General features: G+C 66.4%; 44 protein-coding genes. 25 read left to right on the plus strand and 19 right to left on the minus strand.

Annotated elements, in window-relative coordinates; genetic code table 11:
* The 5 genes from A5752_RS26665 to fabG all read right to left on the minus strand — a co-directional run.
* A partial coding sequence (locus A5752_RS26665; RefSeq protein WP_353612296.1) for an IS30 family transposase occupies window positions 1-860 on the minus strand: 860 nt, incomplete at its 3' end.
* A gap of 82 nt (window positions 861-942) precedes the next feature.
* Window positions 943-1,611: a GntR family transcriptional regulator gene (locus tag A5752_RS26670; RefSeq protein WP_067092328.1), complete on the minus strand. Its 669-nt coding sequence runs from the start codon at window positions 1,609-1,611 to the stop codon at window positions 943-945.
* Window positions 1,612-1,613: 2 nt separating this feature from the next.
* Window positions 1,614-2,807, minus strand: a complete 1,194-nt coding sequence (locus tag A5752_RS26675) for an acyl-CoA dehydrogenase family protein (RefSeq protein WP_067092330.1) — start codon at window positions 2,805-2,807, stop codon at window positions 1,614-1,616.
* Window positions 2,804-4,018 carry an acetyl-CoA C-acetyltransferase gene (locus A5752_RS26680; protein WP_067092332.1) on the minus strand — a complete coding sequence of 405 codons (1,215 nt, stop codon included), beginning with the start codon at window positions 4,016-4,018 and terminating at the stop codon, window positions 2,804-2,806. The genes A5752_RS26675 and A5752_RS26680 overlap by 4 nt, the downstream gene beginning before the upstream one ends.
* Window positions 4,018-4,758 carry a 3-oxoacyl-ACP reductase FabG gene (gene fabG / locus A5752_RS26685; RefSeq protein WP_067092335.1) on the minus strand — a complete coding sequence of 247 codons (741 nt, stop codon included), beginning with the start codon at window positions 4,756-4,758 and terminating at the stop codon, window positions 4,018-4,020. Before fabG ends, A5752_RS26680 begins: the two co-directional genes overlap by 1 nt.
* Before the next feature lie 152 nt (window positions 4,759-4,910).
* On the opposite strand from fabG, the gene A5752_RS26690 reads away from it, so the two are divergent.
* Together A5752_RS26690 and A5752_RS26695 are read left to right on the plus strand one after the other, a co-directional pair.
* Entirely contained in the window at window positions 4,911-6,083 is a 1,173-nt protein-coding gene (locus A5752_RS26690) for an acyl-CoA dehydrogenase family protein (RefSeq protein WP_067092337.1), read from the plus strand.
* Window positions 6,080-6,901 (plus strand): mycofactocin-coupled SDR family oxidoreductase, encoded by an 822-nt coding sequence (locus tag A5752_RS26695; protein WP_067092339.1) that lies wholly within the window; start codon window positions 6,080-6,082, stop codon window positions 6,899-6,901. Before A5752_RS26690 ends, A5752_RS26695 begins: the two co-directional genes overlap by 4 nt.
* Window positions 6,902-6,971: 70 nt before the next feature.
* Here the strand turns inward: A5752_RS26695 and A5752_RS26700 are convergent, their stop codons facing one another.
* Both A5752_RS26700 and purU read right to left on the minus strand, forming a co-directional pair.
* Window positions 6,972-7,424 (minus strand): MaoC family dehydratase, encoded by a 453-nt coding sequence (locus A5752_RS26700; protein WP_067092342.1) that lies wholly within the window; start codon window positions 7,422-7,424, stop codon window positions 6,972-6,974.
* Between the two features lie 32 nt (window positions 7,425-7,456).
* Window positions 7,457-8,302: a formyltetrahydrofolate deformylase gene (gene purU / locus A5752_RS26705; RefSeq protein ID WP_067092343.1), complete on the minus strand. Its 846-nt coding sequence runs from the start codon at window positions 8,300-8,302 to the stop codon at window positions 7,457-7,459.
* A 353-nt stretch (window positions 8,303-8,655) separates the two neighbouring features.
* On the opposite strand from purU, the gene A5752_RS26710 reads away from it, so the two are divergent.
* From A5752_RS26710 to A5752_RS26720, 3 genes are read left to right on the plus strand one after another with little or no spacing between them, the layout of a single operon-like run.
* Window positions 8,656-9,408, plus strand: a complete 753-nt coding sequence (locus tag A5752_RS26710; protein ID WP_067092345.1) for a hypothetical protein — start codon at window positions 8,656-8,658, stop codon at window positions 9,406-9,408.
* Complete coding sequence (locus A5752_RS26715) at window positions 9,405-11,543, plus strand: Rv1355c family protein (protein ID WP_067092347.1); 2,139 nt, start codon at window positions 9,405-9,407, stop codon at window positions 11,541-11,543. The genes A5752_RS26710 and A5752_RS26715 overlap by 4 nt, the downstream gene beginning before the upstream one ends.
* A gap of 47 nt (window positions 11,544-11,590) precedes the next feature.
* Complete coding sequence (locus tag A5752_RS26720) at window positions 11,591-13,390, plus strand: putative bifunctional diguanylate cyclase/phosphodiesterase (protein WP_067092403.1); 1,800 nt, start codon at window positions 11,591-11,593, stop codon at window positions 13,388-13,390.
* On the opposite strand, the gene A5752_RS26725 is transcribed toward A5752_RS26720, so the two are convergent.
* Window positions 13,337-14,218, minus strand: a complete 882-nt coding sequence (locus A5752_RS26725) for a hypothetical protein (protein ID WP_067092349.1) — start codon at window positions 14,216-14,218, stop codon at window positions 13,337-13,339. The two genes, A5752_RS26720 and A5752_RS26725, sit on opposite strands and share 54 nt — an antisense overlap.
* Window positions 14,219-14,710: 492 nt before the next feature.
* Between A5752_RS26725 and A5752_RS26730 the strand changes: the two genes are divergently transcribed.
* Window positions 14,711-15,424 carry a TetR family transcriptional regulator gene (locus tag A5752_RS26730; protein ID WP_502686807.1) on the plus strand — a complete coding sequence of 238 codons (714 nt, stop codon included), beginning with the start codon at window positions 14,711-14,713 and terminating at the stop codon, window positions 15,422-15,424.
* Window positions 15,425-15,491: 67 nt separating this feature from the next.
* Window positions 15,492-16,154: a ScbR family autoregulator-binding transcription factor gene (locus A5752_RS26735; protein WP_067092351.1), complete on the plus strand. Its 663-nt coding sequence runs from the start codon at window positions 15,492-15,494 to the stop codon at window positions 16,152-16,154.
* On the opposite strand, the gene A5752_RS26740 is transcribed toward A5752_RS26735, so the two are convergent.
* Entirely contained in the window at window positions 16,151-16,552 is a 402-nt protein-coding gene (locus tag A5752_RS26740) for a PAS domain S-box protein (protein ID WP_067092352.1), read from the minus strand. The genes A5752_RS26735 and A5752_RS26740 overlap by 4 nt on opposite strands.
* Before the next feature lie 137 nt (window positions 16,553-16,689).
* Between A5752_RS26740 and A5752_RS26745 the strand changes: the two genes are divergently transcribed.
* The 3 genes from A5752_RS26745 (at window position 16,690) to A5752_RS26755 (ending at window position 20,038) form a co-directional block, all read left to right on the plus strand.
* A complete protein-coding gene (locus A5752_RS26745) occupies window positions 16,690-17,922 on the plus strand; it encodes an acyl-CoA dehydrogenase family protein (RefSeq protein ID WP_067092354.1) in 1,233 nt (410 codons plus the stop codon).
* Between the two features lie 10 nt (window positions 17,923-17,932).
* Window positions 17,933-19,057 (plus strand): acyl-CoA dehydrogenase family protein, encoded by a 1,125-nt coding sequence (locus A5752_RS26750; RefSeq protein ID WP_067092356.1) that lies wholly within the window; start codon window positions 17,933-17,935, stop codon window positions 19,055-19,057.
* A 108-nt stretch (window positions 19,058-19,165) separates the two neighbouring features.
* Complete coding sequence (locus A5752_RS26755; protein ID WP_067092358.1) at window positions 19,166-20,038, plus strand: universal stress protein; 873 nt, start codon at window positions 19,166-19,168, stop codon at window positions 20,036-20,038.
* Between the two features lies 1 nt (window position 20,039).
* On the opposite strand, the gene A5752_RS26760 is transcribed toward A5752_RS26755, so the two are convergent.
* From A5752_RS26760 to A5752_RS26770, 3 genes are all read right to left on the minus strand, one after another.
* Window positions 20,040-20,603 carry a TetR/AcrR family transcriptional regulator gene (locus tag A5752_RS26760; protein ID WP_082964083.1) on the minus strand — a complete coding sequence of 188 codons (564 nt, stop codon included), beginning with the start codon at window positions 20,601-20,603 and terminating at the stop codon, window positions 20,040-20,042.
* 79 nt (window positions 20,604-20,682) lie between these two features.
* A complete protein-coding gene (locus tag A5752_RS26765) occupies window positions 20,683-21,774 on the minus strand; it encodes an NAD(P)H-dependent amine dehydrogenase family protein (RefSeq protein ID WP_067092362.1) in 1,092 nt (363 codons plus the stop codon).
* A complete protein-coding gene (locus tag A5752_RS26770) occupies window positions 21,771-22,820 on the minus strand; it encodes a Rieske 2Fe-2S domain-containing protein (RefSeq protein WP_067092364.1) in 1,050 nt (349 codons plus the stop codon). The genes A5752_RS26765 and A5752_RS26770 overlap by 4 nt, the downstream gene beginning before the upstream one ends.
* Before the next feature lie 66 nt (window positions 22,821-22,886).
* Here A5752_RS26770 and A5752_RS26775 point away from each other — a divergent pair, with 66 nt between their 5' ends.
* A complete protein-coding gene (locus A5752_RS26775) occupies window positions 22,887-23,852 on the plus strand; it encodes an NAD(P)H-dependent flavin oxidoreductase (RefSeq protein WP_197500745.1) in 966 nt (321 codons plus the stop codon).
* Between the two features lie 8 nt (window positions 23,853-23,860).
* On the opposite strand, the gene A5752_RS26780 is transcribed toward A5752_RS26775, so the two are convergent.
* The gene (locus tag A5752_RS26780; protein ID WP_156614188.1) at window positions 23,861-25,123 is read right to left on the minus strand and encodes a hypothetical protein; all 1,263 of its coding nucleotides are present in this window, start codon (window positions 25,121-25,123) and stop codon (window positions 23,861-23,863) included.
* A gap of 716 nt (window positions 25,124-25,839) precedes the next feature.
* Here A5752_RS26780 and A5752_RS26785 point away from each other — a divergent pair.
* The 5 genes from A5752_RS26785 to A5752_RS26805 all read left to right on the plus strand — a co-directional run bounded on the left by A5752_RS26785 (window position 25,840) and on the right by A5752_RS26805 (window position 32,566).
* Window positions 25,840-27,096, plus strand: coding sequence for a cytochrome P450 (locus tag A5752_RS26785; RefSeq protein WP_082964082.1), 1,257 nt, complete (start codon window positions 25,840-25,842; stop codon window positions 27,094-27,096).
* 116 nt (window positions 27,097-27,212) lie between these two features.
* Window positions 27,213-28,184, plus strand: coding sequence for an enoyl-CoA hydratase/isomerase family protein (locus tag A5752_RS26790; RefSeq protein WP_067092370.1), 972 nt, complete (start codon window positions 27,213-27,215; stop codon window positions 28,182-28,184).
* Window positions 28,185-28,188: 4 nt separating this feature from the next.
* Complete coding sequence (locus tag A5752_RS26795) at window positions 28,189-30,552, plus strand: CaiB/BaiF CoA transferase family protein (RefSeq protein WP_067092372.1); 2,364 nt, start codon at window positions 28,189-28,191, stop codon at window positions 30,550-30,552.
* On the plus strand, window positions 30,549-31,307 hold the full coding sequence (locus A5752_RS26800) for an SDR family NAD(P)-dependent oxidoreductase (RefSeq protein WP_067092374.1): 759 nt from the start codon (window positions 30,549-30,551) through the stop codon (window positions 31,305-31,307). The genes A5752_RS26795 and A5752_RS26800 overlap by 4 nt, the downstream gene beginning before the upstream one ends.
* A complete protein-coding gene (locus tag A5752_RS26805) occupies window positions 31,301-32,566 on the plus strand; it encodes a hypothetical protein (RefSeq protein WP_067092376.1) in 1,266 nt (421 codons plus the stop codon). Before A5752_RS26800 ends, A5752_RS26805 begins: the two co-directional genes overlap by 7 nt.
* Before the next feature lie 3 nt (window positions 32,567-32,569).
* On the opposite strand, the gene A5752_RS26810 is transcribed toward A5752_RS26805, so the two are convergent.
* Genes A5752_RS26810 through A5752_RS26825 form a run of 4 tightly spaced genes read right to left on the minus strand, consistent with a single transcriptional unit; the run spans window position 32,570 to window position 36,352 of the window.
* Entirely contained in the window at window positions 32,570-33,469 is a 900-nt protein-coding gene (locus tag A5752_RS26810) for a DUF7064 domain-containing protein (RefSeq protein WP_067092378.1), read from the minus strand.
* A gap of 8 nt (window positions 33,470-33,477) precedes the next feature.
* On the minus strand, window positions 33,478-34,425 hold the full coding sequence (locus A5752_RS26815) for an SDR family oxidoreductase (RefSeq protein WP_067092380.1): 948 nt from the start codon (window positions 34,423-34,425) through the stop codon (window positions 33,478-33,480).
* The gene (locus tag A5752_RS26820; RefSeq protein WP_082964084.1) at window positions 34,419-35,624 is read right to left on the minus strand and encodes a cytochrome P450; all 1,206 of its coding nucleotides are present in this window, start codon (window positions 35,622-35,624) and stop codon (window positions 34,419-34,421) included. The genes A5752_RS26815 and A5752_RS26820 overlap by 7 nt, the downstream gene beginning before the upstream one ends.
* Before the next feature lie 32 nt (window positions 35,625-35,656).
* Entirely contained in the window at window positions 35,657-36,352 is a 696-nt protein-coding gene (locus A5752_RS26825; RefSeq protein WP_067092384.1) for a TetR/AcrR family transcriptional regulator, read from the minus strand.
* 126 nt (window positions 36,353-36,478) lie between these two features.
* Here A5752_RS26825 and A5752_RS26830 point away from each other — a divergent pair, with 126 nt between their 5' ends.
* On the plus strand, window positions 36,479-37,678 hold the full coding sequence (locus A5752_RS26830; RefSeq protein WP_156614190.1) for an NAD(P)/FAD-dependent oxidoreductase: 1,200 nt from the start codon (window positions 36,479-36,481) through the stop codon (window positions 37,676-37,678).
* On the opposite strand, the gene A5752_RS26835 is transcribed toward A5752_RS26830, so the two are convergent.
* Both A5752_RS26835 and A5752_RS26840 read right to left on the minus strand, forming a co-directional pair.
* Window positions 37,679-37,945, minus strand: a complete 267-nt coding sequence (locus tag A5752_RS26835) for a YdeI/OmpD-associated family protein (protein ID WP_067092409.1) — start codon at window positions 37,943-37,945, stop codon at window positions 37,679-37,681.
* Between the two features lie 40 nt (window positions 37,946-37,985).
* Window positions 37,986-38,180 carry an LppA family lipoprotein gene (locus tag A5752_RS26840; protein ID WP_067092386.1) on the minus strand — a complete coding sequence of 65 codons (195 nt, stop codon included), beginning with the start codon at window positions 38,178-38,180 and terminating at the stop codon, window positions 37,986-37,988.
* A gap of 393 nt (window positions 38,181-38,573) precedes the next feature.
* Between A5752_RS26840 and A5752_RS26845 the strand changes: the two genes are divergently transcribed.
* The 8 genes from A5752_RS26845 to A5752_RS26880 all read left to right on the plus strand — a co-directional run.
* On the plus strand, window positions 38,574-40,385 hold the full coding sequence (locus tag A5752_RS26845; protein WP_067092388.1) for an AMP-dependent synthetase/ligase: 1,812 nt from the start codon (window positions 38,574-38,576) through the stop codon (window positions 40,383-40,385).
* Window positions 40,386-40,818: 433 nt separating this feature from the next.
* The gene (gene ctaD / locus A5752_RS26850; RefSeq protein WP_067092390.1) at window positions 40,819-42,531 is read left to right on the plus strand and encodes an aa3-type cytochrome oxidase subunit I; all 1,713 of its coding nucleotides are present in this window, start codon (window positions 40,819-40,821) and stop codon (window positions 42,529-42,531) included.
* A 54-nt stretch (window positions 42,532-42,585) separates the two neighbouring features.
* Entirely contained in the window at window positions 42,586-42,933 is a 348-nt protein-coding gene (fdxA, locus tag A5752_RS26855) for a ferredoxin (RefSeq protein ID WP_067092392.1), read from the plus strand.
* Window positions 42,930-43,580, plus strand: a complete 651-nt coding sequence (locus A5752_RS26860; protein ID WP_067092394.1) for a helix-turn-helix transcriptional regulator — start codon at window positions 42,930-42,932, stop codon at window positions 43,578-43,580. The genes fdxA and A5752_RS26860 overlap by 4 nt, the downstream gene beginning before the upstream one ends.
* 23 nt (window positions 43,581-43,603) lie before the next feature.
* Window positions 43,604-43,978: a cupin domain-containing protein gene (locus A5752_RS26865; RefSeq protein WP_067092396.1), complete on the plus strand. Its 375-nt coding sequence runs from the start codon at window positions 43,604-43,606 to the stop codon at window positions 43,976-43,978.
* Window positions 43,975-44,319 (plus strand): hypothetical protein, encoded by a 345-nt coding sequence (locus A5752_RS26870; RefSeq protein WP_067092399.1) that lies wholly within the window; start codon window positions 43,975-43,977, stop codon window positions 44,317-44,319. Before A5752_RS26865 ends, A5752_RS26870 begins: the two co-directional genes overlap by 4 nt.
* Window positions 44,312-44,749 carry a group III truncated hemoglobin gene (locus A5752_RS26875; protein WP_067092401.1) on the plus strand — a complete coding sequence of 146 codons (438 nt, stop codon included), beginning with the start codon at window positions 44,312-44,314 and terminating at the stop codon, window positions 44,747-44,749. Before A5752_RS26870 ends, A5752_RS26875 begins: the two co-directional genes overlap by 8 nt.
* Window positions 44,750-44,803: 54 nt before the next feature.
* A partial coding sequence (locus A5752_RS26880; protein ID WP_156614192.1) for a DUF222 domain-containing protein occupies window positions 44,804-45,120 on the plus strand: 317 nt, incomplete at its 3' end.

The raw sequence follows: 45,120 nt of genomic DNA on the forward strand, positions 1-45,120 counted from the left end.
TGCAGCAGCATGACGAACCTCGTCGTGCGTTCCACAAGAGTGCCGATCGCCGAGCCCGACGCCGTGCTGCCCAGGATGAGGTCGCCCTCCCAATGCCCGGGCACGGCGCGGTCGGCGGCTTCAGGCGGTCGCTGGCTGATGTTGACCATGTCGCGCAGCCGCCCACGGCGTTCCTCGGGGCGGCGCCGCGGCTTACGCAGCGCCCGCCCAGTACGCAGGCAGGTATGCAACTCGCGACGCAGATTGCCTTTGCCCTGAACATAAATCGCTTGGTAGATCATCTCGTGGGACACCCGCATCTCGGCATCATCGGCAAAGTCCAGCCGCAACCGACGTGAGATCTGGGCGGGACTGTGCTGCTCATCCAACCGAGCCTGCACCTCATCATGCAACCGCGTGTTGGTGGCCAACTTGCCCGGCGCCGAGCGGCGTGCCCGGTCGTGGGCTCGTACATGGGCGGTATGGGCCCGATATCGCGGCACGCACTCCCAACCACCACGCCACGGCGCCCCGAACCGATGCCGCGCCCGATACCGACCACCACCGACACTGGCATTGCGCTCAATCTCACGCATCACCGTGCTGGGATGGCGGCCCAGCCGACGTGCGATGAAACGAATCGACTCCTGACGAGCCACCCCGTCTTGAATCTCCTCACGCTCTTCAAGCGTCAAACGGGGTCGCGCTCGGCTAGCGGACACATCACTGAATCGTGGCTTCACACCACCAGCGTCAGCAAACCACCCCCACGCAGTGTGCTTCGACACGCCCACCGCTTCCCCGGCGGCAAAAGGCGAAACCCCTTCGGCGATCAACGCCCAGAACCGACGACCCACAAACGGATACCGCGGAACTCTCATACAACCCCTCAACTAGAGGCTGTTGCATCAAGCACTAGAAATCGCCGGCGCAAAGTAGGCAGGTTTGCGTCTGCTCGCGGAGCTAGGTGACGACGCCTTGCTCGGTGAGGTGCTCGATCAACGGCTCCGCACCCGCCGCGAGGTGCTCCGACATCTCGGCGCGGGCCAGGTCCGCGTCGTGCTGCTCCAGGGCGGCCAAGAGTCGGCGGTGGTGATCGTTCGACTTCTCCGGCCAGCCCGGTATGGCCGGATACACCGACTCCGGTGCGTACCGGGTGATCTGCGACATCAGCTGGGCCAGCTTGGGCGAATCCGCGGCCACGTTGATCGCGCGATGGAACTCGTGGTTGAGCCGGACCGCACCCTCGTCGTCGGTGGCCGCGTACGCCGCTTCGAGATCGGTCTGGATCTGCTTGAGGTCGCGCAGTTGCTCGTCGGTGATGTTGGCCGCGGCCCGCGCCGCCAGTTCACCACCGATGTAGGCCTGCACGTTCGACACGTCGGTGAGATCGCGTCCGGTCACCGGCAATACGACGAATCCGCGCCGCGGCTGCTGGGCGAGCAGACCTTCGGCCTTCAACTCGAACAGCGCCTCGCGGACCGGGGTGACGCTGATGCCGAGCTCGGCGGCCAGTTGGTCCAGGCGCACGTACTCACCGGCGGCGTAGGTACCGTCGAAGATCCGCTTACGCACGAAACGGGCGACGTCCTCGGCGAGTTGAGGCCGGAAGGCGAATTCGGGTGCTGTCACCGTCACACCTGATAGTCGGCGAGCAACCGCTTGCTGATGATGTTCTTCTGGATCTCGCTCGTGCCCTCGCCGATCAGCAGGAACGGCGCATCGCGCATCAGGCGTTCGATCTCGTACTCCTTCGAATACCCGTAACCGCCGTGGATCCGGAAGCTCTGCTGGGTGACCTCCGAGCAGAATTCGCTCGCCAGGTACTTCGCCATTCCCGCGGCGACGTCGTTTCGCTCCCCGGAGTCCTTCAACCGCGCGGCGTTCACCATCATCAGGTGCGCCGCCTCGACTTTCGTTGCCATCTCGGCAATCTGGAACGCGATGGCCTGGTGTTCGGAGATCGGCTTCCCGAACGTCTGCCGCTGCTGGGCGTAGCGCACGGCGAGTTCGAATGCGCGGATGCCCACGCCACAGGCCCGCGCCGAGACGTTGACCCGGCCGACCTCGATACCGTCCATCATCTGGAAGAAGCCCTGTCCCGGCGCTTCGCCGAGGATGTCGTCGGCCCGGGCCACGTAGCCGTCGAAGATCAGCTCGGTGGTGTCGATGCCCTTGTAGCCGAGCTTGTCCAGCTTGCCCGGGATCGTCAGCCCCGGCGCGACTTCGCCGTAGCCGACCGGCTTTTCGACCAGGAACGCCGTCAGGTTGCGGTGCGGTTTGTCGGCGCCCTCGTCCGTGCGGACCAGCACGGCGACTAGCGTCGACGTACCGCCGTTGGTCAGCCACATCTTCTGGCCGTCGATCCGGTACGTGCCGTCGTCGTTGCGGGTGGCGCGTGTGCGGATCGCGGCGACGTCGGACCCCAGCTCGGGTTCGGACATCGAGAACGCGCCGCGCGTCTCCCCCGTCGCCATCCGCGGAAGGTAATACTGCTTTTGCGCATCGGTGCCGTGCTGGCGCAGCATGTAGGCGACGATGAAGTGCGTGTTGAGCACGCCCGAGATGCTCATCCACCCGCGCGCCAACTCCTCGACGCACAGTGCGTAGGTCAGCAGCGACTCGCCGAGGCCGCCGTACTCCTCGGGGATCATCAGCCCGAACAGCCCCATCTCCTTCATCGCATCGACGATGGCCTGGGGATAGGTGTCGGTCTTCTCGAACTCCGGCGCGTTCGGGATGATCTCCTTCTCCACGAATTGCCGTACGGTAGCGAGGATTTCGCTCTGCACATCGGTCAGACCGACCGTCTGAGCGAGCTTGGTCATGCGCCCACCCTTTCGAACACCGCAGCCAGCCCCTGGCCACCGCCGATGCACATGGTCTCCAACCCGTAGCGCGCGCCGCGCCTCGTCAGTTCGCGCGCCAGCGTCGCCAGCATGCGCCCGCCCGTCGCGCCGACGGGATGCCCGAGCGAGATGCCGGAGCCGTGCACGTTCGTGCGTTCGGCGTCTGCCTCACCGAACTTCCATTCCCGCATCACCGCGAGTGCCTGCGCCGCGAAAGCCTCGTTCAGCTCGATCAGGTCGATATCGTTCAGCGTCAGTCCCGCCTTGCCCAACGCTGCCTCGGTGGCGGGTACGGGTCCGATGCCCATGACGTTGGGCGCCACACCCGCCGATCCCCACGACACCAGTCGCACCAGCGGGTTCAGACCCAGCTCCTCGGCCTTCTCGCGGGTGGTCACCACGCACATCGACGCCGCGTCGTTCTGACCGCTCGCGTTGCCCGCGGTGACCGTCGCCTCCGGATCCTGCTTTCCAAGAACGGGTTTGAGCTTCGCCAGCGATTCCACGGAGGTGTCCGGCCGCGGGTGTTCGTCGGTGTCGACGGTCTCCTCGCCCTGGCGGGTGCGCACCACGACCGGCACGATCTCCTCGGCCAGGATGCCGTCCTTCTGCGCGGCCACTGCGCGCCGATGCGAGGTCACGGCGAGTTCGTCCTGCTCTTGGCGCGAGATGTTGTACTGCCTGCGCAGGTTTTCCGCGGTCTCGAGCATGCCGCCGGGCACCGGATGGTGTCGGCCGCCGGCGGTCGTGCGTCCGCGCGCCAGCGAGTCGTGCAACATGACGCCGCCCGACTTGGATCCCCACCGGATGTCGGTCGAGTAGAACGTCACGTTGCTCATGCTCTCGGCGCCGCCTGCAACCACGACGTCGTTGTCACCGCTGGCGACCTGCATGCACGCTTGGATGACAGCCTGCAGACCCGAGCCACACCGCCGGTCGACCTGCATACCGGGCACGGTCACCGGCAGGCCGGCGTCGAGCGCCACGACGCGTCCGATCGCGGGCGCCTCGCTGCTGGGATAGCAGTGTCCGAGGATCACGTCTTCGACTGCGGCGGGGTCGATTCCGGTGCGATCGAGAAGTCCCTTGAGCGCAGTGACACCGAGGTCGACGGCGGTCAGCGACTTGAACATGCCGCCGTAGCGGCCGATCGGCGTACGCACCGGTTCGCAGATGACGGCCTCACGCATCAGACGTACCTCCCGCCGGTGACCTCGAGCACCGTGCCGGTCATGTACGACGACAAATCGCTGGCCAGAAACAGCGCGACCTTGGCGACCTCGTCGGGTTCGCCGGCCCGGCCCATCGGCACCTCGGCGAGTTTGGCGTCCCAGATCCGTTGCGGCATGGCCTCCGTCATCGCCGAGCGGATCAACCCGGGCTGAATCGCATTGACTCGCACGCCAAGATGGGCCAGCTCCTTGGCCGCCGCTTTGGTCATGCCGACGATGCCCGCCTTGGCCGCCGAATAGTTGGTCTGCCCGACGAGGCCGACCTTGCCCGAGATCGACGACATGTTGATGATCGCGCCGCGCTTGTTCTCCCGCATGATCGGGGCGGCCGCCTTCAGGCCGTTCCATGTGCCCTTCAAGTGCACGGCGATGACTTGGTCGAACTGCTCCTCGGTCATCTTGCGAAGCGTTGCGTCGCGGGTGATCCCGGCGTTGTTCACCATGATGTCGAGACCGCCGAACCGCTCCACCGCCGCGGCGACCAGGGCGTCGACCTCATCGGTCTTGGTGACGTCGCTGCGCACCGCGATCGCGACGTCCTCACCGCCGAGTCGCTTGGCCGCCTCCTCGGTGGCGGACAGGTCGAGATCGCCCAGCACCACCCGCGCGCCCTCGGCGACGAACCGCTCGGCGATCGCGTATCCCAGGCCTTGTGCACCTCCGGTGACGACCGCCGTCTGTCCGGTCAACAGCGACACTTGATCACGCCCTTCCCCTGGTCAGGCCCGTCCGGGGCCGCGTCAGTCGAACATCATATTTCATATATGATCGCGCGAGTTCGGTGCGCACCACCCCCGGCGGATCTGGCATCGCGGCTGCCGAACGAAGACGGCGAACGAGAAGGAGCAGGATGACGACGTCCGAAGTCAGCGACGAGGACTTCCAGGAAATCCTGGCGCAGACCCGTCACTTCGTACGGACCGCGGTGATCCCCCGGGAGCAGGAGATCCTGGCCGGCGACCGGGTGCCCGACGACCTTCGCGAACAGGCCAAGAAGATGGGGCTGTTCGGGTACGCGATCCCGCAGGACTGGGGCGGTCTGGGTCTGAACCTGTCGCAGGACGTCGAGCTCGCGATGGAGCTCGGGTACACCTCGCTGGCCCTGCGCTCGATGTTCGGCACCAACAACGGCATCGCCGGCCAGGTGCTGGTCGGCTTCGGCACCGACGAGCAGAAGGCGCGCTGGCTCGAACCGATGGCCACCGGAGACGTCGTCGCGTCGTTCGCGCTGACCGAACCCGGCGCAGGATCCAATCCCTCCGGCCTGCGCACCAAAGCCGTTCGGCAAGATGATGATTGGGTGATCACGGGGCAGAAGCGGTTCATCACCAACGCCCCGACCGCCGACCTGTTCGTCGTGTTCGCCCGCAGCCGCCCCGCGGACGCCGACGGTGCCGGCATCGCCGTCTTCCTGGTGCCCGCCGACACCGCAGGAGTCCAGGTCGGCACCAAGGACGCGAAGATGGGACAGGAAGGCGCGTGGACCGCCGACGTCAGCTTCGACGACGTGCGAGTGCCCGCAGAAGCGCTCGTCGGCGGCAGCGAGGACATCGGATACCGCGCCGCGATGATCTCGTTGGCCCGCGGACGTGTCCACATCGCCGCGCTGGCCGTCGGCGCCGCACAGCGCGCGCTCGACGAATCGATCTCCTACGCTGCGACCGCCACCCAGGGCGGTACGCCGATCGGCGACTTCCAGCTGGTGCAGGCGATGCTCGCCGACCAGCAGACCGGCGTCATGGCCGGCCGTGCACTGGTCCGCGACACCGCGCGCCAGTGGGTCACCGGTGAGGACCGTCGGGTGGCGCCGTCGGCGGCGAAGTTGTTCTGCACCGAAATGGCAGGCGAGGTGGCGGATCTCGCGGTCCAGATCCATGGCGGCAGTGGCTACATGCGCGAGGTTCCCGTCGAGCGCATCTATCGAGACGTCCGGCTGTTGCGGCTCTACGAGGGCACCAGCGAAATCCAGCGACTCATCATCGGGTCGAACCTCGTCAAGACCGCGCAGAAGGAGCGTGCATGAGCAAGAGGCTGACCGACAGGGTCGCATTCATCACCGGCGCCGCGCGGGGTCAGGGGCGCGCGCATGCCGTCCGGATGGCCAATGAGGGCGCCGACATCATCGCCGTCGACATCGCCGGAAAGCTGCCCGACTGCGTGCCGTACGACCACGCGACCCCGGAGGACCTCGCCGAGACGGCCCGACTGGTCGAGGCGACCGGCCGCCGCATCCTCACCGCGCAGGCCGACATCCGCGACGCCGAAACCTTGAACGACGTTGTCGCCGACGGCGTCGCCGCGTTCGGCCGCCTCGATGTGATCGTCGCGAACGCGGGCATCTCGCCCCCGCAGGTGTGGAACGAGATCGCCCCTGAGGACTTCCGCGACGTTATGGACATCAACGTCACGGGCACCTTCAACACCGTACGGGCCGGCGCGCAGCACATCATCGACGGCGGCCGGGGCGGGTCGATCATCCTGATCAGCTCGGCCGCAGGAATCAAGTTGCAGCCGTTTATGATTCACTACACAGCCAGTAAGCACGCCGTCACCGGCATGGCCCGCGCTCTCGCCGCCGAACTCGGCAAGCACTCGATCCGCGTTAACAGCCTGCATCCCGGCCCGGTGAACACCGCGATGGGTTCCGGCGACATGATCGCCGCGATCGGCAAGGTGATGGAGACCAATCCCCAGCTCCAGCACATGATGACGCCGTTCCTGCCGACGTGGATCCTCGAGCCCGAGGACGTCGCCGACGTCGTCTGCTGGCTGGCCAGCGATGACTCGAAACACCTGACGGCGACGGCCATCCCGGTGGATCAGGGCTCCACCCAGTACTGACGACAAGACGCAAACTTGCCCATTTTCGCGCGAAAATGGGCAGTTTTGCGTCTGCTCGCGAGAGAAGCCCCTACCGGATGAACCGGACGATCGACTCCGCGACCGCGGCCGGCTTCTCCGAACCCTCGATCTCGATGGTCGTGGTCATGGTCGACTGCACGGCGCCGTCGAGCTGGTCGATCTTGGTCAGTTCGCCCCTCGCGCGGATCTTGGCGCCGACCTTCACCGGCGTGATGAAGCGAACCTTGTTGTAGCCGTAGTTGATCGCCATCGTCACGTTGCCGACGGTGTAGAGCTGATGCGAGAAGTGCGGAAGCAGCGACAGCGTCAACAGGCCGTGAGCGATGGTCCCGCCGAACGGCCCGTTCGCGGCCTTCTCCGGGTCGACGTGGATCCACTGATGGTCCTCGGTCGCGTCGGCGAACAGGTTGACGCGGTCCTGGGTGACTTCGAGCCATTCCGTGGGACCGAGCTGGTCGCCCTCGGCCGCGATGAACTCGTCGAGGTCGCTGAACTTCTTCACTACTTCTCCTTCGTACCGGCTGCGGGACCCGGCTAAAAGACGACGGTCTGGTTGCCGAATCGGATGATGCGATCCTCACAGTGCCACAGCACCGCTCGGGACAGAACAACGCGTTCGACATCCGATCCGAGGCGGATCAGATCCTCCACGCTGTGCCGATGGTCCACCCGCACGACATCCTGTTCGATGATCGGGCCCTCGTCGAGGTCGTCGGTCACGTAGTGCGCCGTCGCGCCGACGAGCTTGACGCCGCGCTCCTTGGCCCGTCGGTACGGTGCCGCGCCGATGAAAGCCGGCAGGAACGAATGGTGGATGTTGATCAACGGGCATCCCAGCTCCTCGATGAACCGCGGCGTCAGGATCTGCATGTAGCGCGCGAGCACGACGAGGTCGACGTTGCCCCTCAGCAACTCGAGCTGGCGCCGCTCGGCCTCGTCGCGGATGTCCCTACTGGCCGGTACGTGAATGAACGGAACGGAGAACGGCCGGACCTGATCCGCGAGGTCGGGATGGTTCGCGATCACCATGGCCACCGACATGTCGAGCTCACCGCGGCGGTTGCGCCACAGCAGGTCGAGGAGGCAGTGATCTTCCTTCGACGCCATGATCGCCACGCGTTTGGGCTTCGCGGCCTCGGTGAGCCGAAAATCCATACCGAAAGGTATTGCCACTCGCTCAGCGAACTCGCGCTCGAGCGAATCGCGCGCGGCGGTCAAGCCGGGCAGGTGAAAGATGGTGCGCTGCATGAACGTGCCGCCCGACTGTTCGGTCGCATGCTGATCGAGCGAGACGATGTTCGCGCCGGCTTCGGCGAGAAACACGCTGACGGCCGCCACCAGCCCCGGACGGTCCACGCAGCGCAGCAGCAACCTGCCCATATCCCTGACGGGTAGGTCGCCGGTGCCCGGACTGGGATACTCCCCGTCCACCCCTAAAGGGTGTCACTCGACGGTCGGCGGCGCATGTGAAACCGCACTTCGGCACCGAATCCGCTGACGTGTATTCCATTCCGGAGCGGTCCGCCAATGCGCGGTTCGCCAATTAGCTGGCAACCGGGCGAGCAGTTCTCGGGCGTATCTTTTTCGCTTCGACAACAGACCTTTTCACAACAAGATCACCGCGCTTCCTGGTAATAAAACAGCTCTCGGCGAGATACTCAGATGGATGTGGGAAATCCCACATGTGATCAGCAGCGACCAGACCGTGGAAACTGCCCGATGAACGGACGACCATGACCGTTGCCCATTTCCAACCCACCCCCGATGTTGCCGCCAGTTTGCGGGAGACTCCAAGTTTCTGGGATCCCGAGACGGACTGCACGATCACATTTGCGCACCCCGCAGTCGAACCCGAGTTGTGGCGAGACTTCGTCGCCGGGGCCACGCGCAGTTACACCAAGCACGGTGTGGCGAAAGCGCTCGACATGGAGGCACTGCATTCCGGCGCGGACACCATCTTGTTCGCGGCCTGCGTCGACCGGTCGGGCAAGGTGGTCGGCGGCCTGCGCGCGAAGGGCCCCTACCAGTCCGCCGACGAGGCCCATGCCTTGCAGGAGTGGAGCGGTCAACCGGGTTTCGACGCGGTGCGGAAGATGATCAGCGACCGTCTACCATTCGGCGTCGTGGAGATGAAAACCGCATGGGTGACCGACGATCCCGATCGCAACCGCCAGCTCACCTACGCGATCTCCAGGACCCCGCTGCACGCGATGGGGCTTCTCGACATTCAATTCATCGTCGCGACTGCGGCGTCCTACGTTCTCAAGCGCTGGCTTTCATCCGGCGGAATTCTGGCGATGAAGATTCCGCCGACGCCCTACCCCGACGAACGTTATGAAACTCGCCTGGCGTGGTGGGATCGTGCGACATTCGCCAAACACGCCGATCCGAAACAGCTTTCGCTGTACTTCGCCGAACAACAAAGGCTTGCGCCGCGCGTCGGGAATACGGCTGGGATATCAGCCGCTACCGGGACGGAGCGGTGATACCGGGAAACGGCGATTCGAATTGGTGCAATGCAATAGTTCTGGCCGACGACGACCACCTCCTCGCCGAACTGCATTCAGAACCGGGCATCGTATTCACCGACGCCGCAGTACAACAGCAACAGGTGCTGCGCGAGATTCGACCGTCACTGCCGGAAGACGTTCTGGCTGAGCCGATTCGCTGGGCTTACTTCCCATGGCGGCGGGCCGCGGTCAGCATCCTCGGGCCCAAGGGCTTTCGTCGCGTGCGGCTCGATCGCAACCGGAACCTCATCACCCCTGCCGAGATGAAAAGGCTGAACGGTTTGAAGGTCGGTGTCGTCGGGTTGAGCGTCGGGCACACCATCGCCTACACACTCGCGGCCCAGGGACTGTGCGGAGGCTTGCGGCTTAGCGACTTCGATGACATGGATCTGACGAACCTGAACCGAGTGCCCGCCACGGTGCTCGACATCGGAGTGAACAAGGCGATCGTGTGCGCCAGGAGAATCGCCGAGCTCGACCCGTATCTGCCCGTGCAGGTCGATGTCTCGGGCGTCACGGAGCAGACCGTGCACGACTTCGTCGACGGCCTGGACGTCGTCATCGAAGAATGCGACTCCCTGGACGCCAAGCTGCTGGTGCGCGAGGTCGCACGCCAACACGGCGTCCCCGTGCTCATGACGACCAGTGACCGCGCGCTGCTCGATGTGGAGCGGTTCGATCTCGAGCCGGGGCGCCCGATCCTGCACGGTCTGGTCGGCGACCTCGACGCCGCGGGGCTGGCGAACCTCAGCAGCGCCGACAAGCTGCCGTATTCGCTGCGCCTGGTCGACGCCAGCCAGGTCTCGGTTCGCATGGCGGCGTCGCTGATCGAAGTGGGGCAGACCTTGTCGACGTGGCCGCAGCTGACGTCCGAGGTGGCTCTGAACGCGAGTGTCGTCGCCGAGGCGGTCCGGCGGATCGGGCTCGGCGAGCGGCTGCCGTCGGGGCGGGCGCGGCTGGACGTCGGCGAGGTCTTCGAGCGCCTCACGACCCCGGTCGCGGCGGTCGGCGAACATCCGGTCGGCGACCTGCCGATGGACACGGCACCGGGAGACGCGACGGACGCCATCGCGGCCGCCGCTCAACGCGCGCCGTCCGGTGGCAACGCCCAACCGTGGCGGATCGAGGTGGCCCCCGGATCGGCGACCGTCCGGCTGGACCCGGAATTCACCACGACGATGGACGTCGGGCTGCGGGGCAGTGCCGTCGCCGTCGGGGCGGCCGCCTTCAACGCGCGCGTGGCCGCCGCCGCACATCACATGAGCACGCGGGTCGACTACGGCGCCGGCGACGAGGCCTCGCCGTTGACCGCGACGGTTCAGCTCACACCGGGTGACGATCCCGATCTCGCGTCGTTGTACGAAGCCATGCTGGCGCGCGAGACCAACCGGCGTCTCGGCAGCGCGGCTCCGATTCCCGTCGACACCATCAAAAACCTGGACGCCGCAGCGGCTGCCGAAGGTGCCCGCCTGCGCATCATGACCGACCGGGACGACCTCGAGTCGGCCGCCGCGATACTCGCCGCCGCCGACCGGATCCGGTACCTGACCCCGCGCCTGCACGCCGAGATGTTCGAGGAGCTGCGGTGGCCCGACGCGCCATCGCTGGATTCCGGCATCGACGTGCGCACCCTCGAACTCGCCCCCGCGGATCTGGTGATGCTCGACGTGTTGTGCCGCGCGGAGGTGATGGACCACCTGAGGGCATGGGAGGGCGGACAGGCTCTCGGCGACGACACGGCGCGACGGATCCGCGACTGCGCGGGCCTGGCGGTCGTCTCGGTGCCGGGGCGCCGGCTCGTCGACTACGCGCGCGCCGGGGCAGCCGTCGAGTCGGTGTGGGTCCGGGCCCAGCAGCACGGCCTTGCCGTCCAACCGGTTTCACCGCCGTTCCTGTACGCGCTCGATGCGCAGGACCGACGGCTGGTCTCCCCCTCTTTCGCCGACGACCTCGGCAAGCTGCAATATGATTTTCAGCAACTCGCAGGCACCGGTCCGGCGGAGTCGCAGGCGCTGATCCTCAGGTTCACCTACGCACCCCGCGCGTCGGTCCGAAGCCGGCGCCGCAATCACCACCGTCATCGCAACACCGACGGTGCAAGGGAGGGTTAGTGCCCAGCAGCCTCGAGAATCTCGTCACCTCGGTCGCCACGCGGCTGATGGGCGTGAACGCGGCCACGTCGGTCGAGGTGAGCCGGCAGGTTCTGGCCGATCTCGTCGCGTACTTCGGCGTGGACGTCAGCTTCCTGCGCCACAACGACCACCGGATTCGCGCCTCGGTGCTGGTCGCGGAGTGGCCGATGCGGCCGGGCATCCCCGATCCGGACCCGTTGGCGGTCGTGTACTTCGCCGATGCGGATCCGGTGTTCGCCCGGTGCGAGCATCAGAAGGAACCGATCGTGTTCCGCCCGGAACCCTCGACCGAGGAGTATCAGCAGACCATCGCCGAGGGCAGGCAGGTGCCGTCGACCTCGATGGCGTGTGTGCCGATGCTCTCGGGCGACGTCACCTCCGGGGTGCTCGGGTTCGTCAAGTTCGGCGACCGCGACTGGACGCCGGAGGAACTCAACGCCCTCAAGGCGATCGCCTCACTGTTCGCCCAGGTTCAAGCCCGGGTCGAGGCCGAGGACCGGCTCCGCTACCTGGCCGAACACGACGACCTGACGGGTCTGTGTAACCGGCGGGCGTTGCTGGCCCACCTCGACGAGCGTCTGCGGGAGGGACAACCGGGACCGGTCTCGGTGTTGTTCTTCGATCTGGACCGGCTCAAGGCCATCAACGATTATCTCGGCCACACCGCGGGTGACTGGTTCATCCGCGTCCTGGCCGAGCGGCTACGCCAGAGCGCCGACAGCGGCACCTTCCTGGCACGACTCGGGGGCGACGAGTTCGTGGTCGTGCCTCCGGGGCCGACGGACGTCGGGGCCGCCGAGGCCCTGGCGTATCGGCTGCAGTCGTCGCTGAACGAGCGGGTGCCGGTCGACGGCGAGAAGCTCACCCGCACCGTCAGCATCGGGGTGGCACTGGGCGATCCCGGCCGCGACAACACGTCGGACCTGCTGCGGCGCGCCGACCAGGCGGTGTTGACGGCCAAGGCCTCCGGCGGCAACGAGGTCGCAATCTTCACAGACCAGATGTCGCTGGACTCCGACTTCCGCAATGACATCGAGCTGCACCTGCACGGTGTCATCGAAGCGGGTGCACTTCTCCTGCACTACCAGCCCGAAGTCAATATGCGCACCGGCGAGATCCTGGCCGCGGAGGCGCTGGTCCGCTGGGAGCATCCGACCCGCGGGCTGCTCGCGCCCGGTTCGTTCATCGGAGTGGCCGAATCCATCAACCTGGCGGGCGAATTGGGACGTTGGGTGATGCGCACAGCGTGCCGCGAGTTCGCGCAGTGGCGCGCGCACGGTGTCGGCCGCGACGCGGTCCTGCGGATCAACGTTTCGCCGGTGCAACTGGTCAGCGACGGCTTTGTGGAGTCGGTCGCGGAAACGATCGAGGAGTTCGGACTCGACGGCGGGTCGGTGTGCCTGGAGATCACCGAGAGCGTGGTGGTGCAGGACATCGAAACCACCCGCAAGACGCTGGCCGGCCTCAAGCAGGTCGGCGTACAAGTCGCCATCGACGATTTCGGTACCGGCTACAGCGTGCTGTCGCACCTGAAGTCGCTACCCGTCGACACGCTGAAGATCGACAAGGGTTTCGTCCGGGAGTTGGGCGTGGACCCCGGCGACCTCGCCATCGTGCGCGCCATCATCGCGCTCGCCGAGGCGTTCGGTTTGCAACTCGTCGCCGAGGGCGTCGAAACCGAGCGCGCCGCCCGCACCCTACTCGAGCACGGATGCCATCGCGCCCAGGGGTTCCTGTTGTCGCGCCCGGTGCCGGGCGCGGAGATGCAAGCGCTATTCGCCCAGGGACGGATACCCGTGCAGTTTGCCGCAACGCCACGAGCCTGAATGACGGTAGGTCTCGCGGAGGTTGGTGTGTAAGCGGCGGCCACGCGCACGGCACGTCGAGCCCGGCAGTGCGAGCGGTTCGGAGGTGAGCACCTCCACCCTGCCGAACCGGCTGGCGCGCTGCCCGACCAGGCAGACCCGCAGGATGTCACCTGACTCCGCGCGTCGATCCGAGTGCGGAAGCTGGGCGGCCCCGCTCGTCACCGTGACGCCGTGCCGGGCCCGGACCGCCACCGGACCGGCGGGTGTCACGAACACGGCGCCCACCGCGACGCCTTCCTCGAACACCAGGCGCTGCAGCGCGTGATCGGCGCGCACCTCGATGCCGCGGGTGGCGACGCCCTCGCTGAGCAAGTCGAACACTGAGCCGGCGAGGTCGGCGGAATCGGCGCTCAGCGCCCCGATCTCGAGAACCTCCAGGATTTCGCCGTCCGACGCCTGTACCGTCGTCGCGCTCCAATCCGGCAGCCGCGTCGAGAGGTAGCCGAACGGCGTCGCCAGGCACTGCGCCGCCCATTCGCGCAGACGCGCTCCGACGAACGGCGCGACAGTGCGACCCGTCTCGGCGGGCCTGTGCGCGGGTACGGTACGGATCGGCACGCCGAGATCGTGCGACTGCCGACGCGGTGAACCCAGATCAGAGGTCATCTCGGCGAAGAAACGCCGGGTGCACGGATCGGCCGAATCCGTTCCGAGCCAATTGGGCTCAGCCATGCCCCAGTCGGCGAGGAACACCTCGCCGCCGAGATCTCCGAGCGCGATCGCATGCGCCAGGCCGGCCGCACCGCCGCCGGCACATACCACGTCGACTTCGTCGTCCCACTCCACCGTTAACTTCTCCAAGGTCGCTTCGACGTGCAGTACGGGGTTATGAAGCCGCGCAATCCGCGTTATAACGCGACGATTCAGCGGCCCACGGAAAGCTGCCATTGCCCGACGACAAGAGCGAGGGGTTTGCCTGTACGGGCAATGGCAACGCGATGGGTAGCAACTCCAGCAAGCTTGCGCAGACGCGGCTGCAGTGGCGGCGGGATGCCTGGGGCGCAGTGAGACCGGCGAGTGGCGACGCGTCTAACCACGAACCGAAAGTCATCACGTCGCGTACTTTACATACTTTTTGGATGTTATGGGGGTCTAACTATGACTTAAAGTTTGACGTGTCGGACACAACAATCCGAAGTGCGGAATTTCAGCGACGTCAGCCGAAAGAATTGCGGAGGAACCACGCGCTCAATAGAACGGTCAGCCGACCGCGTTGACACGCTCAGCTAACTGCACGGAATTCGTCGAACCGGGGTAACGGATGGAACAATCGCAGGGTTGGACAACTCCAGGCAAACGAGGCTCCCGCTGAACAGCGTTCCCCCATCGTCCGAGCACGTCGACCGGCGGTCGGACTCAACGCGACTGCAGATCCTGCGTGCGGCGTCGCGTCTGTTCGCCCGCAGCTCGTACAGCCGGGTGAACCTCGACGACATCCTCGCCGACGCGGCGGTGACCAAGGGGGCGATGTACTTTCACTTCCGCTCCAAGCACGCGTTGGCGTCCGCGATCGTGGAACTTCGTATGGAGGAAGCGCGCTCGTCGGTCGATGAGGTGCTGGCGCGCAGGCTGTCCGGCTTGGAGACGCTGATCGATCTGTCGTTCCGAATCGCGGTCGACGACATCGGAAGCGAAGTGGCCAGGGCTGGACTGAACCTGCTGGAGTCCATCGGGCGTACCGACGGCCTTCAACCGGTGACGCTCACCACGTGGGTCGAGGGCTACGCGAGGGTCATCAGCAGGGCGGTCACCGAGGGGGACATCCGCGATCACGACGACGCCGAGGCGATCGCCCGCCTGCTGGTGTCGATGTACATGGGCCTGCGGCAGACCAGCGATCTCGATGACCCCGAGCGCTTCCTGCGCGACCTGCAGTCCGCCTGGACGCTGCTCCTACCCGGCCTGACGACCGCGGACCGCATCGCGTACCTCGCCGAGTTCATCAAGCGGCGCACGGGCGTCGCCATCAAAACTGCAACTCCCTTGGATTGATCTATGATCCTGCGACCAGGCCGACTCCACCCGGTCGAGGCCGTCGCAGCATCCGGAGGTACCGGCCATGGTGCGCCAAGCACGATCTGAAGCGACACGACGACGAATCATCGACGCCGCGGTGGAGCTGTTCAACGAGATCGGTTATCCCGCGACCAGCCTCGGCGACATCATTGAACGCGCCGAGATGACCAAGGGCGCGCTGTATTACCACTTCGACTCCAAAGAGGCGCTCGCCGCCGCGATCATCGACGAGGGCAGCGCCACCCTGTTCGAGGCCTTCGAGAAGATCAGCCAATCCTCGGCGCCCGCACTCGAACGGATCATCCACGGCTGTTTCGTCGTCGCCGACCTGCTCTCCACCGACAGCACCGCCAGGAGCGCCACCCAGTTGCGTCGCACGTTCGGCGAATTCAGCGAGGCGACCAGCCGCATCTTCGGCCGCTGGCTCGACGAGATAGCGACGACCGTGACGGCGGCGATCGAGGAGGGCGATGTGCGGCCCGACCTCAATCCCCTCGCAGTCGCCGAAACGGTCGTCGGAGCGATGACGGGGGCCGAACTGCTTTCCAGCTCAGCCTCGTCCGGCACCGACGTGTTGGAACGCCTCGGCCGGATATGGGAGGTCTTGCTGCCGGCCATCGCTACCGAGGAGTCGCTGAGCTATTTCCAGCAGTACCTGGCGCGCGAGGCATTGCGCCGGTCGGCACCCGATCCCGGCGACGTCTAGAGTTCGTCCACCCAGAGCTGCTCGGTCAAATCCTGGAAAGTGGCGAGGGCCACCGGATCACTGCCGCGGCGTAAGGCCGATTTGCTCATCCGGGCCCGCACGATCGAGCCGTCCCTGTGCAGGAGCTCGACGACGAGTTCCTCGTGCGCGCGCATTACCGAGACCGCGGACTCGTCGGCGGGCAGGGTGTGGAAGATCTGGTGAAAGTGCAACTCGCTCACGGCATCGGCGGTGTAACCCACCATGGCGGCGAATGCCTCATTGGCGAACACGATCGAACCGTCTTCTGCGATCGCCAGAACCGGTACCGGCAGGCGGTCGAGCACCACGACGGCCGGCAGCTCTTCGAGAACAGCCGTCGGCGATTTGGGAACCTGACCGTCTCGTCGTCGCTCCACGAATTCAATTATGCCGTCGCCGCAGCCTGCCCGTTCCACAATTTCTGCGCGGAGCGGCCGTTCACTTGAGCGCCCCCACACGGGCACATAGTGAACTAGGTTTACTGTGTAGATCGTCAAGAGACAGGGGATCGCCGATGGACCTCAAATGGTCGCCCGCCGACGCGGCGTTTCGTGACGAGGTGCGCAGCTTCCTCGACGAGAAGCTGACGCCGGAGCTGCGCCGCGCCGGACGCCTCATGACCAGCGTGTACGCCGATCACGACGCGAGCATGGAATGGCAGCGGATCCTGCACGAACGGGGTTGGGCCGCGCCGGCCTGGCCGGTCGAGCACGGCGGCTGCGACTGGAGCCTGACCCAGCACTACATCTTCAGCCGGGAATCCACGCTCGCCGGTGCGCCGTCACTGTCGCCGATGGGCATCCGCATGGTCGCCCACGCCCTGATCAAATTCGGCACCGATGCACAGAAGGAATTCTTCCTACCGCGCATCCTCACCGGCGAGGTCTTCTTTTGTCAGGGCTACTCCGAACCCGAGGCAGGATCCGATCTGGCCGCCCTGTCGATGGCGGCCGTCGACGACGGTGACGACCTGGTCTGCACGGGCAGCAAGATCTGGACGACGCACGCCCGCGAAGCCAACTGGATGTTCGCACTGGTGCGCACGTCGAGAACGCAGAAGAAGCAGCAGGGAATCACGTTCGTGCTCATCGACATGTCCTCCCCCGGGATCGAGATTCGGCCGCTGGTGATGACATCCGGAGAAGAGGTTCAAAACCAGGTCTTCTTCGACGAGGTGCGGGTGCCCAAGTCGAACGTCCTGGGAAAGATCGACGACGGGTGGACGGTCGCGAAGTACCTGCTGGAGTTCGAGCGCGGCGGCGGCGCGTCGTCGCCGGGACTACAGGTGATGGCGCAGGAGATCGCGACGGTCGCGGCGAGCCAACCCGGACCCGGCGGGGGCCGACTGATCGACGACCCGGCCTTCGCCCGCAAGCTCGCCGACGCCCGGATCCGCACCGAGGTGCTCGAGATCCTCGAGTACCGGGTGCTGGCGACGGTGGCCGAGGGTAAGAACCCCGGCGCGGCCTCGTCGATGCTCAAGGTGCTGGCGACCGAATTGAGCCAGGCCATCACCGAACTCGCGATGGAAGCGGCCGGCCCGCGCGGCCGGGTGTACCAGCCGCACGCCACCTGTCCCGGCGGCCCGATCGCGGAGTTCGAGCCGCCCTCGGACGGCTATCTCAGCGGTGAGCCCTGGCAGGCCGTCGCACCGTTGCGCTACTTCAACGACCGGGCCGGCTCGATCTACGCCGGCAGCAACGAGATTCAGCGCAACATCCTGGCCAAGGCCGCGCTGGGACTCTGAGGGGTTGGATATGGACTTCAATCTGAGCAAGGAACAAGAACTGCTGCGCGACGGCCTGAACAAGTTCCTGGCGAGCCGCTACGACCTCGAGTCGAGCCGTGCGGCGGCCAAGTCGGGCGCCGGGTGGCAGCCCGACATCTGGTCCGGCTTCGCCAACGAGCTCGGGATCCTCGGCGCCGCGCTGCCGGAGGAGATCGGCGGAATCGGCGGCGGGCCGGTCGAGGTGATGGTCATCGCCGAGGCGCTGGGGCAGGCGTTGGTCGTCGAGCCGTATGTCGACACCGTGGTCGTGTCGGGCGGCCTGCTGCACCGCGCAGGCGGTGAGGCGGCGTCGGCTCTGTTGGAGCAGATCGTGGAAGGCTCGGCCATCGTCGCGCTCGCGGCGTCCGAAGAGGCTTCCGGCCACAACTGGGCGCACGTGACGACGAGCGCCGAACGCGACGGTGACGGGTGGGTCCTTCGCGGATCCAAGATCGTCGTCGCGAGCGCGCCCCTGGCCACCCACCTTCTGGTCAGCGCCCGCACCACCAACGGGATCTCGCTGTTCATCGTCGATCTGGGCTCGGCCGGCGACGCCGTTACGGCTCATCACTACCGCACCGTCGACGACCGCCGGGCATCGGATCTGACCTTCGATGGTCTCCGGCTTCCGGCCGACGCGCTCCTCGGCGAGGAGGGTGCGGCGTGGCCGTCCCTCGAGCAGGCCCGCGACGAAGGTGCGGCCGCGGTGTGCGCGGAAGCGGTCGGGTGCATGCGAAAGGTCGTGGCCGACACCGTCGAGTACGCCAAACAGCGGCATCAGTTCGGCCAGCCGATCGGAACCTTTCAGGCGCTACAGCACCGCATGGTCGACATGTACATGGAGCTCGAGCAGGCGGTGTCCGCCGCATACCTGGCGGTGCTCAATCTCGAGACCGAACCCGATGTGCGGGCACGCGCGGTATCGGCGGCCAAGGCCACCGTGGGCCGGGCCGCGCGCTTCATCGGGCAGCAGTCGGTACAGCTGCACGGCGGCATGGGAATGACCGAGGAGCTCGCGATCGGCCACTACTTCAAGCGGCTGACCGCGCTGCAGTACGAGTTCGGCACCACCGACTTCCATGTGACCCGGTACGCGGAGTTGGCCAGAGCCTGAGGTCCCGCACGCTGCGTAGGAGAAGAGAGGGACCAAAGGCCCTGTCCGCGCCGCGGTTCGCCGATTAGCGTCGGATCCGTAAGCGCAGAGCCGCGAAGGGAGAAGACCATGGCCGCCGGTCCGAGCGGAATTCTTGTTGGTGTCGACGGATCACCGGACTCGGAGGCGGCCATCCGGTGGGCGACCCACGAAGCCGTCCTGCGAGACCAGCCGATCCGGCTGCTCCATGCGATCCCGCCCGTCGTGGTGACCTGGCCGGTGGCGTATCTCGAAGCCAGCTACATCGATTCGATGGAATCGAACGGCCGCGACATCATCGCCCAGGCGCAGAAGACGGTGCAGGCCGCCGCGGGCGACAAGCTACCGGCCATCGAGACCGAGATCGTAAACGCCGCGGCGCCCTCGGCGCTCGTCACCGCATCGCGCGACGCATACATGACCGTGTCCGGCTGCCGCGGCCTCGGTGTCCTCGGCCGGGCCTTCCTCGGTTCGGTCAGCAGTGGCCTGCTGCATCACGGACGCGGGCCGATCGCGATCGTGCGCACCGACGACGCACCCGCCGTCGAGGCCACCGCCCCTGTGCTGGTCGGTGTCGACGGTTCGCCGGCCTCCGAAGAGGCCACCGCGCTGGCGTTCGACGAGGCCTCGAGGCGGGGCGTGCCGCTCGTCGCCCTGCACGCGTGGAGCGACGCGTCGTTCCCCTCGATCGGTAGCGACTGGGAACGCTACGAGGAAGGCGGGCATCGAATCCTCGCCGAGCGCCTTGCGGGTTGGCAGGAACGGTATCCGGACGTACAGGTGCAGCGCCGCATCGTCAGCGACGACCCGGCCACCCGGCTCGTAGAAGCGTCGAAGGACGCTCAGCTGGTTGTGGTGGGCAGCCGGGGCCGGGGCGGTTTCTCCAGCCTGGTTCTGGGCTCGGTCGCGTCGAAGGTGGCTCAGGCCGCCACGTCGCCGGTGATCGTGGTCCGGCCGCGGTGAGCTACCCGGCGGTTTGCAGCTGAAGTTCGACGTACGCCGTGACGACGTCGGTCAACGCCCGTAGCTCACGGCCGACGTCGATCGGTTCCTCGACCGCCATCCGGGCCACCATCGCACCCATCAGCGTGGTCCAGATCAGGTTGCCGACCGCGTCGGCGTGTTTGCGATCGAGACCCTCGGCGACGAACCGGCCGAGCCGGGTCAGCGTGGAGAACAACTCCGCAAGGTGACGTTGCTGCGCGTCCGCGCGACCGGTCCGGGTTGCGATCAGGATCTCAAGCGCCGCAATGGATGTCGGGCTCAGAAAGGCGTCGGCGACGGCGTTGATCACCAGCTCGGTGCGCGCGCGACCGTGATAGTTTCCCGATGTCGACTGCACGCCGTGCAGGCACGCCACCAGCTGGTCGAAGCCCTCGTCGACGACGGCCATCAACAGCCCGTCGCGATCCCCGAAGTGGTACTGGACGACCCCCCACGTCACACCCGCACGTTCGGTGATGTGCTTGGCGCTCGCCGCCGCAAAACCCTCCTCGAGGACACAGCGCACCGTCTCCTCGATGACCATCGCGCGGGTCCGATCCGCGCGGACCTGCTTGCCGTTGGGCGGGCGACGCGGCGCGACGTTGGCGGCCTGCGGCACGGCCCTACCTCTTGAACCGACCGGCGAACCCGCGCAGCGGCAGGTCGGCACTGGTGATCAAGCCGGGCGGCGCGGCCACCACCGACCGGATGGCGTGCAGCGCAGGCATTCCCGTCACTGTCATGCCGATGGATGCGAAGGCCTCGGGATTGGACAGGTCCACGCCGGGTTTCGGAAAAATCATGTGCTTGTTGTACACACACGGATCACCCTTGATCTGGGTGATGTAGCAGCCCTTGATGTCCCAATGCGGATCGGTGTGCGGCGTCATCTGCCATTCCAGATGCGTCTCCACCCGCGGTACGCCGTCGACCATGCCCTGATACTTGATATAGTTGCCGCCCAGCGAGCCCTTCGGCAGCTGGTACCAGCCGAGATCCACATCCTTTGTGCAGGCGCCCAATTCGTAACTGAACTTGACCTCGTCGAGTTCGAGATCGAAGCAATCGGCCATCAGCAGCACGCTGTCGGCGAACACCCGGGTGTACTTCTCCAGCTTGCCGGGGATCGCGGGATCGTCCACCGGCTGGCCATAGCCGACCTCGATCCAGGTGTCCTTCGAGTGATGACACGACACGTCGACCGACTCGATCGTGGTGACGTTCTCGATCTCGGCGACATCGGCCGAACAGACGACGCCGAGGATCTGGTTGAGGCCGGGGTTCATGCCGGTCCCGTAGAACGTCGAATTGCCCTTGCGGCAGGCTTCTTCGAGAAGTTGCGAAACGGGTTTGCCCGAGGGATGCGGGTGGTTGGTGTCGCGGTGCCATCCGGTGATCCAGTCCGCGGTGGTGACGATGTTGATGCCCGCCTCGAGAACCTTGACATAGAGGTCCTCGTCGGGGAACACGCCGTGAAACGTCAGCACATCGGGCTTGGCGGCGATGATCTCCTCGACCGTGCCGGCGGCCGTCACCCCGATCGGGCCGATACCCACGATCTCGCCGGCGTCGCGGCCTACCTTCTCTGGTGTGTAGCAATGCAATCCGACGAGCTCGAGATCCGGATGCTCGCCGATCCGCTTGATCATCTCGGTTCCGAGATTACCGGTGGCGACCTGGAACACACGTGTCGGGCGGGCGGGCTCTGCGATCATCGGGTCGGGCCTTTCTCGGAGGACGTTGTGGCGCGGGAGGATTCGAGGTCAGCGGCACTGCCGCCGCGGCCGTTGGGATAGAACTGAGTGGCCCACTTGCGCAAGGCGGTGAAGCCCTCGTACTCGGCGGTGGCCAGTGCGGGCGGGTCGGAATACCGCTGGTGTGCCCAGATGTGCACGTCCTGAGCGAACTGGCGGATGACCTCGGCGCCGAATTCGGTGGCCTTGGTCTCGGCCCGTTGGTCGTCACGTCCGGGGGTCCGCCCGATGTAGACCATGAAGCGGACATCGGACGTGCGGTCGTCCACCGGCGTGATCGCCGAGATCGTCCGGTTGTCCACCATGCCCCAGCTCTTCGTCACCGCGATGCCGAGCCCACCGTTGATGGCCTCCACACCGCTCTGCACGTCGTCGATCGACTGGTTCTCGTCACCTTCGAATGTGATCGTGAAGTCAACATAGGACCACGGCTCGGCGAAGTCGTGGCGCGTGAACACCGGAACAATCGGCGTCTTGTGCACGAACTTGAAGTGCGCGAAGTCGACGCCGTTCTCCAAGACGTACTGGGGATGCATCTCGAGTCCCTCGCGGAAGAGCGTCATCGGCGGGTAATAGTCGGCAGCGGTGCGGGAGTCACCGAAATCGCCGAAGATGTCGGGCGCGTCGAAATAGGGCGCGCGTCCCTCGACGTCATGCCAGATGTAGATGGAGTCGTTGCGCTCGGTGACGGGGTAACTGCGGATGCGGCGACCGCGGTTCGGGCGGTCCTGGTACGGGATGCAGACGTTGCGGCCCTCGGCGTTCCACTGCCAGCCGTGGAATGGGCACTCGATGACCTCACCCTCCACGTGCCCGCCGTAACCCAGATGGGCTCCGAGGTGCTCGCAGTAGGCATCCATCACCACCGCTTGGCCGGATGTTGTTCGCCACGCGATCATTTCGCGGTCGAAGTACTTCATCCGCCGAACATCACCGGGCGCAAGCTCCGCCGACCACGCGACCTGGAACCATCCGGTCGGCTTCATCGACAGGGGCGGTTTGGCCATCGGCGTCCTCTCGGGCTGCGCTGCCACAGGGGCTCGGTGGAACAAATGATAGAGCACTCAATGTAAATGTGGCCAGGGGTGGTTTCACCGCATTACGCCTGCCCGCAGAATGACCTCGTGGCGAATCGAATCCAGGAACTGCTCGGCGTCGACTTCCCCGTCGTGCAGGCGCCGATGACCTATATCGCGCGCGCCGAACTCGCCGCCGCGGTCTCCGAGGCAGGCGGCCTGGGCATGATCGAGACGCTGACCGAGGAGGGGCGCGCAGACCTGTACCGGGTGCGCGACCTCACCGACAAGCCGGTCGCGGCCAACCTGATGATCCAGGGCTGGAAGGCCGACCCGTCGATCGTCGACACCCTCGCGGCGGCCGGAGTGAGTCACGTTTTCACCTCGGCGGGCGACCCAGCGTTGTTCACCGCGCGACTGCACGACGCCGGCATGACCGTCGTGCACGTCGTGGGATCGCTCAAGGGCGCGCGCAAGGCCGCCGATGCCGGCGTCGACGCGCTGGTGGTCGAGGGCGTCGAGGGCGGTGGGTTCAAATCGCTCCTCGGCGCGTCGACGATGGTGCTGCTACCTCTGGTCGCGGAGAACGTCGACTTGCCGATCATCGCGGCGGGCGGGATGTGCGACGCCCGGTCGGCCGCCGCGGCGCTCGTGCTCGGCGCCGAGGGTGTGCAGATGGGCACCCGGATGCTGGCCAGCATCGAATCTGCCGTGCACGCGAACTTCAAGGACGCGATCGTGATCGCAGACGACGCCGGCACGGTGCTGCTCGACGTCCCCGGCAACCCGACGATGCGCGTCCTGCGGACCGGGCTGGCGTCGCGGGTCGCGGCTCACGAACCGGGCGCGCGGCTACTCGGCAATATCACCGAGCTCGACTTCGGCGGTGATCTGGACGCCAGCGTGGCCAACACCGGTCAGGTGTCGTCGCGCATCCGGGAGTTGCTGCCAGTCGCAGACATCGTGCGGCGCACGTGGACCGAGATCGACGCCGCCTTGACCGACGCCAAGTCGAGGATGTAGCCGGACGGCTAGGCGACGTGTTCGAGGCCGCGCGCTGCGCGCTCGGCTTCCGGACACACCGCACGTTTGGTGCGCGGCCCGCGGGCGCGCTGACGTAGCGCGACCATGGATCCCGAGCGGACGACGCCCAACGGACCAGATCCGGCGAACCGCGCGATACCCGAGGCCCGCAGGGCCAGACCGGCTTTCGCCTGACGGTAGCCGACCCGGACACCCGCTGCGGCGACGACGAGAAGGGCTCCGACGCCCGGCAACGCGATGGCCGCCAAGGCGGTCAGCGATGCCGGAACGAGAACCGCCTCGATGACGTGCTCGAAGATCGACCGTGCGCTGGCCGGGGCGGCGGCAGGCGCCAGCGACGCCGTTCCGGAGACCGACAGCGGTTGGACGGTGCCGGAGGTGGTGACCTTTCCGGGCGCCACCCGCGGGGCCATGGTCCCGAAGAGCGAGCCGTCGGCGGGCGCCACCACGTGCGGAGCTTCGACGGCATGAGGCGCGACGAAGGGGCCGCCGGTCGGTGCGTCCACCTTCCGAACGTCGAGCGTGCCACTTCCTCCAATCAGCGACTGGGGCGGGCCGGACGACACCGGAATGCCGAGCATGGAGTAAAAATCCGACGGAACTCGGGTGACCGCACCCACCACCGTCGTCACCATGGTTTGCAGGGACGTGATGGCATCAAAAACCGGCATCTTCGATGTCGGCAGTGCCGCGAGCGACTCCGACCAGGTCACCACGGCGCCGTTGATCGTGACGAACGCGTTGGTCAGCGGTCCCGGCTTGAGTCCCGGCGCCAGCGGGGCGGAGACGTTCGTCGTCTCGGTCTGCGAAGCAGCCGAGCCGGCCTCGGAGTTCAAGGATGAGTTCGAGGTGTCTTGGGTCCCGGAACCGTCGGCGGGCACCGTTGAGACGGCGCCCTCGGTGCCGCTTTCGGTTTCGGTCGACAGTTCCTGGTTGCCGGCGGTCTGGTCCTCGGTGGGCAGCGTCTGAACGCCGGCCTCCGCGCCCTGCTGCTCGGCGCCGGGCGTGCCCTCGGAATCGCCGGGCACGGTCTCCGTGGCCTTCGACTCCTCGGTCGTGGCGTCCTTCTTCGACTCCCCGGTCGTGGCGTTTGTCTTGGCGTTCCTGTCGACGCCGCCCCTGAAGATGGAGGTCGGCCGGGTGAATCCGCTCTGCTGCCGCGACGGCGAAAGTCGGGAGAAGTCCGGGATACGGAGACGGAAGCGCCGATCGAGCTTCGGCTGGGTGCTGGTCGAACTTCCCGTGGTCACCGAAGAGGTCGTGCCGGAGGACTCGGCACCCGTCGTGGTACCGGAGCTCTGGCTGGTCCCCGTCGAGCCACCACCTGCACCGGAGCCGGTTTCGTCGGCACTGGCGATGGCACCACCGGCGCCGAACAGCAAGCCGGTAGCGAGTACACAGACACCCGCAGAGATGCGCAAAGGTGACGTGGGAATGATCGCCTCCGTCCAAAAGAGAACCCTCGTGGAGAGGGTTTGATAGGAGATTGTTACACAAAAATGGCCCGACAATACAGACCTATTGGCGACGTTCGCGGCCGCCTCAGTGCAAATCTTTGCCCACTGAAGAATCCTCGTGAATGGCGCGACAAGATCAACGCCTCCGGCGCCGCTCGAACGAGCCGGTTCTCAAATGTCGCCTGCCGTCCCGGCGAGCGCACGCCGGCACCGCTGCACCCATCATCGAGGCAGGTCGGCGCCGGTGACCGCGCGGCGATGAGCCCGCACGGACCGACCAGGGACCTCGGCCCCGAAGGTCGGCCGCTCGACTTCGAAACAAAGCCGCGGGTCGCCGATCTTGGTGGCGAATTAGTAGCCGGGATTCGGCGCACCCGAGGCCACCTCGCGTCGTTTTAAGCGGAAGGTCTAAACAGCCCCGGCTCGAGCGGCCGCTGACAGACTGTCCACGAGTCGGTGGCGCGCTGCGTCACCGCTTTCGAATAAGGTCCGGTGAAAGGCGGAACGCGATGACGGTGAGCGCTGACGAAGGTGTGCGGGGCAGCCGGGACAGCGACGCCAAGCAGGACGCAGAGAAGGCGGACGTCCACTACGACCCCTACGATGCCGACCTCAACCGCGACCCATACCCCATATTCGCCCGCATCCGCGAGCACGCGCCGCTGTATTACAACGCCGAACACGATTTCTATGCGCTGAGCCGCTACGACGACGTCGACGCCGCACTGCTCGACCACGAGACATTCAGTTCGGCGCGTGGGGCGGTGCTGGAGATCATCAAGGCCGGCCTCGACATCCCACCGGGCACGCTGATCTTCGAGGATCCACCGATCCACAACATCCACCGCAAGCTGCTGTCGCGGATCTTCACGCCCAGGAAGGTCAACGCGCTCGAACCCAAGATCCGGCAATTCACCGCACAGTGCCTGGACCCTCTGATCGGCGCGGGCCGCTTCGACTTCGTCAAGGACCTCGGCGCACAGATGCCCATGCGGGTGATCGGGATGCTGCTCGGTATCCCGGAAGCGGACCAGGAGCACGTGATCGAGCACGGCGAGTCGACGATCCGCACCGAACGCGGCGGCAAGATGACCGACAATCCCGACGGGCCCATCGCCACCGGCCAGGTGTTCGCCGACTACATCGACTGGCGCGCCCGGCATCCCGGCGACGACATCATGACCGAACTGCTGAACGCCGAATTCACCGACGAGACCGGGACGCTGCGGCGGTTGGGCCGCGAAGAACTCCTGCTCTACCTGCAGGTGATCGCGACCGCGGGCAGCGAGACCACCACCCGGCTGATCGGCTGGGCGGGCAAGCTGCTCTCCGATCACCCCGATCAGCGGCGAGCCCTGGTCGCCGACCGGTCACTGCTGCCTGCGGCCGTCGAGGAGGTCGTGCGCTTCGAACCACCCGCACCCCACGTCAGCCGCTGCGTCACCCGCGACGTGACTTTCTACGGCCAGACGGTCCCGAACGGCAGCGCGATGATGATGCTCGTCGGAGCGGCCAACCGTGACCCGCGGCGGTTCGGGCCCGACAGCGAACGGTTCGATATCCACCGCCCGCCGCGCCAGCACCTCGGTTTCGGGGTGGGCACGCACTTCTGCCTCGGCAATGCGCTTGCACGCCTGGAGGGACGCATCGCCCTGGACGAGATTCTCGACCGGTTCCCCGACTGGCGCGTCGACCTCACCGATGCCCAGCTCAGCCCGACGTCCACCGTGCGTGGATGGGAGTCGATGCCTGCCGTGGTGGACTGAGCGACGAGCCATACGACAAGCACACAGTCTTCGCCCCTGACGCTTCTGCGTCGGAGGCGTTCAGCTGCCCGGCTGCCGGGCCGCGTACTGGAGTAAGACAAATTGGAGGAAGCGACATGCCAGAGTTCGACTACGAAGAAATGAAACGGGAAGCCGAGCAGCACATCCGGTTTGAGAAGGACAGAAAGAACCGGATCGCCTACATCACATTTGCCCGCCCGGAGGCCCAGAACTCGACGACGATGGGCATGCGCCAGCTCTACGCCGACCTGATCCACAAATGCAACGTCGACGACGACGTCAAGGTCGTCGTGATCCGTGGCGAGGGCGAGGATTTCGGCAGTGGCGGCGACCTTCCCGAGCAACGCGGCATGCTGGAGAACCCGGGCATGCCGCTGCTGCACGAACTCGCGATCAACGACGATGACGTCAAGTACCCGCCGGGTGGCTCGTATCGCTACCTCTCGACAGTGACCGACTTCTACGCCAAGGCGCGGGCCGGCAACCGGCCGCTGCAGGAGCTCCGCAAGATCAGCATCATCGAGGCGAAGGGGTACTGCTACGGCTGGCATTTCTATCAGGCCGGTGATGCGGACCTGGTGATCTCCTCCGACGACGCGCTTTTCGGCCACCCGGCGTTCCGTTACGTCGGCTGGGGGCCGCGGCTGTGGTGGTGGGCCGAGACGATGGGGCTGCGCAAGTTCTCCGAGATGTTGTTCACCGGAAGGCCGTTCAGCGCCAAGGAGATGTACGAGTGTGGCTTCCTGAACAGCGTCGTGCCCAGGGACCAGCTGGAAGCCGAGACCGAGAAGTACGCGCAGGCCTGTTCGAAATCCCGCCCGACCGACACCGTCGCGGTGCAGAAGACGTTCCTCGAGCTGTACAAGCAGCACAAGGGCGAGTACTTCGGGAGCCTGCTGACCGGCATGGTCGAAGGAATGCTGCCGATGATCCAGAACGACCAGCAGAACGACGTCGATCTCACGGAGGGCACCTTCGAGAAGGGGCTCAACAACGTGGTCAAGGACAACGACCTGAACTTCCCACCGGAGTGGCGGCTGAGCCGGTCGGGACGCAACAAGCCCTGACACCGTGTCGGCGCTGACCGGCTTCCGGATCATCGAGGTGGCCGAGCGGGTCACCGGCGAGTACTGCGGCAAGCTGCTCGCCGATCTGGGCGCCGACGTCATCAAGGTCGAGCGGCCCGGGTGGGGAAGCCCCACCCGGGCGCTTGCCCCTCTGGTCGGAGACGACGACGGACATGAGCGCAGCGGGCTCTTCGCGTACCTCAACACCAACAAGCGTTCGGTCGAATTCGACACCGCCGCAACGCACGAGCTCATCGCCACCGCCGACGCGGTGATCGACGACCACGGCGCGGCGTGGGCCGTCGAGCAGGGGTTGAGCCCGGAGGAGGTCGCTCGGCGGCATCCCCACGTGGTGTTCTGCACCGTAACGCCGTACGGGCGGGCAGCGCCGCAGGAGTTCGACAACGCCCAGAGCCTCAACGTCTTTCACGCCAGCGGGTGGGGATACCACACCCCCAGCCACGCCGACCCCGACCGGCCGCCACTGAAGGGACCGGGCCGGTTCCTCGCCGATTACGAGGCCGCCCTCGATGCGGCCCTGTGCGTGGCGTCGGCGCTGTTCGACCGGATGCACAGCGGCCGAGGCGAGTACATCGACGTGTCACAGCAGGCGGTGCTGGCTTCGCGAGCCGATTGCATCCTCGGCCGGTTCGTCACCGGTGAGATCGCCCCGCAGGATCGCCGCGACGATTACGACCAGGCGGGACCCGCGTCCTTCTTCGCGAGTCGCGATGGGTTCGTCTATCTCTACATGACCAGTCGCGCCCACTGGCTGGGCCTCAAAGCGCTGATGGGCGCGCCGAGGTGGCTCGACGAATTCGACGACGACTGGCTGGAATTCGGTGTCACGCCGCGGCGCGTCGCCGATTTCCGCCGCGGCTTTGCCGACTGGATGCGGGACAGGCCGGGCGACGCCACCGCGGAAGAGGCGCAGCGACTGGGCGTTCCCCTGGTACCGGTCAACGGTGCGGCCGAACTCATGCGTTCACCTCAGTACCGACACCGTGGGTTCTTTCGGGACGTCACCGACCCTGTGCTCGGCACCGCCGCCTACCCCACCGCCGGCTACCGGTTCAGCGCGTCGCCGACCGAGATAACTCGTCCCGCACCGAGCCTCGGCCAGCACACCGACGAGGTGCGGGCCGAACTCTTCACCCCGCATACGGCTCCCGCGGTCAAGCGCCCGCAACTCAAGGCCCCGAAGGACCCGCGGGGCGGCCCGTTGCAGGGTGTGCGGGTCGTCGAGCTGACCAAGGTGTGGGCCGGACCGTACGCCGGCAAGCTGCTCGCCTTTCTCGGCGCTGAGGTCATCAAGGTCGAGTGCTCGGCGACCCCGGAGGAGATGCGCGCTTACGGTGGAACCGACATCAACCACGCCCCGTACTTCTTGAGCATCAACCCCGAGATCCTCAGCGTCGACATCGACATCAAGACAGCGCGAGGCCGGGATGACCTGCGGGCCCTGATCTCCTGCAGCGATATCGTGCTCAACAACCTGCGACCCGGCGCCATGGAACGGCAGGGCCTCGGCTACCGGGAACTGACCGCGCTCAAAACCGACATCATCTCGGTGTCCATCAAAATGTGGGGCAATGACGGGCCGCTGGGCCACCAGACCGGCTATGCACCGAGTTTCGCCGCGCTGGCGGGCCTCGCGGCGTTGGTCGGCTATCCGGACGGGCCTCCCCTCGGCGCGAGTATGCGATACGGCGACTCCACGGTCGGCGCCGCCGCAGCGTTGGCCGCCGTCGCGGCGCTACTGCACCGGGAACGGACCGGCCAGGGCCAGTTCGTCGACGTCTCCGCCGTCGAGGTGCTCTCGTCTATGGTCGGCGACTGCCTCTTCGAGCAGAACCTGACCGGCTGGCTGCTCGGGCCGGACGGCAACCGCCATCCCGACATGGCGCCACACGGTTGCTACCGGTGTGCGGGCGGCGAATGGATCGCGATCGCCGTGGCGAACGACGATGCCTGGCAGCGCATGTGCGAGGAATTCGGTGCGGAGGGCCTCGCTGCCCGATATCCGACGAGGGACGCGCGCCGCCGCGATGCCGCAGCCCTCGATGCCGAACTGAACACCTTGACCCGCCATCACGACGCTTTCGGCCTCGCGCACCGATTGCGGTCGGTCGGCGTCGGCGCGGCCAAGAGTGCGACCGCCACCGACGTGATCGGCGATGAAATGCTCTGGGAACGCGGCACGTATCGTTTCGTGTCGGACCGCCTCGAGGGACAGCGACCGGTGCTGGGGCCGTCGTGGTCGATGACACGGGCCGCCCGGATCGAGCGCGGCGCACCGGACCTCGGAGAACACAACGACTATGTGCTCGGTGACATCCTCGGGCAGACGGGAGTGAGGAACACATGAGCGTGTTGTCCGGGACGGTGGCGCTGGTGACCGGCGCCAGCAGCGGGATCGGCGCAGCCACCGCCCGAGCGCTGGCCGCCGAGGGCGCGTCGATTGCGTTGGTGGCGCGGCGTCGCGACCGGTTGATCGAACTGGCCGACGAGATCGCGGCGGCCGGCGGCAGGGCGTTGGCCGTGCCCGCCGATGTCACCGACGCCGAACAGGTGGCGGCCGCGGTGGCCACGACCGTCGGCGAGTGGGGCCGCATCGACACGCTGGTCAACAACGCAGGCCTGTTGCGGATGGGGGACGCCGCCGAAGCGCCCCTGTCCGACTGGGAGGCTCTGGTGTCCGTCAACATTCACGGCGTGCTCTACGCGACGCGTACGGCCCTCCCCCATCTGATCGCCGCGGCCGACTCCCCGCGCGGCGTCGCCGACGTGGTCACGATCAGCTCGACCGGCGGGCGGGTCGCCAGGCCCGGGACCGCCGTCTATTCGCTCACCAAATTCGGTGTCAACGCGTTCAGTGAGGGCATCCGCCAAGAACTCATCGGCAAGCGGGTGCGCGTGGGAATCGTCGAGCCAGGAACGGTCGAGACCGAGATCTTCGATCATCTTGACCCGCAGGCGCTTACGGCTCAGCAATCCAGGACGGCGGGAATGGTGAAACTGAAACCCGAGGACATCGCCGACGCGGTGGCGTACATGGTGACACGCGACCGGCGCGTCGCGGTCAACGAGATCCTGGTGCGCGCGGCGGAACAGACATGGTGAAGATCGACTGGGTGCGCGGCGATGCGACCGGCCTCGCGTTTCCCGCCCACCCCGACGCGCTCCGCAGGGCAGGGACCGCCTTCCTCACCGACGCGTTGCGCGCCTATGGCACGCTGTCGGCCGACCGCGAGGTGGTCGCCATCGACCGCCTCGATGAGGTCTCCGGCGGCAGCACGGGACGCAAGGCCGCACTGACCGTGCGCTATTCGGGACACCAGCCTCGCCTGTGCACCGACCTGTTCGTGAAGTTCTCGCGCGACTTCGACGATCCGGTACGCGATATCGGGCGCACCCAGATGGAGTCCGAGACCCGATTCGCCGCGCTCACCCGCGCGCGGGACTTTCCCATCGCCGTGCCGGCCACCCTGTTCGCCGACTTCCACCGCGATACTGGAACCGGGTTGATGATCAGCGAACGGATCGCGTTCGGGACAGGGGGCATCGAACCGCAGCACCACAAGTGTCTGGACTACGAGATGCCCGATCCGGCAGGGCATTATCGGGCGCTGCTGACCGCGGTCGCGCGCTTGGCGGGAACCGAACGGTCGGGTCGGCTGCCCGCCGAACTTCTCGCCCCGTTCACGGTGGATCTGCGGGCGGCGACGGTGGGCCAGCCGCCGGCCTACAGCGCCGACCAACTCGAGCGCCGACTGCGCCGGCTTGTCGAGTTCGTCGAAGCTCATCAGGGCTTGTTCCCGGCGAACGTACGAACGTCGTCGTTCCTGTCGAGGTTCGCCGCCGAGGCGCCGCAGCTGATTCGGCGCGAAGCGGAGGTGTTCGAGCTGCTCAGCGCCGACGCCGACTACCTTGCGTTGTGCCACTGGAACGCCAACGTCGACAACGCCTGGTTCTGGCGCGGCGACGACGGCGAGCTGTGCTGCGGCCTGATGGACTGGGGCTGCGTCAGCCGGATGAATGTGGCGATGGCGGTGTGGGGTTCCCTGTCCGGGGCCGAAACCTCGCTGTGGGACGACCATCTCGACGAGCTGCTCGAGATGTTCTGCAAGGAGGTGCTGGCGAGCGGTGGCCCGGCGCTCGACCCCGCGACGGTGGAGCGTCATCTTGTCATGTACGCGACGCTGATGGGCGTCACATGGCTGCTCGACGTGCCGGCGCTGATCCGCAAGCGCCTGCCCGACTCGGGCCCGCACACCACGCGCATCGATCCGCGTATCAAGTCCGACGAAGGTGTCCGCGCACCGTTGCAGATGCTGACCAATGTTTTGAACGTGTGGCAGACCCGCGGTGAAACCGGCTGAGCCTCAACGAATCAGCGATCGAACCTGCTCACGGGCGAAGAACTCCTGGTCCTCTCCCCACCCCTGCCTGCCGTCCCAGCGCCAGTCGGTCAGCGTCCAGAACGTCATCCGTCCCGGCCACCCGAGCCATCGCAGGGCGGTGCGCACATCGCCCTCGGCGTGCAACCCGCGGCCGCGGTCGTCCTCGGCGTCGAGCACCACCCGCACAGGCGCCCCGGCACGACGGTCGAGCACCCGGCGCTCACCGGCGACGAGCTCCCCCACCTCGCCGTCGCGCAGCAGGTAGCCGCCGATGACACGGTCGACGCCAGACCTGCTCGCCATCGTGATCGCATGCCAGCTGGACTCGGCGTCGGCGATGGCCCACAGGTAGTCGCCGGAGCGGCGGGCGCCCGGACGGTGCGGCCCCCAGGTGCGGTCGCGCATCGAGAAGCAGTCGATATCGAATCGCTCACCGTTCAGCGTCGCGGTGCCGCGCATGTGGCCCGGCTGGTCGAAGTGACAGTGCTGCGGGGACGCGGGACCGAGGACGTGGGGTGCCATCAACGATGTCCACTCGAGGTCGAGGTCCAGTCCCAGCTCCGAATAGGTCAGCCGGTAGCGGTGCATCGGTTCGACCACGACGTGGCGCAACGAATTCGGCAGCCGGAAGTCGGTGAAGTCCAGTGCACCCGTGGGTGGTTGAGTCCAGCGCCAGTCGTAGAACAGACAGTCGTAGGTCTCTTCGCCGCTCGGGTCCCACATCGCGGGCCCGCCTCCGCTGGTTCCGGTGCGGATGTCGTGGTAGTAGTACACGAACCCGTTGATGTCGCGCTCGGGTATCGCGAAGTTGAACCACCCGCTCTCGTTCCAGTCCGGATCTGCGGTGGCGGAATGGAAGACCTCGTCGACCTCGGTTGTCATGCGCTCGCTCAATCCAGGTAGGTCACGCCGGTCAGCTCCTCGGACAGCCGCCAAACTTCCTGACGGTCCTCGGCGCGACACACCGCGGACGGCACCTTCGCGAAACCGACACCGCCGCCGGCGGTCTCGTAAAATCCGCGTGGACCGTAGTAGGCGCCGCCCTCGGCGTCGGGCGACGCCGCGGCATAGAGGGTCGGCTTGATCCCCTCGTCGACGTAGAGCCACATGAATGGCAGCAGGCGCCAGGTGGCCCTGGTGATACGGGCGTTCAGGGTCGGCTTGTCGCGTCCGTAGGAGGCGCCGCTGAGCAGGTTGGTCTTCGACAGGCCGGGATGGGCGGCGTTCGACATCAACCCCCACCCGTGCGTGCGGCTGCGCTGGTCGAGTTGCTTGGCGAACATCAGCTGTGCCAGCTTCGCCATGCCATACGAGCGCATCGGCCGGTAGCCGTGTTCGGCGTTGGCATCGTCGAACGTCAACCCCCGCTGCGTGGCGGCGATGCTGCTGACGGTGACCACCCGAGCACCGGCGGATGCCCGCAACAGTGGCAGCAGGTGCGCGGTCAATGCGAAGTGGCCGAGGTGGTTCGCGCCGAACTGCAACTCGAAGCCGTCTTCCGTCGTCTGCCGCTGCGGCGGGGTCATCACCCCGGCGTTGTTGATCAGGACGTCGATCGGGCGGCCTTCTTCGGCGAGATGGTCACCAAGGGCGGCAACGCTTTTCAGGGAGGCAAGGTCGAGATCCGCGACGCGGGTGCTGGCCCGTGGGACGGCCTTGCGGATCTGCGCAATCGCGGCCTCACCCTTGGCGCGGTTGCGGACGGCCAGGATCACGTCGGCGCCGGCCGCCGCAAGCTCGCGCGCCAGCCCGAATCCGAGGCCGCTGTTGGCGCCGGTGACCACGGCGAGGCGGCCCGAGAGGTCGGGCATGTGCAGTTCGAGTCCGTCCTTCACCATTCGACCGGCAACTCGTAGAGGCCGTAGGCCAGCGCGTCGTGTTTGAAGGGCAGTTCGTCGACCGGAACCGCCAGTCGCATGGTCGGGATGCGTCGCAGCAGCGTCGGCAGCACGATCTGCAACTCCATCCGGGCCAACTGCTGGCCGACGCACTGGTGTCTGCCGTAGCCGAATCCGACGTGCGAACCGTCGTCACGGCTCAGATCGAGGCGGCCGGGTTCGGGAAACTGACGAGGGTCCCAATTGGCGGGAGCCACATCGAGGATGATGCCCTCGCCGGCGCGGATCAGCTGACCGCACACCTCGATGTCCTCCGCGGCGATGCGGCGCTGGCCGGTCTGAATGATGCTGACGTATCGCAGCAATTCCTCGATGGCCGTGGCGATGACCTTCGGATCATCGGCGTCGCGCAGCAACGCGGCCTGGTCGGGATGTTCGAGCAGCGCCACGATGCTGACCCCGAGCTGTCCCGCTGTCGTCTCGTGACCCGCGATCAGCACACCGGTTGCGAGTTGGGCGGCTTCCCGGACGCTGATCTCTTCCGAACGCACCCGCTCGGCGAGGTCGGATACCAGATCCTCGCTGGGCTCGTCCATCTTTCTGCGCACCAGGTTGGCGATGTACTTCGCCAGCGCACCCGCGCCTTCGGCGGCGTCCTCGGCCGACGCATAGCGGCTCATCCCCCGGTTCGCCTGCTCCTGGAAGAACGCCGCGTCTTCGTAAGGGACGCCGAGCATTTCGCTGATCACCAACGACGGGATCGCCAGCGCGAGGTTCTCGACGAGGTCAGTCGGTTGGGGGCCGGCCAGGATCGCGTCGATGTGTTCGTCGGTGATGCGCTGGACGGCCGGGCGCAGCGCCTCCACCCGCTTGTAGGTGAAGGGCCGCGACAGCATCCGGCGAAACCTCGTGTGCTCCTCGGCATCCGAGGTGAACACCGAGCGCGGCCGCTTGTGCACGGTGGCGAGCATGCCCTCGTTCCAGTGCGGATAGCCGGGTTTGCGGTCGTCGACGCTGGCCCGGCCGTCGGCGAACAACGAGCGGATCGCCTCGTATCCGGTGACCAGCCAGGGGGTGCTGCCGTCCCAGATACGCACGCGGTTGAGTTGACTGGTGTCGTTGAGCTCCAGCGCTTTCGGCGGTGGGGCGAACCAGCGTCCGTCTGCGCGCGGCATCGGGAAGTCGGGCACATCGGACATGCCGTCCCCGGCGCCGGGTGTGAGGGTGTCGGTCACGGGCGACCCCTTTCTCTGCGCGGCCGTTCGGTCCGGCGCACCGGCGCCTGCCAGAGGCCGGTGATCGCATCGGTGAGGCCTTCGGCGGCTTGCGGCCACGGCGACCGGGCGAGCGGGCCGGGCTGAGCCAGGGCGCCCTCGTGTTCGGCGCAGGTGTGCATGAGCAGGTTGCGCGCCATCACGATTCGCTCGAAGCGGACTCGTTTGGGCAGTTGGGCAAGGCATCCGGTGATGCCGTCGATCACCTGCACCAGATGCGGTGACGACAGTGCGTCCTTGGTGACCACGTCGCGGTAGGTCGGATCGGCCATGGCCTGGGCGGCGAACCGTGCATACCAACTCGGGTTGCCAAGCTGGTCGAGATGATCGGTCAGCGGACGGACCAGGCAATCGACCCAATCCCGCAGGTCGGCGGTCGCGCCCAGCCCGGCGAGCATCCGGGCCCGCAGTTGTTCGATCGGCACGCGGTGTTTGCTTTCGATCGCGCGCAACAGATCGGTCCGTGTGCCGAAGTGATAGCAGACGGCGGCGTTGTTGCCCTGCGATGCGGACTCGCTGATCTGCCGGTTGGACACCGCGTGCATACCGCGTTCGGCGAAGAGGCGCTCGGCGGCGGCGAGCAGCACCTCGCGGGTGCCTTCGGACCTGTGTCCACTGAGAGGCCGGGCTGCGGTCACCGATTCAGTAGACACCGCCCCGAGATTTAAATCAAGCGATTGATTTAGTGGCTCGTGAGACTGCGGATCGGACGGCGGAGAGCTGGCGGTCACTCGGCCGTGGTGCTTGCCCACGCCCCCACACCGCACGACGATGGGACGGTGCCGGTGCCAGCGCGCGTTCTCGTGGCCGGGTCCGGGTTCGCCGGACTGTGGGCCGCGTTAGGTGCCGCGCGCCGTCTCGACGACCTCGGCGTCGACACGGTCGACGTCACCGTCGTCAGCTCCAAGCCGTATCACGACATCCGGGTGCGCAATTATGAGCCGGACCTGCGCCCGTGCCGAATCCCGCTGTCTCAGTTGCTCGATCCCGTCGGTGTCGGGCACGTCACCGCGGAGGTGGTCGAAATCGACGCCGCTGCAGCAAAGATCAACACCGCCGACGGCGCGACGCTGAGTTATGACCGCCTCGTGCTGGCGGTGGGCAGCCGGGTCGCCAAACCCGACATCCCGGGTCTGGCGGAGTTCGGGTTCGACGTCGACACCTACGACGCGGCAGTTCGTCTACAGGAACACCTTCGTTCGCTGCAGCGCAACGACGCGGCGTCGGCGACAGCCGTCGTCGTCGGTGCGGGCCTCACGGGCATCGAGACGGCCAGCGAGTTGCCCGCGATGTTGACGAATGCGCTCGGGGTGCCGCCGCGGGTCGTGCTCGTCGACCGCAACGCGCACGTCGGCTCCGACATGGGCGAGTCGGCACGCCCGGTCATCGAGAAAGCGCTGCGCGACAACGGGGTCGAGGCGGTCACCGGCGTGGGCGTCACCGCGGTCGGCGAACACAGCGTCACGCTGTCGACGGGTGAGGTCATCGAAACGGCCACCGTCGTCTGGTGTGCCGGTATGCGCGCCCATCCGCTGACGGGACGGCTGGGCGTGCCGGTGGACCCGCTGGGTCGCGTACCGGTCGACGACTATCTGCGGGTCGAGGGGGTGACCGGCGTGTTCGCCGCGGGTGACGTGGCCGCGGCGCGGATGGACGACGAACACCTGTCGGTGATGTCGTGTCAGCACGGGCGACCGATGGGTCGCTACGCGGGCTTCAACGTGATAGGCGATCTCCTGGGCCTGCCCATGATGCCGCTGCGGATTCCGTGGTACGTCACGGTGCTCGACCTGGGTCCGGTCGGCGCCGTCTACACCGAGGGTTGGGATCGCCACGTCGTCAGCACCGGCGCGGCGGCCAAGGCGACGAAGCGGATCATCAACGGCGAGCGGATCTATCCCCCGCTGACCGGCGACCGCTCGGCGCTCCTTGCCGCCGCGGCACCGGAACTGCAGAGCGCCCCCGCCTACGAGCAGTGACTACCTGCCGTTTCGCTCACGGTGCTTACATCCGGGCCAGCAGCACGGACGGCGCTTACCCTCCTCCAGTTCCTCTTGCGTCCGCCGGATCCGCCGTTCGCGCGTCTTCTGCTGCTTGGCGTCTTCGACCCAGCAGATGAACTCATTGCGCGCCAGCGGCGTGATGTCGTTCCATGCGGCAAGCGCGGTGTCGTTCGCGAGCAACGCCTTACGCAGATCGGTCGGCAGCTTGTGCACGACGCCGCCGGAAACTCGCGTATTACTCATGAACATGCACCGTACGCGGCCCGGATCAACGACAGCTGCGTCACTTCTTGTCCCGCGGCAGTCGGCAGCCGGTATACCCGGAGACCACGAGGTTGCCTCGGTAGCCGATCTTGATGAAGATGCCGCCCGGCCCCGAGAACCACACGTCGTGGTTTCCCGGCTGGTCCTGCATCACCTGCATGTCGGTCGCGCCGATCTTCTGCGCCGATTCCTTCGCTGCGCAACGCCTCGGCATGTGCCACCATCCCGCCGAACAATGCGCTGGAGTCGGCCTGCCATTTCGTCACGGCCGCGCCCAGGGCCACCGGCGGCACCGCGCGGCACACCTTTCTGCGCGGTTTCGATGCGCTGCAGCGTGGACCGACCGCATCGAATCGGCATGTGCATCAACCGTCGAAGCTGACGCCGTCAAGTCCTCCGGAACAACCCGGACCGCTTTCGGCACGATCCCTCCTACGCCGACCACGGATACCAATCAGTCCACGATACGGCGCCGCAAGCGGTCGGTCCTTACCGATATGCGCCGGCGAATGCCCGGTCGGCGAAGCCGAAAGCGTCAGAAATCGCCGCTCTGGGTACCAGAACCGCGATACTTACCGCACCGCGCTCGTCCGACCAGGAGACGGTTATGTCGACAGAGACCAAACACGAACCCGAGACCATGGCGCACGCGAGCGTGGCCGCGATGTTCTTCGACCGCGTTCGCAAATCCGCCGAACGGGAAGCCTTCCGCAAGCTCGACGGCGACCGGTGGATCTCGATCAGCTGGAAGGACGCTGCCGAACAGGTGGAAGCAGTGGCCGCGGGACTGTTGGCGCTCGGCATCCAGCCCGAGGAACGCATCGGGATCGCGTCGAGCACGAGATACGAATGGATCCTCGCGGATCTGGCCATCATGTGCGCCGGAGCGGCGACGACGACCGTCTACCCCACGACCAACGCCGCCGACACCGCCTTCATCCTGAGCGATTCGGAATCTCGGATCGTCTTCGCCGAGGACGAGGCGCAGCTGGAGAAGTTGCGGGAGAAGCGCGACGACCTACCGAAGCTGGAAAAGGTTGTCGTGCTCGACGGAGACGGCGACGGTGAGCTCATCATGTCGCTCGCCGAACTGGCCGAGCTCGGAGAGACTTACCTGTCCGACCATCCCTCGTGCGTTGAGTCGACGGCGGACGCCATCACGCCCGACCAACTCGCGACGCTGATCTACACCTCCGGCACGACCGGTAAACCCAAAGGGGTTCGACTGTCGCATGCGGCATGGGTGTACGAGGGGACCACGGTCGCCGGCTTCGACATCCTGCACGAGGACGACCTGCAGTTATTGTGGCTGCCGCTGGCCCACGCATTCGGCAAGGTGCTGATCTCGGCGCAACTGGCGTGCGGCTTCGCCAGTGCGATCGACGGCCGCGTGGACAAGATCGTCGCAAACCTCGCCGAGGTGAAGCCGACGTTCATGGGCGCCGCGCCACGCATCTTCGAGAAGGCCCACGCACGTGTCGTCACGTCGCAGGAGGGCCTGAAGGAGAAGTTGTCTACTGCCGCCTTCGCCGTCGGGCGCCAGGTCGATCAGTACCGGCTCGCCGGCAAGTCTGTCCCGCTCCCGCTCAAGGCCGCGCACAGCGTGTTCGACCGCCTCGTCTTCAGCAAGGTGCGAGCGGTCTTCGGCGGACGCATCAAGTTCTTCATCTCCGGCTCAGCGCCGCTGAACCGCGACATCGCCGAATGGTTCCACGCCGCAGGGCTGCTGATACTCGAGGGCTACGGCTTGACCGAGACCGCGGCCGGGGCGTTCATCAACCGGCCCGACAACTACAAGCTGGGCACCGTGGGCCAGGTTTTCGACGGCACGTCGGTGCGTATCGCCGACGACGGCGAGGTGCAGGTCAAGGGTCCGTGCGTCATGGACGGCTACCACAACCTGCCCGACAAGACGGCCGAGTCGATGACCGAGGACGGCTGGCTGCGCACCGGCGACCGAGGCCAACTGGACGACGACGGCTTCTTGACCATCACCGGGCGAATCAAGGAGCTGTTCAAGACATCCGGGGGCAAGTACGTGGCGCCGCCCGCGATCGAAGGCCGATTCATGGCGCTCTGCCCGTATGCGAGCCACATCCTGGTCTTCGGCGAATCACGCAAGTTCTGCGTCGCACTGATCACACTCGACCCCGACGAACTGTCGAGTTGGGCCAAGCAGCACGGCCTCGGCGATCGGAGCTACGAGGATCTGGTGCAGTCGGATGAGGTCCGCGACATGATCGACGGCTATGTCGACGAGCTCAACTCGCAGCTGAACCGGTGGGAAACCATCAAGAAGTGGGAACTGCTCGACCACGAACTCTCCGTCGAGGGTGGTGAGCTCACCCCGTCGCTGAAGGTCAAGCGCTCGGTCGTCGAGGAGAAGAACCAGGAACTGCTCGACTCGTTCTACTCCTGACGCGCCTCACCCGTAATTCTCAAGCCACTCAACGCCGCTTGCGGGATGTGACAGCGGCAACGCCTTAGAAAGATCCGTCGCAGGGGGTGTCAGATCGGCGACGTCTGCGCTACTGTTTTACACAAAATCATATTGTAAAAAGTAGCGGGAGGTTCCGCATGCGGGGCTGACGTCGCCGGCACGGGCCGGCTCACAGGACACTCTCAGACCGGCGCCGCCGGAACGCGCCGCGACGTACGACCGACGGCAGCGTTTGTGCCGCGAGGCATTCCCGCGCAGCAAACACGCTGTTTCGCGGCGCCTTCCGTCATCTGTAGACCGTCGCGCCACTGCGTTCTGCACCGTCGCTCGTAAGCGAGCCCACCTATGACCGGCTGAGCGCCCGGCTAGCCGGTCCGCACCATCGCCACCGCGATGGGGACAGGAGGAAACCGTGACCGCCGAAGCGCCGCCCGCGGTAGTAGAAGCTCGCCGCCCGTTCCCAGCCCGCGTCGGCCTGAAGGGCACGCTCGTTTACAGGCTGGTGACGACCACCGATCACAAGCTCATCGGAATCATGTATGTCGTCACCTGTTTCGGCTTTTTCTTCGCGGGGGGCCTGATGGCGTTGTTGATCCGCGCCGAGTTGGCGAGCCCGGGTTTGCAGTTCCTTTCCAACGAGCAGTACAACCAGCTGTTCACCATGCACGGCACGATCATGCTGCTGTTTTACGCCACCCCGATCGTGTTCGGCTTCGCCAACCTGGTTCTGCCGCTTCAGATCGGCGCACCCGATGTCGCCTTCCCCCGGCTGAATGCGTTGTCCTACTGGCTGTTTCTGTTCGGCGGCCTGATCGTCTTGTCGGGATTCATCACGCCGACCGGGGCGGCGGATTTCGGCTGGACCGCCTACACGCCGCTCTCGGATGCGATCCACTCCCCGGGCGCCGGCGGCGATCTGTGGATCTTGGGCCTGGCCGTGGGCGGGTTGGGCACGATTCTGGGCGCGGTCAACATGGTCACCACCGTGGTGTGCATGCGCGCGCCGGGCATGACGATGTTCCGGATGCCGATCTTCACGTGGAACATCCTCATCACCTCCATCCTCGTGTTGATGGTGTTCCCGCTGCTGACCTCCGCGTTGATGGGGTTGGCTGCCGACCGGCACCTGGGCGCTCACGTCTACGACGCCGCGAACGGCGGCGCGATCCTGTGGCAGCACCTGTTCTGGTTCTTCGGCCACCCGGAGGTCTACGTGGTGGCCTTGCCGTTCTTCGGCATCGTCACCGAGATCGTTCCCGTCTTCTCCCGCAAGCCCATGTTCGGCTACAACAACATGGTCTTCGCGACGATGGGCATCGCCGCATTGTCGATGGCGGTCTGGGCTCACCACATGTTCGCGACGGGCGCGGTCCTCCTGCCGTTCTTCTCGTTCATGAGCTACATGATCGCGGTGCCGACCGGCATCAAGTTCTTCAACTGGATCGGCACAATGTGGAAGGGTCAGTTGACCTTTGAGACGCCGATGCTGTTTTCGGTCGGGTTCATGGTGACCTTCCTGCTCGGTGGCCTGTCCGGGGTGATGCTGGCCAGCCCACCGATCGACTTCCACGTCACCGACACCTACTTCTTGGTCGCCCATTTCCACTACGTGCTGTTCGGCACCATCGTGTTCGCCACCTTCGCAGGAATCTACTTCTGGTTCCCGAAGATGACCGGCCGACTGCTCGACGAACGACTGGGCAAGCTGCACTTCTGGCTGACGCTGATCGGCTTCCACACCACGTTCCTCGTGCAGCACTGGCTGGGCAATGAGGGCATGCCGCGCCGTTACGCCGACTATCTGCCGACCGACGGCTTCACGACGCTCAACGTCGTCTCCTCCATCGGGTCGTTCATTTTGGGTGTATCGATGATCGTGTTCACGTGGAACGTGGTGAGAAGCTGGCGATTCGGCGAGCCGGTGACCGTCGATGACCCCTGGGGTTTCGGCAACTCGCTGGAGTGGGCCACCAGTTGCCCGCCGCCACGGCACAACTTCGCGGAAATCCCGCGCATCCGCTCGGAGCGGCCCGCGTTCGAACTGCATTACCCCTGGATGGTCGACCGTATGCGCGCCGAATCCCACATCGGGCGTCATGGCGAAACCGACGCGATCCCTCACTGATCCCCGGGGCGAGGCCCTGGTTTTTACAAGCAATACTTGTGTAAACTCGGTGGCATGACCTACGTGATCGGCAAGAATTGTGTGGACGTCATGGATCGGGCGTGCGTCGATGAGTGCCCGGTGGATTGCATTTACGAGGGCGGCAGGGCGCTGTACATCCATCCGGATGAGTGCGTGGATTGCGGTGCCTGCGAACCGGTGTGCCCAGTCGAGGCGATCTACTACGAAGACGACCTGCCCGCCGACGAACACGGACACCTCGCCGACAACGCCGCGTTCTTCTTCGACACGTTGCCCGGTCGCGACGCCCCGTTGGGCTCGCCGGGTGGGGCGGCCAAGCTCGGGCCCGTGCCTGCCGATGCCCCGTTGGTGGCCGCAATGGAGCGGCAGGACCAGCCGTGAGCGGCCGTCGCGAGGACGTCTTCGAGTTGCTACGAAGCGAAGATGCCGCGTTGAGCATCGCCGAGATCGCCGAGCGGTTAGACGTTCACCCCAATACCGCGCGGTTTCACCTCGACTCGCTGGTCCAGTCCGGTCGGGTGCACGCCGTGGAGGCCGACCGCACCGGACCGGGCCGGCCGCCGTTGATGTTTCGCGCCGTTGTGGGCATGGACCCGGGGGGCCCGCGTGATTACCGAACGCTGGCCGCCGTCCTTGCCGATGCGCTCGCGCGCCAAGCCCAGCCCGAGCGTCGTGCCGTCGCGGCCGGTCGCGCCTGGGCCGATCATGTCGCCGAGCCTGGGAGAGCGCGCAGCCGCCGACAGGCCGTCGATCGGCTCACCGACCTACTCGCGAATCTGGGGTTCGCCCCCGAAAAGCGATCGACTACAACGGGTCCCGGTGAGATCGGGTTGCGCAATTGCCCGTTCCTGGAGGTGGCAGGCAGCCGCCGCGATGTGGTCTGCCCGGTCCATCTCGGGCTCATGCAAGGCGCGCTGGAGGTTTGGGACGCTCCGATCACCGTCGATGCGCTGACACCGTTCGCCGAACCGGACCTGTGCGTGGCGCATTTGGCCTCGACGACATCGGCCTCGTGTCGAGCACGGTGACGGGTCGAGGAAGAGGAAACACCATGAAATCCATTCCCCTGCAGGTACTTGCCGACGAACAACTCGGCCGGGCGCGTCGGTACGGCGGGCATGCTGCCTATACGGTTCACGGCGGCCCGGACCGCGGACTCCGCCAGACGGTGGTCGCGCTGACCAAAGGCCTCCGGTTGCGACAGGAAGCCGATCCGGCCGAGGCGACCCTTCAGGTGCTACGGGGGCGTGTGCGGCTGAGCACCGTCGATGACCGCTGGGATGGTGTCGTCGGTGACCAGCTCACCTTGCCGACTCGCCGGCACTGCCTGGACGCGCTGCAGGACTCGGTCATCTTGCTCACCGTCCACACCGATGCGCCGCATATCCCAGGTACGGCGTTGGACAGATCCAAGCAACCGGCATGACCGCGCGCGTGAACCACACACCGAGGGCGTGTGAACTATCCGAGGTCGACCTCGACACCATCGCCTGGGGATTCCTCGGATCGGAGTTCACCGGCCTGACTTACGCCGACTGGCCGATCGAACGCAGAGTGGATGCTTTTCTCGCGCACCGCGGTATGACCGACATCCTCAACGACGGCGACGCCGACGTCGCCGTCGTGCAGCACGTACTCATCAACATCGGGGCGGCGCTGCGCGACGGTACATTGCCCACGGCCACTTGGGAGACCTCACGCCGGAACCGCGCGGCAGCGGAACGCGGCGCGTCCGGCCCGGCGATGCGGAGTGTCCGATATGGGTGATAGGCCACCTGCGCGCGATCTCGCCACCCGTGCGGACGTGGAAGCGTTGTTGGTCCGCTTCTACACCGAAGCGTTCCGCGACGAGCTGCTCGCCGAGCCGTTCGCCGAGCTGGCTGCGCAGGGGCTGCACGAGCACCTTCCTGTCATGTGCGACTTTTGGGAGACCGTGCTGTTTCGAGCCGGACTGTATCGGCGCAACACGCTGAACGCGCACCGGCATGTCCATGAGCAGACAACCTTGGACGCAACGCATTTCGCACGCTGGCTTCATCTGTGGACGTCAACCATCGATCAGATGTACCGCGGCCCGGTCGCCGACCACGCCAAGGTTCAAGCCGCCCGGATTGCCACAGCCATGCACCGTCGCCTCACCGGCGTCCACGCCCCAGAGCTCGCCACACTGGCCGTCACGACATCGCAGCGAGTGTGACACCGCTTGGGCAGAAGACCGGACAGCGGCCCGCCCTGATTTGTCAGACGTCGAATGTATGTTCGGGTTATGTCGGGGACGGCGTTGCAGGCGGCGATATCGGCGCTGCGTGCGGCCTATGAGGAGGTGGCCGCCTGCGATGTGGACCTGTTGACCCGACACGAGTTGGTGGCTGCGCTTGATGAGTGGGAGACGTTGTCGTGTCAGCTCCCCACGATGAATCACCGCTTACTCGCTCGTCTGCAGTGTGAGACGACACCCAACGAGATGGGTGCCCACACCTGGAAAGAGGTCCTGCGGGTGCGCTACCGGATCTCGACGAGCGAGGCCAACCGACGGTTGACCGAGGCCGAGCTGCTGGCCCCGCGCCA

Source organism: Mycobacterium sp. 852002-51961_SCH5331710, assembly GCF_001665535.1.
Lineage (GTDB): Bacteria > Actinomycetota > Actinomycetes > Mycobacteriales > Mycobacteriaceae > Mycobacterium.

Coding starts and splice junctions, on each gene's coding strand:
- A5752_RS26675 (WP_067092330.1), bottom strand. CDS start 2,807: ATGACCAAGCTCGCTCAGACGGTCGGTCTGACCGATGTGCAGAGCGAA.
- A5752_RS26680 (WP_067092332.1), bottom strand. CDS start 4,018: ATGCGTGAGGCCGTCATCTGCGAACCGGTGCGTACGCCGATCGGCCGC.
- A5752_RS26690 (WP_067092337.1), top strand. CDS start 4,911: ATGACGACGTCCGAAGTCAGCGACGAGGACTTCCAGGAAATCCTGGCG.
- A5752_RS26695 (WP_067092339.1), top strand. CDS start 6,080: ATGAGCAAGAGGCTGACCGACAGGGTCGCATTCATCACCGGCGCCGCG.
- purU (WP_067092343.1), bottom strand. CDS start 8,302: ATGGGCAGGTTGCTGCTGCGCTGCGTGGACCGTCCGGGGCTGGTGGCG.
- A5752_RS26710 (WP_067092345.1), top strand. CDS start 8,656: ATGACCGTTGCCCATTTCCAACCCACCCCCGATGTTGCCGCCAGTTTG.
- A5752_RS26720 (WP_067092403.1), top strand. CDS start 11,591: ATGGGCGTGAACGCGGCCACGTCGGTCGAGGTGAGCCGGCAGGTTCTG.
- A5752_RS26735 (WP_067092351.1), top strand. CDS start 15,492: ATGGTGCGCCAAGCACGATCTGAAGCGACACGACGACGAATCATCGAC.
- A5752_RS26745 (WP_067092354.1), top strand. CDS start 16,690: ATGGACCTCAAATGGTCGCCCGCCGACGCGGCGTTTCGTGACGAGGTG.
- A5752_RS26750 (WP_067092356.1), top strand. CDS start 17,933: ATGGACTTCAATCTGAGCAAGGAACAAGAACTGCTGCGCGACGGCCTG.
- A5752_RS26755 (WP_067092358.1), top strand. CDS start 19,166: ATGGCCGCCGGTCCGAGCGGAATTCTTGTTGGTGTCGACGGATCACCG.
- A5752_RS26760 (WP_082964083.1), bottom strand. CDS start 20,603: ATGGTCATCGAGGAGACGGTGCGCTGTGTCCTCGAGGAGGGTTTTGCG.
- A5752_RS26765 (WP_067092362.1), bottom strand. CDS start 21,774: ATGATCGCAGAGCCCGCCCGCCCGACACGTGTGTTCCAGGTCGCCACC.
- A5752_RS26770 (WP_067092364.1), bottom strand. CDS start 22,820: ATGGCCAAACCGCCCCTGTCGATGAAGCCGACCGGATGGTTCCAGGTC.
- A5752_RS26775 (WP_197500745.1), top strand. CDS start 22,887: ATGTGGCCAGGGGTGGTTTCACCGCATTACGCCTGCCCGCAGAATGAC.
- A5752_RS26785 (WP_082964082.1), top strand. CDS start 25,840: ATGACGGTGAGCGCTGACGAAGGTGTGCGGGGCAGCCGGGACAGCGAC.
- A5752_RS26790 (WP_067092370.1), top strand. CDS start 27,213: ATGCCAGAGTTCGACTACGAAGAAATGAAACGGGAAGCCGAGCAGCAC.
- A5752_RS26800 (WP_067092374.1), top strand. CDS start 30,549: ATGAGCGTGTTGTCCGGGACGGTGGCGCTGGTGACCGGCGCCAGCAGC.
- A5752_RS26805 (WP_067092376.1), top strand. CDS start 31,301: ATGGTGAAGATCGACTGGGTGCGCGGCGATGCGACCGGCCTCGCGTTT.
- A5752_RS26810 (WP_067092378.1), bottom strand. CDS start 33,469: ATGACAACCGAGGTCGACGAGGTCTTCCATTCCGCCACCGCAGATCCG.
- A5752_RS26815 (WP_067092380.1), bottom strand. CDS start 34,425: ATGGTGAAGGACGGACTCGAACTGCACATGCCCGACCTCTCGGGCCGC.
- A5752_RS26820 (WP_082964084.1), bottom strand. CDS start 35,624: ATGTCCGATGTGCCCGACTTCCCGATGCCGCGCGCAGACGGACGCTGG.
- A5752_RS26835 (WP_067092409.1), bottom strand. CDS start 37,945: ATGAGTAATACGCGAGTTTCCGGCGGCGTCGTGCACAAGCTGCCGACC.
- A5752_RS26840 (WP_067092386.1), bottom strand. CDS start 38,180: ATGCCGAGGCGTTGCGCAGCGAAGGAATCGGCGCAGAAGATCGGCGCG.
- A5752_RS26845 (WP_067092388.1), top strand. CDS start 38,574: ATGTCGACAGAGACCAAACACGAACCCGAGACCATGGCGCACGCGAGC.
- fdxA (WP_067092392.1), top strand. CDS start 42,586: ATGACCTACGTGATCGGCAAGAATTGTGTGGACGTCATGGATCGGGCG.
- A5752_RS26865 (WP_067092396.1), top strand. CDS start 43,604: ATGAAATCCATTCCCCTGCAGGTACTTGCCGACGAACAACTCGGCCGG.
- A5752_RS26870 (WP_067092399.1), top strand. CDS start 43,975: ATGACCGCGCGCGTGAACCACACACCGAGGGCGTGTGAACTATCCGAG.
- A5752_RS26875 (WP_067092401.1), top strand. CDS start 44,312: ATGGGTGATAGGCCACCTGCGCGCGATCTCGCCACCCGTGCGGACGTG.